This window comes from Bacillus sp. FSL M7-0003 (genome assembly GCF_038628485.1).
GTDB lineage: Bacteria > Bacillota > Bacilli > Bacillales > Bacillaceae > Bacillus > Bacillus safensis.
Genome location: NZ_CP152024.1, coordinates 1,153,429 through 1,209,650, shown reverse-complemented (window position 1 = coordinate 1,209,650; position 56,222 = coordinate 1,153,429). Strand labels below are relative to the sequence as shown.

Sequence of the window (56,222 nt, the reverse complement as noted above, 5' to 3'; positions counted from 1 at the left end):
AGCACTGCTTGGAAGCCATTAAGCGTTAAACGTTTCACTGTTTCTGCCGCTTTTTCTCTGTCTGTCCCGCCCACTAATGTTTGAAGCACCTCCGTTTCCCCGTAGCCATGGAGCGCAAACGTGTAATGATGGGTATGCACTAGAGAAAGGCAGACCGGCTCATTGAAACGTGTGCTTGTAATATGAAGCACATGATTGCCTTTCACTTTAAGGCCTTCAAATAAATACATAGAATCATCACTTGCGATTTCATGAATGAGCTCACTCACGCCAGATTCAATTCCCCCAGCATGAGGGGACAAAACCAAAAGCTGGTCTCCTTTCCGCTCGTGAAGAATTTGATAGTCGATTCCCTCTCTTTCATGAGCGGAAAGCTCTTCATAACTTTGATATGTATCAATGATTTGCGTCATTCCATCTTCCCCATTTCTCTATATGAGCATAAGTCTACTGATCTTAAATTCTTTTGTAAAGGGATTTCGCATGACCTATCGACTTAATACATCCTTAAATTTTCCTTATCTTTTCGGCTATCTGTTGAATTTTGAGAAAAAATGACCGATAATTGAAATGAATAGAACTTTTGGACTATATGAATCTTTTTGCATTCTCTCTCATAAATTAGAAATATTGTGATCTACATCTGGAGGAATTCATGTTAAAAAAGAAAACCACCATCACCCTTGTCATCTTAATCCTTAGCTTCGCTGGCATCATTTACTGGAAATGCTTTTCTCTTCAAGGCGTATCTCACGGAACCTTTATCCGCTCGATGACATCACCTGACGGAACATATATCATCAACACCTATCGACATAGCGGAGGGAAACTAAAGGAGAACGCAGTTAGAGCAGAGATTGAAAACAAACTCACCCGCCGAAAGAAAACGATTTACTGGAAATACCCTGATAAAGACCCTCTCATTAAATGGAAAAATGGACAGCTTGTTCAAATTGGGCATGAGTTTTTAAATGTGGTAAAGGGAGAAACATACGATTATCGCTTTGACCGGAACAAAAGAAAATAGCGTATCAAAAAAAACGAATCCCTCTTGGATTCGTTTTTTACGTTGACATCACATGCTGCATGAATTCTTTCATTTCTTTACTTACGCTCGTTAGTCGTTCCACAATTTCACTAAACTCTGTCACAAGTAAAGCCTGCTCTGATGATGAACCTTTCATATGGTCCATACTCTCAAGTAATGTATGTATATTAGAGGAGATCCCTTGCAGTGAACTTTCAATGTTTTCTGTTGCACGTGAAGTTTCACTTGAAAGCTTTTGAACCTCACTGGCTACAACACTAAAACCAGCCCCCTCTTTTCCTGCCCTGGCTGCTTCGATTGACGCATTCAATCCGAGCAAACTCGTTTGTTTCGAAATGCCCTTAATCATTTTTGTAATATCAGATGTTTTTTTCGAGCTTTCAAGTGTTTGCTGCGTTTGTAAGGTCATTTCCTCACTTGTCGCAGAAAGCTCTTCTGAATGTGCCGCCACCACATGCACCTTTTCTTGAATACTTTGAATGATGTCATTTAATGACTCCATATATGCTTCAAGCTCTAATTGATTTTTAAGTGGATAACCTAAAGCGAGTGCGCCGATCACTTGTTGATTTTCATCAAAAATTGGCAAACCCATTGCGTTTAACGGTATTCCGTAAACCGATTCAGGCACAAACATACTTGATGTCTCACCTCTGAGCGCTTTTTTCATATTTAAATCATCTGGCTTAATGAGTTCTCCTGCTCGAATTTGAAAATCCACATCTTTCGATGGCAAATACAGCAAGAATTTCTCTCGATCAATGACACCCATCGTCACTTCGTTTTTTAAAATCTGCATCATATAAGGTGCTGCTGTCACAATACTCTGTAGTATATTCAATTTCTCTACCCCCTTATATAGTTTATCGGTCGTTCTTCTTAAATTAATAGATACTTTTTAAAAATAATGATGATGATTAGAAGAAATTCTTCATATTTACGAGTAAAAAGAAGTACTTTTCCTTTCTATATTCAAACGTATATTTGCTATAATTAATGAATTAACATATGATGAAATGGTCATGTAATCATTTTGTGTATTCATTGGAGGCGCATGTTGTGACACAACCCATGAAATATGAGCGGGCAATCGTCATTGGCGGAGGTATCACCGGGATGCTCGCTGCAAAAGTTTTATCAACATATTATCATCAAGTCTTAATTATTGAAAAGGATGAACTGCCAGACTCTCCTGAGAATCGTCTCGGCACTCCTCAAGCCTTTCATCCACATAGAATGCTGCCACTTGGCAAACAAATCGTTGAACGTCTATTCCCTGGTTATACAAAAGAGTTACTGGCAATGGACGGATTTAATACCATGCATCAAACCTCTCGATTTATCACAAAAGATGGCGAGTTAACGCTCACTGATACAGAAGAAACCGCCGTCACAAGACGCGCAATGCTAGAGTGGGTGCTGATGCAAAGAATGGTAACAGAGGAACGTGTGCAGTTTTTAGAAAAACATGAAGCCATCTCCCTTCAGTTTAAAGAGGGAACCAATCAAGTCATGGGGCTTATCGTGAAGGACCGGCAAGTAAAACCTGGCAGCATTCATGAAATGAAAGCAGACTTAGTGATCGATACGTCTGGAAGAATGTCCAAATTGCCAAAATGGTTGAAAGACGCTGGATTAACCTTGCCACAGACTGATAAGTTAAGTGTGTTTCTAGGCTACAGCACAAGATATTACCAAATACCATCAGGGGCCCCACCCCTGCAATCAATGGTCGTAGTTGGCCAGCCAGACAAGCAAATTCCAACAGGGCTGTTTGAACGGGTAGATCATGATTTAGTGGCTGTTCTTCTTTCTGCAGCTGGCGGTTCACATTATCCAACAACGGATGCAGATCAATTTGATTCAGAAACCGCTGGACTGACCCATCCCGCGATAGCAGAAGCCATCACCCATTTAACGCCCTTTACAAAACCAAAAGGATTTAGAGTTCCTTCTTGCGTGAGACATCACTATGAACACATGCAGGATTGGCCAAGTGGATTATTGGTGATGGGCGATGCCTTGTGTACGTTAGATCCCATTCATGGACAGGGCATGACAAAGGCAGCCCTCGAAGCTCAAACACTTCACCGTATGCTCAAACAAGCACAAAAAAATGAGCGGCTGTCTTTTGAAAAGGACACATTACAACAAATGCAGCAAGCGAGTGAACTTGGCTGGTGGCTTTGTGCAATTGCTGATATGGCGTGGGACGGTGTCGAGTTAAAAGGGGAAACACCCATCCCCCATTTGACGTTCGTACAGGAATTTTTAAATCGCTACGTACAATACGCCATTGTCACAAAACAGCCCAAACGAATTGAAGCGTATCACCGGATGCATTCTTTCTTAACAGAACCGAGAGAAATCATCAACTTAGAACAGCTGAACGACATGATTCAAGCTGACACCTCAGGAGAAACCGCCGAATGGTGGAAGCAATGGGATCAAAAGAACGATGAAGGCAACCGAGCTTTTTTCCATGAAGCGGTTCCTGACTTCCGTCTAAAGCACTTGCTGTCATTCGATTGAAACAAAAAAAGCCCCTTCAAAGGGGGCTTTTTCATTAACGTAATAATTGAAGTACGTTTTGCGGTTGCTGGTTTGCTTGCGCTAGCATTGCTTGAGATGCTTGAGAAAGAATGTTGTTCTTTGTGAACTCACTCATTTCTTTCGCCATGTCAACGTCACGAATACGAGACTCAGCAGCTGTTAAGTTTTCAGCAGAAGCACCAAGGTTATTGATTGTGTGCTCTAGACGGTTTTGGACTGCTCCAAGAGCTGAACGCTGTTTAGATACAGCGCCGATTGCTGCGTCGATTTTTGCTACTTCGGTGTCAAAGTTAAAGCCTTCTTCATTTACTTTAATATCTTTGACAGTCAATGTTTCAGCGTCCATTTTACCAATCTTTACATTGATATTTTGCTCAATGTTCGCTCCAATTTGAAATTGGAATCCATCCTCAACGCTACCATCCAACAAATTCTTTCCGTTAAATGCTGTACGCTGAGAAATACCATCAATTTCATCAACCAAAGCAGTGAGTTCTTCTTGAATAGCTGTTAAATCTTCTGTTTGTTGAGTCCCAACGTTACCTGCTTGAACTGTTAATTCACGCATACGTTGAAGAATCGCATGTGTTTCAGTTAATGCACCTTCAGCAGTTTGAATAAGAGAAATGCCATCTTGTGCGTTTTTAGACGCCATTTCTAATCCGCGGATTTGTCCACGCATTTTTTCAGAGATCGCAAGACCTGCTGCGTCATCTCCTGCACGGTTGATACGAAGTCCAGAAGAAAGCTTTTCCATGTTCTTTTGCCCTGCTCCATTGTTGGCAGACAAACGGTTCAGTGTGTTAAGTGCTGCGATATTGTGGTTAATTCTCATGTTAAATGACCTCCATGTGTTTGAACCAATTGGACGTCCTTATCCAAAAGTTCTAAATTAGAATTTTTTTGTAAGCCTTACAATCCATTTATCGAACTTTAATGGAATATGTTTAACAAAAAAGGAATAAATAAGGATAAAGTCTCATTCACTATGATCGTTTCGCTAGAGTATGCCAAATTTAAAGGTCATTTTTCATGATTTTATCATAGGGATTTAAGAATCATAAGAGTGTGGGGAATTCGAAGAAAAAACATCATAAAAAAAAGCCCCATAAAGGGGCCTTTCATTAACGTAGTAATTGAAGTACGTTTTGTGGCTGTTGGTTCGCTTGTGCAAGCATTGCTTGAGACGCTTGAGAAAGAATGTTGTTCTTAGTGAACTCACTCATTTCTTTCGCCATGTCAACGTCACGGATACGAGACTCAGCAGCTGTTAAGTTTTCAGAAGAAGCACCAAGGTTGTTGATTGTGTGCTCTAGACGGTTTTGGACTGCACCAAGTTTACCACGTTGAGCAGATACTTGGTTGATAGCAGCATCAACGATTTTCAATTGAGTATCAAAACCAACATCTGTTGCATCTGCTGCATTATCAGCAAATTTAGTTACATCAATATCTTTTACAGATTGATTAGCTAAGATTGTTCTTCCAGTTGTATCAGCTGGATCTTTAACTCCTAGTGCATCAGTGCTCATTTTTTCGATGTTCACTGAAATTTGTTGAGTTGCATTAGCACCGATTTGGAATACTAAAGATTGCTCACCAGCAACTGGTGCTGCAGGATCAGCAGGAGCTTTAAATGTACCATCTAACAATTTCTTACCGTTAAACTCTGTACGATTTGAGATACCATCTACTTCTTCTTGTAGAGCTTTAATCTCATCTTGAATAGATTGAAGATCAGTAGTTTTATCCTGTGTACCAGTGTTTCCAGCTTGTACGACTAGTTCACGAACACGTTGAAGGATTGAGTGAGTCTCAGTCAATGCACCTTCAGCTGTTTGGATAAGTGAGATACCGTCTTGTGCGTTTTTAGAAGCCATTTCTAATCCGCGGATTTGTCCACGCATTTTTTCAGAGATTGCAAGACCTGCTGCGTCATCTCCTGCACGGTTGATTTTAAGACCAGAAGAAAGTTTCTCCATGTTCTTTTGGCTCGCACCGTTGTTTGCAGACAAACGGTTTAATGTGTTAAGCGCTGCGATATTGTGGTTAATTCTCATTTCCTATTACCTCCATGTATGTGGGACCTAACAGACGTCCTTGTCTGAAAAAAGTCCTTTATTCTAGGGCTTATCAACCCTGACAATTCTATTATCGGATTTGTTTATAGGATGTTTAGCAGATTTTTTAAAAAATATCTTATTTTTTAATGACGTTATTCCTAATTTTAACAATTTCATCAAAATAAAAGCTGCTGATCTCTTATCAGCAGCTTTACAATTTATGAATATCAGTATTGCTTGATATCAAACATTAAGATATTTTGGTACACAACGTAATCCTTCTTACTTGTGAAAGGACCTTTATTGTGTTCATCATTGATTTCATAGAAGTTCATGCCAATTCCAAAACTTCTCTCTTTATACCAGTTTAGAAAATCGTTGATTTCTTTCATTGAAAGCAAATAATCCTTTTGCAGCCCGTTTATCATGGTAATTGAAAGTATACCTTTTGTTGATTCTTCACCAGGTTTTGTCCCGTCCTGATCTTTCGGTTCTTCGGTTGAACCATCGCCAGGTTTTGTCCCGTCTTGATCTTTCGGTTCTTCGGTTGTGCCATCACCAGGTTTTGTCCCGTCTTGATCTTTCGGTTCTTCGGTTGTGCCGTCACCAGGTTTTGTCCCGTCTTGATCTTTCGGTTCTTCGGTTGTGCCATCATCTGGCTTTGATTCACCTTCAGCAATTTGTAAATCTTTTAGTGAGATAGAAATCACTGATTTGTAATCACTTTTAATCGATTTTGAATGATAATCTTGCTGGAAATTTCGTCCACCTATGATATATATGGTATCCTCAATCGTTACAGCACTTGAACCTACTCTAGCTTCAGGTAAATTGATCGAGCTTCTTTTCACAGAATTCGTTTTAGCATCATAAAACTGTGTGTATGGTGATAATAGACTGGCTCTGTCATCATACTGACCTCCAGCCATGAACAATTTTCCCTGATATGTTGTAAATGCAGCCCCTAGTTGATAAAACTTTAACTGTGATTTTGTTTGTACCCATTGATTTGTTTCAATGTTGTATTCATACACTTGGGAATTTTTGTGATTACTAACTGTTCTTTCTCCACCTGTAGCATAAATTTTGTTGTCAACGACTTCTGACATAGACATACCAGTAAATTGCTGAGGAAACATTTTTAATTGTAGCCATTTATCTGTTTTTGTATCATAACTATAAAAATTATGTTCTTGATAAGGACTTTTATTCGTTGCAAGAATATAAATCTTATCATTTACAACACTTGCACTTATGTCACCTTTTGTCACAGCATAGTATGGTATATTAATCGGTGTTTTTGCCCATGTATCTAATTCTGCATCATAAATATCAATCGTATTTGTGCTATCTTGATATGCTCCTCCAATGACATATACTTTTTTACCTATCGCCACTGCCGTACTATCTGTTCTTTCTCTAGGCATGTCAGCTTTTGAGCTCCACTCATTTTTGTGAGGATCGTACATGTAGGTATTTTTATTACTATATGCCTTTTCACTACTTCCCCCAAAAACAAAAATCTTCCCATCTACTACTGCGGAACTAGAATGAAGTCTCTCTTCCGGTAAGTCTGCTCGCTTCGTCCACCCATTTGTCTCAACTGCATGAGCTTTTAACGGATGGATTGTGACCATCATTAAAATAGTCAAAAGCACTAAAAATAAATCTTTTTTCATCGTTTCTTTCCTCCATATCTTAAATATCCCCCCCTTTTATCGACATATTTGTAATAAAATTTAATTTTTATCATTGTACACCAGAACAAATATCCTCAAATTGCACCTGTTATTTACCCTCATACATACATCACCGGTGTCGATATTTTAATAATCTTTCCGCCGCGACGATAAAACCTTGGGACGCGGCGGCTTAAGGTGGCGATGACTTCGTAGTTGATCGTATTGAGCATTTCGGCGATTTCATCGACAGAAATTTCTCCGCCCTTTTGACGACCATATATGACGACTTCTTCGCCTTGCTTTGCTTTCATTTCTCCTAAACTGATCATGGTCATATCCATTGTGACGCGGCCAGCAATCGGCATTCGTTTTCCTCGGAAAAGCATGAATCCTCGATTGGATAAAGCACGTGAGTACCCATCTGCATAACCTATTGGTATGGTTGCTATCACTTCATCAGGTTTTGCTACATAGGTTGCCCCATAGCTGACGGTTCTTGGCTTTGTCACCATTTCCTTCACGAACGCAATCCTTGCTTTTAAACTGAGAGCGGGCTCTAGCTGAACAGCATCTAAACTCTCAATGTATTGCGAAGGGTACAGTCCATATAGCCCGATGCCGAGCCGAATCATATCTGCGCTAAATTCAGGAAACGCGATAGCAGCCGCTGTATTGTTCATATGTACTGTGGGCAGTGTAATGCCTTGTTTTTTTAAGAAACGAAGAAAATCAATAAAAATGCTGTGCTGCAGCAGTGTGAAATCAGGGTCAGGCTCATCCGCAGTGGAGAAATGCGTAAATATTCCATCCCACCTCAGGTTTTCACTCTTTTCAAGCGCCTCTACCACCTCTAACAGCTCTTCCTTTGTCCGTACACCTAATCGTCCCATCCCTGTGTCAACATTGATATGAATCCCAAGGCGATGCTGACTTTCTTCTTCCGCTAAGATCTCATTTGCTTGAACAATCCAGTCTTCTCGAAGGCCGGATAGGTCAATTCTCCAGGCTGCAGCCCTTTTCACACAGTCGAGCGGGGTAAATCCAAGGACCAGAATCGGTGCTTCAATTTTTGCTCTCCGCAATACAATGCCTTCTTCCAAGCTGGCAACCGCAAGCTCTGTCGCACCGCTTTCTAGTGCCTGCCGCGCTACTTCAACTGAACCGTGTCCATAAGCATTCGCCTTTACGACAGCCATGATCTTACTTTTCCTTGGAATATGCGCTTGAATAGCTTCAATATTTCTTTTAATCGCGTCAAGATTGACCTCGATCCAGACTTCCCTGCAAAGCTTTTGCATGTATGTTTCCTCCAGTCATTTCGATATCAATGTTCGTTTTCGTGTCTAGTCTATCTTTATTCATTTTTGAGAAAAACATTCAACCGCAATGATTGAACCAGCCTTGTCTTGATTGACATAAAAAAAGAAACCACCTCAAATGGTGATTTCTTCTTTATGAACAGGCATTTCATTAATCCGCAGATTTCATCATTGAATCAATTTCATGATAAATCTCTTCCAGATTTTCTCGTTCAGTCAAATATTCGGCAGTGCTCTTACGAACAGGCACATCAAATGTCAGAAAGGTGAGCGTGATCGTTGATGATTCCTGATCATTCATAGTTAATCTCAATTCAAGTGTCGAGATCTCTTCATTATTATCAATCTCAACAGATTGTTCAATCGGCACACCATCTTCTAACATGTCAACTTGTTTCAACTCTTTCAAGGAAAGCTCAGTGACTTCAAACCTGAATTTTCGAGATGAGCCGCCAGGTTGGTGTGTAATAAAGCGCATTACCTTTCGCTCATCATCAATCGCAAAGCCTTTATCAACATTTTGTGAAAAAAGGTATGTGGAAGCCTGAAAACCGTCTTCTTGAAAAAGCATCATCATTTTATCTAATAATATGTTTGGATCATTCTTTTCTTTTTGTCTTTGCAGCCTACCCGCTATCCATAAAATGACCATTGCACCGATGATGCTAAAAACCGTTCCCAGCCCATTACCTACATCTACGAAAATAGTAAAGCCTAAAATAGCAACAATAAAAGCGATTACAATGCCTATGATGAATATCACTCCATGCTCCTCCTGTCATGACCCTCATTGTTATATTGGTTTAATCAAGTATAGCATCTGGATTTTGATCGAAAAAAAATCTACTATAGACTAAACAGATACTATATTCATTTCGCTTTTAAATAGAAAGGATTTTTATGATGAACCTCTACACGACAGACGAAATCATTGATGCTCTTTTTAAAGCCTGGTCCTCTCAATCTAGTTCAAAATGGAGTAAAGACAACCCGGCCAATGGACAATGCGGTGTCACTTCTTTAGTCGTCCATGATCTTTTAGGCGGAAAAATAAACAAAACCGCATTACCCAACGGATGGCACTTTTACAACGTAGTGAATGGAACAAGAATCGACTTTACTTCTTCACAATTCTCTGAGGAAATCGTTTATATGGATGTACCTTCAAATCGAGAAGAAGCATTTGAAGATACGAATGAGGATCAATACCGATATTTAAAGGAACGAGTCCTAAAATATTTAAACATATAATACTCATGAAAACAGACCATATGAGGTCTGTTTTCATTGCAGTTTGATAAAGTGTTTAAAAGATAGGCAGTAAGAATTCACACACCTTATCTTCGCCTTCTTCTTCTCTATATCTCTCCATTATAGGTGCCTGACGCATGTTTAATCGATTGTTTTGGATCATTTGAGGCAATTGTCTCCAGAACAAATTCACTTTTTCGGTTGTATGTGTCACTGTAAACACAGCATACGTTCCCCCTTCAAAATGACCAGTCTGAACCATTTGATCTTTTGTGAAATCTCTATTTGTCATAAGCATGAGGTCGTATCTGCATTTTTCTGATGGAATTTTTCCAGGATCATCTTGAGGAACACCATATATACCATATTCCTTTAATTCATCATTTAATTGATGTTGCTTGATCCATTTCTTAAATCTCTTCATCATCTCAAAATTCTCTTTGCTGCCATATGATCCGATATTTCTCATATACACCATTTTCATATTCGTTAACATTTCAATGTTGTAATTCATGATTTCCCTCCAACTCGTATTGGAAGACTGGCCAATCATTCCTTACAAACAACGGTAACATCCTTTAAAATAGAATGCAGTAGGATATTAAAAATAATGTAATGTATGATGGAAAATACATATGGAGGATTTGCGATCTATATCATACATGAAGTAATCTCATTTTCTCCATTAGATATCAAATTTTTTAAATAAAAAAGAACGGACTATAGCCGCTCACTTGTTATTGATTTTCCTTTGAAGATTTAGCATCGAGAAAGACGCCAATTAAATAGATGATTGTTCCGAAAAACAAACCATTTAACAAACTGATAAACAACATCTTACAAACCATGCCAACATAATAAGACGCTGGCGTCCCTGGAAACACAGCCATATTGAAGAGGCTAATCATAAAGGTTAAAGCAAAAGATATAATGAAAATCCTTCGAAATAATGTTGATTTTAACATTGTCACTTTACTTCCTCCTCAATATCTTTTCTATGGAAAAAATATTCTTTATTCATAGCATAGCCCTTAAGGGGCTTTTTATTTAAGCAGTATAACCGATACTTGCAGTATGACCTCTCCTAGCTTCATCATGACTTGCTGTCACTTCAGATGTAAAATAACCAATAATACTGATCATACTAATCATCACGCATACGACTGTTAACGTTTTAAATTTCATACTGACAGTCCCCCCGCTTCACTTGAGTTTGGAAATAAAGAATTTTCTCGTAAAAAAGCATCGCATTGTCTTTATCTCCCATTTCATTATAATATTTTGCAGCATCTTTTGCTAAATCTTCAAGATCAGGATACATTGACTTTATTTCTAGCAATTCCATTATTTTTTCCAACTGCTCAAAATTGTTCTCAACGTATAGTGATCTTAAAAATTTGAATATCAATAACAGCACATGGTCTTTCAGTTTTTCAGATAGTTCTATACCGTTATTTAAAGCATATATACCTAAATCCTGTTCTTTCTTTTTGAAGTAGGCTTTTGACAACATAATGAGCGGGTCTAAGATTCTATTTAAATGTTCGTATCCCTGTTCTCTAAATGCTCGAATTGAGTCATTAAAATGAATAATTGCTTGGGCTATTTCATTATGATGAAAATAACTCAACCCTAAATTATAGAGTGCTGATCCTTTTAATCGTTTTGTTGAGTTGTCGGCGGCTTTTTCTAGTGCGTGTTGAAAATGGGGTATTGCTTTTTCGGGGCAGCCCATATCTATATAGTTTAATCCGATCACAAAAGAACATTGTATTTCTCTTACTGTGTATGTCTCTTTTTCTCGATAGCATTCTATCGCCTGAGCGATATGGTGCATGGACATGTGGGTTTGTTTCATGTGGTAATAGACTTCAGCCATCTTGTAATTGAACTCGGCCCGTTCGATATCGTCACTGACAAGAGACAGCTTTTTTTCTGCCCGTTTATAGAAGGTAATTGCATTTAGGTATTCATAGTTTTCAAATTCATACATGCCGTAGAAAAAATTGAAGTAATACTCGAGCAGTCCTGTTAATTTCTCTTGGTCCCTTTTGATCTTCATTGCGAGCTCCTTGAAGTTGGCCCGCTCTTTCCCATTTTCTAAAGGATTCAAGTAATCAAGCATTAATTTATGTCTGAACTCCATGAGTGAGAAATACAATAATAAATCTTGATTTTCTTCCATATGATCAAGCATTGATTTGATTTCCTCTTTATATGCTTCGGCGTCCGGTACATTAAATCTTTGAATATGATAATACCATTCATTGATTTTCAAACCGACGTGAGAAGAAAGCACTTTCTCCATCAGCCCTTACCCCTTCCTCTATTTTCCCTATAATGACATATATTATCATTTTATGAATCATTCGACACCGAAAAGAAACCGCAAAAAAGCCCTATAAAGGGCCCGTGAATGATAAGATAAAAAGACTTCTATTCATAAATAAGCACCCAGTATTCCGCCCCAGGTTCTCCTTCTTCTACAACAGCCTTCCAGCCTCTTTTTTGATAAAAAGATAAAGCTTTGTGATTTTCGGAGACACATTTGAGGGTGACCGGTGTTCCCAAAACTTTTATCGCTTGTTTGAGCAGCAGATCGCCAGCCCCTTGACCAGCAGCTTCTGGATGTACAAACAAGAGGTGAATAAAACGATCTGGTACATATAGAGAAATGAATCCAAGGATTTTATTGTTCTCCTCAGCTAAGAAAATTTGCTCTTCCAGCGTATCTTGATCAAAATCTTGCAGATTGATTTCTTCTGTATTGAGCCAGTGAAAGCTCTGGCACCGTGATTCTAAATAGATTTGTCTTAATTGTGGATAATCGATCGTTTTTGCTTCTCGAATGAGCAATAGAATTCCCCCGTTTTTATTGAAATGTGAAGCAGCATTATTTAACTCGACACTTCTCCTTCTTTTCTACCAAGTTTCATAGATAACTGAACGCCAATCATTAACGAGACGATGACAAGCATTGCCACAATGGAAGCATCAAAATGTCCGCTTAGATCGAAAACCAAGCCAATGAAAAACGGACCGAATCCACCCACAATGTACCCGCCCATCTGCGACATCGCAGACCAGGTTCCAGCTTCCTCCGGAGTACTCGTCTCCATAATCGGGAGCATAAGCGCTAAAGGAAATAATCCACCTGCACCCATACCTAGGAAAATGACGGCTGGCAAGATCGGCATTGGCAGAAGAAGAAAGATAAGGCCAATGAGTTCAGACAGACTGCATAAGATGAGAAATAATTTCGGTTTTCCTAATCGAGTAACGACCGCTGGAACGAGTAGTGCCACCGGTATCTGAATGAGTGTAAATATGGTCAAGAGCATTGCAGCATATTGCGGACTGTTTCCAAAGCTAAGAGCAATCGGTGAAATCCATGCCGTCAAAGAATAAAACATACTGGACATAAAGCCAAAGAACAAGGTGAATTGAATGGCCTTTTTGTTTCTCAGCGGCAATTTTAACGGCAACGTTACATGATCACTCTGCTCATTTTTGCGAACTAAACCTACCCATAGAATAAGGGCAACCACCCCTAGAATAGCCCAGCAGGACAATGCAAATGGAAGATGATGCTGACTGCGTAGATAAATTGGAATGGTGAAGCCGGAAGCGAGCGCTGCACCAATCGTCATCGAAATTGAATACACACTGACGATACCAGGATTTCTCGGGAAATATTTTTTAATAAAACTAGACAATAAAGGACCTGCGAAGCTAATCCCTACCCCTCCAGCAAACGCAGTCATGAGCAGGATAGCAACCGATTGGCTAGTACCACGCAGTGCAGTGGCAATCGTGATCAGAAGAATCGAGAAAAACAGCGTTCTCTCTAAACCAAAACGCCGGCTGAGTATCGTTGCAACGGGAGCAAATATTCCCATACAAAGGACAGGCAAAGTGGTCAAAAGACTTGCTGTCAGTGCGTTTACGCCAAGCTCTGATTGGATCATGCTCATCATGGAAGCTACGGAAGTAATGATCGGACGTAAGTTTAATGCCGCTAAAAATAAAGCGGCTAAATAATATATTTTTTTCATCAATACCCTTCTTTCTCTCTCATCTTGTTAAGGTTACTTTGAGTATAAATCTGCTGCATTCATTGATCAATACAATAATTCGTATTATGATGATAGGAGAAAACTATCATTTATGAAAGGAAGACATATGGATACCCGGCATATTACCTATTTTATGGCTGTATTCAATCATTTGCATTTTACAAAGGCTGCTGAGCAGCTAGGCATATCACAACCTACACTTAGCCAGCAAATTCGACTGCTTGAAGCAGAAGTTGGGATGCCGCTCTTTGATCGTATCGGCAAAAAAGTCGTGGCCACCGAAGCTGGTTCGCTGCTTTATCAATATGGCATGAAAATGCTTCAAGCTGAAAGAGATGCAAAAAATGCGATGAAAGAACTATTATCAGAAAAACGAGGAACCGTTCGTCTCGCAGTACTCCCATCCGATCTTGATTTTCAGCTGGTTCCACTTTTTGTAGAATTTAAAACCCTTTATCCCGAAACCAATCTGAAGGCATATTCAAATATCTTCGTTCGTGAAGAAGTCCTTTCACATAAAGTAGACCTCGGCATCGGACTGCGAGGGCCTGCGGATAAGCGTCTCGTTCAAATTCCACTTGGTAGTGAACCCTACGAATTATTTGTTCATTCAGAAAGTGATTTGGCCCAAAAGAGTGAAGTGACTTTAGAAGAGCTGACTCAACATGCGTTGGTCATGTATCCGAAGGGATATCTAGGAAGGGATTTAGTAGATGACGTATGTAAAGAACAGGGTGTTGAACTGGACACTGCCATGGAGGTTGGGTCTGCGTTTTCGCTATTGCAGCTGGTTGAAGCGGGAATCGGCGCAACTATTCAGCCAAGAGGATTACTAAAACAACATTCGACATGGCCCAATATTGTTTCGATTCCTATTGCTGAGCCAGCACCTGTCCGTCACTTGGAATTAATTTATTATGCAGATCGATTTGTCAGCAAAGCACAACAGCAGCTATCTGAATGGCTGATAGACTTTTTCAAATCAAGAACAAACTAAAAAAAGTGAGGTAAACACATGAAGAATGCAAACAGCATATTTACAAGAACAAACCGGGTTGTTATTCGCCAATTTGATAGAAAGGATATTGAAGCATTTTATCAATATCGAGCAAATCCTTCTATAGCAAAATTTCAATCTTGGGAAAACTACACATACGAAGATGCTGAATCATTTGTTCAACATCAAATGACACAAAAACCTAATCAACCGGGGACGTGGTTTCAATACGCTATTGCCTTATCTGACTCCAATCAGCTGATAGGAGATTGCGCCATTCATACACTTGACAGTGAGCCAAGAATTGTTGAAATAGGTTTTACACTCGCGCCTGAATACCAAGGAATGGGCTATATTCATGAAGCTCTGAGTGCAATTTTCGAATATATTTTTATAACACTAAACAAACATAAAATCATTGCCTTTACAGATGTGCGCAACGAAAAATCGATTCGAGTGCTGGAACGTTTAGAAATGAGACGCGAAGGACATTTGCTGCAAAATTATATGTCTAGGGGACATTGGGTTGATGAATATCAATATGCCATGCTTCAATCTGAGTGGGCCGCTAAGCACCATTAAACAATTATTTTTTATTCAAAATTCCTAAATAAGCGCTCCATGGACCCACATCGGCTCGATATCGTTCCGCCATGACCCGAACAATCTGGGACATATGTGTGAAGTCATGGACAACCCACGCAGAAAGTAATTCGCTCACTTGCACGACCCCAAACTCCGGATGGACGCCCTTTTTCTCTAAATCAAGGCCTGATTGTGTCATGCGTTGAATGTATGCCACATTCTCCATCCGCACATGCTGAAACTCAGATAGTGCTTGCTCTATCTGTCTTTCAGATTGGTTCAAATGAGAGTATCGGTCAAACGCAGGAAATGGTGTATTCTCTCCATCAGCAAGAATCACCTTTAATCGAGGAATCCAATTGAATTTCTCTGCTTCAATCAAATGTTCAATGACTTCAACTGGATTCCACGTCCCCTCCCCTTCACGGCTGTGAAGCCAATCCTTCGATAAACCCGACAAAAGACTTTCTAACGTGTGAGGAGTTCGACTCAACATATCCAAAGCTTCATTTAAATTGAAATTCATGTGGTTGCTCCTTTCTCAATTTTTCTTAATTCTAATGTTTTTTGAATAGATTGCAACTCATACTTCAACAGATAAAGGCGTTTTTGATCAACCTTCTATATACAAATAGAACTTTTCTATAACGATCACCATGCTTTCTTTTTTTATAATAGAAAAAAAAAGAAATGTGGTGGTGTATATGTCTACAACGATCGGAATTATGGGCGGGATGGGCCCTTTAGCAACGATTGATTTGATGAAAAAAATCATTTCTCATACTCCAGCGATAAAAGATCAGGATCATCTCCATGTGATTGCTGATAATTATCCGCAAATTCCTGATAGAACCAATGCCATATTTGGGAAAGGCGAAGATCCTACAGAATATATGATTGCATCAGCTAAAAGATTAGAAAGCGCAGGAGCGGACTTTATTCTGATTGCATGCAATACCGCTCACTTCTTTTTAGAAAACGTACAACAATCCACTCATATCCCTATCATGAATATGCCATTAGAAACCGCAAAGCACCTGAACAAACATCACTATACGTCTGTGGGCTTATTATGTACTGATGGCACATTTAAAACTAAGCTCTACCAAAAGGCTTGTGCTCATCACAAGATTGACGTTATGACCCCAAGTGAAGAGCTTCAGAAAAAGGTAATGAATGGGATATATGCGGTAAAAGCAGGAAAATTAAGTAAAGGCGAAAGTGAATTGGCGTTAGCTGCAGAAATTTTAATCAATCAAGGGGCAGAAGCCATCATTGCCGGCTGTACAGAAATCCCTTTAGTCCTAAGGTCAACTAAAGATGTGAAAGTGATTGACCCTACTGTCATTTTGGCGAAAGAAGCTGTAAAATTAGTGTATGAGCTTGAAAAGCTCAACATTTAAAGAACGTCATATAAGGGGATAACATGAATATTGAGAATATAGAAGCGTTTATTTATGTATGCCAGCTAGGCAGTATCAATAAAGCTGCAGAAGCACTGTATTTAACTCAGCCTTCTGTTTCGGCACGTATTCAATCGTTAGAAAAGGAATTAGATCTGAAATTATTTGATAGACAGAGAAATAAACTATCTCTGACGGAAAAAGGTGAACAGTTTTACCCGCATGCCAAAAAGATTCTCCATTCTTATCAAGAAGCAAAGCATAGTCTCAAACAAACGATGATCCCTTATGAATTGACAATTGGATGCGCATCCTCTATTTCCAATAATCTATTGCCTAACATATTGCCAGCCCTAAAAGAAAAATACGAAAACCTGAAAGTAAAAATTGTAACAGGGCATTCAAAGGATGTTGTCCAAAAAGTGATTAACAATCAAGTAGACTTTGGCATTGTCAGGACTGAAACACATCCTCAAATTGAATCGATTCCTATTTTCAGCGATCCGATTGGGCTGTTCGTCCCAACTCATCATACGCTTGCCAGCCTTGACAATATCAATATGAAAGAACTAGAAGAACAGCCTTTTATTTTCTTTGACTACGGGTCATTTGATTGGTTGATGCTTCACCGATTATTTCAAAAAAACAACATCACACCGAACATTTCCATTGAGGTTGATCATATGGAAACCGCAAAAAATTTAGTGCTACAAGGAATGGGGCTATCGTTTCTACCTCATCATTGTGTTAGAAATGAAGTAGAACAAGGAACATTAAAACAAATTTCAATCGATCCATCCATCAATTTCAATATCAATATCGAGTTCATTTATAAAAAAGGAAAATCAAAATCCGTTTTCATTGATCAACTCAAACAGTTTTTTCATGAATTAAATTAAAAAAGCCCTTTTTAGGGGCTTTTTTTTGGATTCATTCTGATTGATTAACTTTCGTTTGCCAACATGTATGCTGCAGTTTCATGCATATCTTTCAATCCTGATCTCTGTGCATACTCGGCCACAGTGATCGCACTTGTAGTCAGAAGTTCTATTATATGTTCATCCATTCCTGGCCAAGTTCTCCCGCCTGCTTTTTCATACGCATGGATAAGTTTTGTTAACCCTTCTTTCCCAAAGAGAAGTTGATGCGACAAAAAGTCTACAGATACATCACCAATCCCCACTTCAGTCCAATCAATCACACCCGTCACACATTGATTTTCATCAATCAGAATGTGGCCAGGATGTAAATCTCCATGCTTCACCCCCACGAAAGGCGGCCATAAAGAATCTTTATCAAGCCATGCTTGCCAGCGCTCCCATAAACCGCTGTTAAAGGTGTATTGCGATTTGACACGTTCCATTCGCTGTTTCATTGATGCTCTTAATTCATGAGCACGGAGCATCTCCACACCGATCGTTTTAAATGGCTGTTGATCTAACGAATGTACATTCGCTAGAACTCTTCCTAATGATTCGTAATAGGCTTGCGGTACATTCGTTTGGTCAAAACTCCACACATACGATTGCTTCTCCACATCAATACTAGCCGCCGGTACCCCCTCTAATTGTTTATAAGCAATCAGACTTTCTGTAAAGATAGACCACTTAGGGACCTGAAAGTGAACCTGCTTACTCATATGATCTAATGTCTTTTTTTCTTGTAAGGTATGTTTCATTGATTCAGGTCTGCGAGGCACTCTTAATATCCATTGATCACCATGTAAATCTTCGACATGTGCGACACGGAAATCAACACCTGATTCATTTATTTTCATGGTATTCTCTAAAATCTCTAATCCGTGATGTTTGGCTAACTGCTTTAATTCCAGTCTATTCATATCCATTCCTCCAATTGCTCATTTAGTCATGATCAATAGGCATCAAGAATATCATCACAAAAAACCACAAACAGACTACTTTTTTTGGTCAGAGTAAACAAAGCTAGACTTATACCTTTCTTTGTATTATAAAAACATACAAAAAAAGACAGAACAATTATCTGCCTGTCTTCTAGTAAATTTGCATACTTTCCCGCTGAAGATCATTAAAAATGTGCAGACTACCCCGTTTACTCCGTTTGATGAAACAGAGTCTTTGAACATATGAAATTACTGATTGTTCAAAGTTTGCTGACGTAATCTTCCTGCATGCATCATCTTTAACCATCCTCCTCTTTGTTATATAAAGTTACTATACTTTATTTAAATATGCCTTTCAATAACATTACAAAAAGAAGAATTTAAAATCATCAGACACATCATTAAATTACATAAAGTGAAATAATTGGATTATCCATGTTATGATATGGTTATTGATTCTTTTGTCTAATAAATTTATTAAACTCAAATGTAGCTAGGTCATTTAAAGGGAGAATTGATATGACTCATTTAGAATTCGCATTCGGCTTGCTTCCAGTTAGTATGATCATTGCTTCTTTTATCGTCACATTGATTGTACAAAAGGTTTATTTCATGCCAGTTGTGAGCTTTATCATTTTGCTCATCCTGACATTTACACTTTTTAATATCTCCTTCTTAGGGTGGTCAGTTGTTTACACTTTAGGCTCATTCATTGCTTCATATATAGCATTATTCATCATGAAAACCTTAAATAAAAAGAAGTCTTAAACTACATTTTTAAAAGCCCTTTGAGGGCTTTTATTCTTTCACTATCATTTTTTCACTGGATGAATGTCTTCTCCCAAAAGAACGGTAAGAGACTCTCCACTCTTTTCTAGAAACTCAGCAATTTCTTGCAGCTCTTTATTGATACGGTCATTCCTTGGCATATCTGGATTTAACAAAAGAATGGAGTGAACAGTAGTCGCCGCTTCATACAAAACATTCTGATCTTTTATCTGTTGGATGCATTGTTTCATTCGATCGAAAAACCATTCAATCTCTTCAATTTCTTCCATCGGATAATGTGCCATTTTAAAGAGATTCTGCTGACGAAGGTCTTGTCTTTCAAAAATTTGTTCAAGCTCTTCTTTACTGATATACAAATCCGAGGATTCCTCATCAATCTCTACTACCTCGACCATCGCGTCTTCAGCTGTATATAACTGCTCAATAAAATCATCGAAAGTATCCGCCAGCTTAAAATCGACTCCCATTTCTAAATCAAAATAGTGGATAGGCGTGTGTTCCTTCATTTTTCGATAATCCATTGCGATCCATGTATCTCCTTCTCCGCTGATGAAAATAAGTCCCTGAGGCAGCTCCAATTCATCACTTAACTGAGGACTAGTCATAATTCCATCATCTTTGGCGATACCTCTTAGATGGTCAAATTGAACATGGTCATCTGCCCATGAATTCGGCTTTTCGGTTGGAAAAGCATTACGAACTGTAAAACCACCGTTCCATTCTAAAATGAGCTTTTTGTATGTATCAGGTAAAGTGACACCAAGTCTCGCCTCTGCTTCACGAATTTTTTCTCATCTATCTTTTCTAACGTGAATGGACTCTCTTCTTCTTTCTCCCAGAATGATTTCAAAGTGGATGCCTCCCTATATCTATTGAGGTTAATATAACATTGACCAACTAATCATTTACCATTTTAAAACCTCAAATTACAAACCTGTTCAATCCCTTCCTCCAATAAAGAATTTATCAGTAGATATAAAAAAGATCTGACTGGAGTGCCAGCTGTCAGCATCCGCAGGTTATTCCTTCTGGACAAAATATTCACGTTCGATTTATTTATCTATATCATACGATGATCCACACAGAAAAAAATCTTCTTTTTCTCGGTTTGTTGATCAATAGACACAAAAAACCTTGAAAGGCATTAGCCAATCAAGGTTCATTTTGTTACTTCATCTTCACTGCTTCTTTCATTTCCTCTATTATTTTATTAAACCACTGTAAAGGGTTTAATGAGATCGCCGGAAAGTAGATTTCTGCATTATTTTCGATAAAGTTTTCTTTTTCCTGTATTGTTAAAGTACTATTCAAAAAATCCTGACAATCCTTTATAGTAGACAGCAGACATTCTTTGCTAGCTTCATGAATAAACTCATCAATCGCTTCTTCTGGTGAATCGATATCCTGATGAAATGTGCCACCTAAAAAATCTTCTAACTCTTCTAAATAACTGTAACTCTCATTCATTTTATCATCCTTCATACTATCCTACATCTAATATCAACATTAATTTAAATTTGGCATCTTCCAATATGAAGTTCAAAATGTTTTTCTTCTGAATATATTTGAGCGATTTTACCTGTTACTTTATCTGCTACAATTACGTTGTGATTCTCTGAAAATAGCCAAATCTCTTCAATTGCCTTATCAAAATCGAGAGCTTTTACATTAGCCCAAACAGGAAAAGGGTCATTCAATACCAAAATAAACCATTCTTTTTTCTCTTTCAGAAAATCTAAAGAATTTTTTAACCAAGCCATAACAGATTCACTGTCTGTCATTGTTAAAATGTCGGAAGGCGTGGAGTTTATTTGACGAAATTGCTTTAGTACTGCTTCACATAATTTCAGCCATTGAGAAGAATCATCTTCAAAATCAATTACTTCAAGATACGCTAATTGATTTATTTTCTTCTTAGCATTCATTAAAGCTATTTTCTTTTGTATTTTTTCATTTTGATATACCATATTTTCATGCCCCGCTATTCATTGTAATAGATATGATGATCACCATTTGGTCCATAAATATTTGAATATCTTTCTTTTTTAAAATCATAATTAAATGGATCGGCACCCTCTTTTGGTTTCCCTGCATGAGTGTGTAATTTTCCGTCATTAGTATGTTGTACTATAACTCTTTTTCCTTTTGGGGTATCAAATTCATAGTATCGCCCATGATGAGTATAGTTAGAACTGTACTCATAATTACTATGTTCTTGCCCCTTCTTAAAAACATTATCTCCTACTTGCCATTGACGAGTAGGCTGTTGCGATCTAGGTATCCCACCTAAATCTTTTGCATGCCGCAATGCCATTTTTCGATTAAATCCTTCTGGACTTTGAGGGTTTACCCCCATCTTCCCATGAAATCCTTTCGCTCCGAACGGCAAAAGCATCCCCAGCGCTGCGTTCATACTCGCTTCCTGCTGTTCTTTGGAGATCTTGTTTCCAAACATGTCTCGGCCTGTGATCGCTTCGCTGAAGCCGTTGGTGGCGGTGAGGCCGTATAAACCTTTTTGGGATGTCTTTAGGGCGTCAAAGGATTTTTGTGATGTCTTGTAAATGTCGACTGCCCTGACCGCGGCTGATGTGGCTTGGGTGGTTTTATAGACTGCTTTTCCGCCTTTAAAAATGCGTCCTGCCCAGCCGACGATAGGGATGTAGCCGGCTGCTGCCATGCCACCTGCCGCGACTCGCTGTCCAGCGGTGAGTTCCTCGCCTGTGATTGGATCAACGCCTGTTGCGGCACGTTTTGCATCGTTCACACCAGTCAGTTCATTCACGATGTTTCCACCATAATTGAGCGCTTTTTCATACCAAGGGCGGTTGGCGAGTGCTTCTTGTTCCTTTGCAATCTCGCGGGCTTCTTCTTGTTCTTTTTTGATTTTCAGATATTCAGAAGTTTGCTTCTCAATATCGCTTTTTGCCTTGTAGATTTCGCTATTTTGATCAAGCTGCAATGCTTTTCGATTGCTTTATTGTCTCTTTCGAAACAGAACACTGTTAGCTGAATAAACACCACCTTACGCTATTCGCTTAAATAGATTTTGAAATGATGACTACACTCCGAGAGGATGCCAATTACAGTCAATATCAATTGAAATGAAAAACTGTCCTCGATACGGCTGCCGCAGACCAGCTGCTATTCAGGCTCAGAATGTCCCTCTCGTATAGCCACATTCCTCAACACTTTTGTTCCGTATCCAGATATGCCATTGATAAGGGAGAGGCTCGTCTCCCAATAAAAAAGGGGACACCAACCAAGGCACTTAGAGTGCTCAATACGTTCGTTTTGCTTGTCACTATCATACGATGATCCACTCAGGAAAAAGATTCCCATTTTATCGGTTTTTTCTCGGTATGAAAGCCAATAAACACAAAAACCTTGAAAGGCATATAGCCAGTCAAGGTATGATAACAATAACATTATATTTAGAAGTATCAACTACTTCACCTACTGATTTATCTGAGAGAATATCATAATTGTTTTATATTTCTTTCTAATATAATAAGGCTATTTTAAAGTAACTCCACTCCAACTTGTTTATAAAATTTAACTTTTAGCTTCTCTTCTTCGCCCACGTTCATTACCATAGCATTGTCATCTTTTTTTATACTTGTTACATTATTAAAATCACCTGTAAATACTATAGAATCATTAAATGTAATACTTAGACTACTCGTTTGCTTATATACATCTAAAGTTAAAATCACCTTGAAATTTTGGTCATCTTTGTAAGTATAGATTAATTCTCCATCATCTATATTGCCTGTTATACTCACCGGCTCACTTTGAAAAAGTTCTAATAGATCATATTCATCATACTTGATAAACATTCGTATTCATCCTTTTATTAATTATTTCGGTATAACTGTGATAACATCGCCAGCTTCATTTATAATTACTTTGACATCCATTGTTTCATGAACAAACGTTCCGCTTCTATTACCAGGTATCTTTTTCGTATTCATTATAGCGTCTTCAATAACTGAAGGTGGAATATTTCTTGGATCAACATATTTTTTGATGAAATCACTAAATTCTTTTGTTTGTGGTTTAAATCCTAATTCTTCAGCTTTTTTAATTGCTCTACTTGTTAAAGTGGCTTTTACTTCAGGAATATCAGGTGCCATTCTTTCCAAAGCATGCTGAGAATACTTTCTTCCATTTATTTCCCCTCCACCTTTTGACATATTCCAACCAATTTCACCCGTACCCTTAATCCCCATTTTACCATGAAACCCTTTTGCTCCAAACGGCAAAAGCATACCAAGCGCCGCGTTTATGCTCGCTTCCTGCTGTTCTTTTGAGATCTTGTTTCCAAACATGTCTCGGCCTGTGATCGCTTCGCTGAAGCCGTTGGTGGCGGTGAGGCCGTATAAGCCTTTTTGCGATGTCTTTAGGGCGTCAAAGGATTTTTGTGATGTCTTGTAAATGTCGACTGCCCTGACCGCGGCTGATGTGGCTTGGGTGGTTTTATAGACTGCTTTTCCGCCTTTGAAAATGCGGCCTGCCCAGCCGACGATTGGGATGTAGCCTGCGGCTGCCATGCCGCCTGCAGCGACTCGCTGGCCTGCGGTGAGTTTCTCTCCTGTGATTGGATCAACGCCTGTTGCGGCACGTTTTGCATCGTTCACGCCGGTCAGTTCATTCACGATGTTTCCACCATAATCGAGGGCTTTTTCATACCAAGGGCGGTTGGCGAGGGCTTCTTGTTCCTTTGCGATTTTACGGGCTTCTTCTTGTTCTTTTTTGATTTTCAGATATTCAGAAGTTTGCTTCTCAATATCGCTCTTTGCCTTGTAGATTTCGCTATTTTGATACGCTTTCTTGTCAAAATTCATAGGCGAAATCGCTTTTCCGTCATTTGTCGCATTCATCATTTCAGCGTACAATGCCATTGTAGCTTGCTGCTCCGTCTCTGACAAAGCATATTCGTCTTTTAAATTTTGATCAAGCTCTCTTAGTTCTTTGACCGTCTTTTTTCGTTCATCTTCCGCATCTTCTATTTTTTCATCAAAGGTTTGGCTATCAAATACCTCTAGGGAAATGAGGTCATCAATGTCTTGAAAAATCGTTTTGAGTGCCTTTTTTTGATCTTTCACAATGCTTTTGGCATTCTTAATGCCCATATGTACTGCGTTGTCTAAAAAGTGTTCTTCTACAAAGGTATCGCCGCCAAAGCTCGTATCATCCAGTGTCCCAGAAACACCTTCATGAAAGGCTTTTTGCTTATCAATGAAGCTGATAAACATGTCTACATTTCCAGCAAGCTCTTTATAAAAGCTTTTAATGTTATCGGCTCCTTTCCCAGTGAAATCATCACCGAGATTAGCCACACCTTGTAATGACTTTTTTAAATCTACCATTTGTTCGCGGAGTTCCTGATAGTGTTTTGCCCTTGTATCCATGGCACTGGTTAGTGCTTTTGCATCAAGTATCTTACCCAGAAGAAGTCACTCCCTCCTATTCTTTGACAAGGCCAATTTTACCAATACAAAGTTTGTCATTAAATAGGATTAAAGACACAAAAACAAGACCTAGAGTACTTTCTAGTGTTTATGGTTACTTGTTTTTTAATAAGTGATATCTAGCTCTTCCTAAAAACACTCAAAACAATTTTAGTAGATAAAAGTTTGTCGACAATAAAAAGAAACAGAACATTCGTTGACAGAAAAACAAAAAAACCTGCTACGCAAGAGTTTCAAAGATGATTCCATCCAGCGACCTCTACCCTATCAAGGTGAATGACCTCATCCGAAGCAAACGGACGTTTTCTGAAAAAGACTGATTTAATAAGGTTCTATAATGTGCAAGTGCATTTCTGATAAAAAACTGAAAGAGTTCGTCCCCAATCTGTCCCCATTTTAAAAAAACAGACCCTCAAGGTCTGTTTAGTTTTGCCTATTAGTTTTCAAATGTTGAATTTGGATCGATCATCGTCGTGTTTCGATCGGTTTTTTGAGGAAATACAGTGGTATTTCGATCAGTTGATTCTTGTGAGTAATTAAAAGAACCTAGGCAAGCAGCACCTACCAATAAAGTGGCGCTAATCAATATCTTCATTTTAATATTCATATAAACACTCCCCTTTTTGGATTTCGGTTTGAGCTTCTATGGCAGTTCTATAATAATCTGCTACCCTCTCCGAATCATTCCTTTTTTCATAAAGATTTGCAAGGCTTAAAGCAAACTCTTCAATATAAGGATACAACTTCTTTTCCTCTAACCCTTTAAACATTTTTCGTACATTTTCAATACCTTCATCTACATAAATTGTCTTTAATGAATTGAGCAATGTTTTATAAAACAGATTGTTTTCTGCTGTTGCACTTTTTATTCCTTTAGCGATATATTCAAGTGCTTCTTTTGTTTTATCACTTTTAAACAAAGTCCAACTTAAACTAAAAAATAATCTTGGTTTAATATCTTCATTGTTTTCAGTCATCTTATCCAACCCTTTTTTATAGAAGGAAGCAGCTTTAATATAATCCTGTTGCCTGTCATACGTATTTCCAAGATTCAAATAAGTTTTAGCGATTAATCTTTGATCATTTATTTCTTCAGCAAGATCTAGTGCTTTATGTAAGTGGGGGAGCGACTTCTCATATCGTTTAAAATCATCATAATTTCCTGCGATCACAAATAGACTTTGAATTTTTCTCACCTTATAAAGATCATAACGATCATAAATCTCTAGGGCTTTTATAATATGGTGCATAGAAACATGAGTTTGTTTCATGATGTAATATGCTTCAGCAACTTTAAAATGGAATTCTGCTTGTTCAATTTCATCTACAACAAGCGCCAGCTGCCTCTCAGCAATCTTATAATATTGAATGGCTTGTACATACTCTTTCTTACTGAATTCATGCATGCCTCTAAAAAAGGCATTATAGTATTGCAACATTCCAGACAGTTGATGGTTAGAATTCTCTATTTTATCGACTAGCGCGGAAATTGATTGATCGAATGAAGGTTTTATATAATCAAGCATAAGTTGATGTCGAAAACACATTAATTGATAATAGATAAGAAGATCCTGATCTTCTTCCATCCTATCTATTTCCCATTCAACTTCCGCTTTCAAAATTTCTGCATCAGGTACACTGAATTGCCGAATCATTTTATACCATTCATTTATTTTCACACCTACATGTGAAGAAAGAACTTTCTCCATCCCTTATTCCCCTTCCACTAATTTCCCTTATATTACATTTATTATCACATGTATAAGTTTTCAAGGCACCGAAAAGAAACCGCAAAAAGAACAATTGAGTAACATAACGTGATTTTACACATTTCTTCTCACAACAGAAAAAGCAGACTCTGCAAAAGTCTGCCTTTTTCACCTTTTGAAAATTAAGTATACAATGAATCATTTAACCACTCTTCACAATGTTCTATAAGCCATCTCAAATATTCCACATATTGACCGACGTGATAGCCGTCACAAACAGCATGATGTACTTGAATGGCGACTGGCAAGATGATTTTTCCTTCTTTCACATTAAATTTGCCTAACGTAAATATCGGCAGTAAATAAGTTTCATCTGTAGATACATTAAGGTTAAAAGAAGTAAAATCAATCCACGGTAGACTTGAAATATTGAATATGTTTTCTGGCATATGAGGTTTCGGAAATAGGTTGCTGCTTTTGCTAAATGTTTCAATGTCGGCCACACAGCTTTTATAAAACTGAGCAAAGTTTTCGTCATAAGGCGTCCAAATACTTGAAAATGTCTTTGTTTCTTTATTTAGAATCGTATAACTAGGATGGAGAAGGTCCCAGTGACCAAGTTCATCGTTCACTAGATCCATCCGAAACTCCGGTATTTTTTGCACAGCCCTTGCTAACAAATAAATTTGCACAGGATATACTTTTAGCTTTTTTTCTTTTAATATTGAATGCAATTTCGTGATGTCTAGATCGATCACCAGGCTATATGAGCATCGGGTTAACTTAGTATAATGATGGAAGTGATCTTTTCTCGGATAATTTTCATCTATTTGTTTAAACATTTTTATCTCCTCCTGAATGTAATTTCATGTATTCAGGAGGAGACTTTATCTGTTTTCACCACCACAATCATCCTTTCAAGATATATATTATGTTTCAGTCTATCACTTAGCCTACGATAAAACCTTCAGCAACTCTTCGTAAGTCATCTTGCCCAACGTGAACTTTTCTAGTGCTATATATGTTTTCTCCGCTGAGGTATTCATTCTATTATGACATTCATACACTAACTCATGTTCATTTAGTAATAGCTTATGTATATGTTCTTTTTTTCGAAATCCTTCATAGTATCTTATACCAAATATTCTCTGGGACATCGCATTGATGTGAATTCCGTCCGGATTAGGTATAAGACCTTTCGCAGTAACATAATAACAATTTTCATGATGATGTGCATATTTTTGTAGTTCCTCATTGATCAGTTGATATTCCACACATCCTGCGCCAAATGCTGTCTTTCCTAAGAAATCGCCCAAACCACCTATCACAAGCGGAATGTTAGGGACAGATAATTCAGTTCTTATTTCATGAAATAATCTTCGTATTTTTTTTTCGTATTCTTTGTATTTCCCATCTTGGCTGTCGCTTTCTCCTTGATGCCATAATATCCCTGCCAATTCGCTATTTTCCTTTGCAAATTTAGCTTCACTTATTGCATGACGAAATAATGCTCCATCCAGCGACCACTCATCAATGGAACTGCCTCCCTCTGCACAAGGAATAAGGCCAATCTTTTCTCCTTCATCTTACACCAAGACTCCGCAAAGGAAGCCGCTAGTCCTACGCCAGCTACCGGCCTATCAAAATGAGTGGGCTCAGTCATCATTTGCCATCTACCATTTCGCAGCATCATGATTCTTTCATTATAAATCGGAGGTACCTCATGTTTAAAGCCGCGCCCTGCCATATTTGATTTTCCAATTAGTAAAAATGACTTCATATCTTTCTCCCCTCTCTTTATTTTTCATATTTGTCTATTTTTATTGAAAGAATAGTAAACAGAAATTACTTAGTGTAAGATCCTGATGCTTCTATCAATCAGGAGGATCGACTATGGATCTCCACTTAAACCATTTCAACAAGAAGAAATATCTCGTCCATGTTGTCATATTGGCTTATGTTAAGCTTGTGAAAAAATCAAATTGATGTATAATACAATTGATGTATGATGCATGAATTGAAGGAGGGTGATCTTTTTGAAAAGAGAAGATGCCTTAAAACTAAGAACAGATATTAAGAAAATGATTATATTAACTGGGGTTTTTGAATCTCAAAATTTGCCCAATGGACCATTTGAAAAACCTCTACCAACTTCTCAAATGATGGCGTTAGAGGAACTAGAGGTGGAAAAATTAACTGTTTGGCAACTATCCAATAAACTTAGATTAGAGACTTCAACTGTAAGTAGATTGGTAGATAAGTTAGTAAAAATGGGGCTTGTTTATCGTGAAGTAAATGAAAAAAATAGAAGAGAACTTTTTCTGCACCTCACAGAAAAAGGGCAAATTACTGTTAATCGCTTAAGAGAACAATCCCTTACATTTTATCAACGTATCCTTAATAATTTATCAGAATCAGAACAAAAAATAGTTATGGGTGGTTTTGAATTATTTATTGATTCTATTTCTAAGTCTTTTGATTAGAGTGAGGTAAATCATACCCTTTGGAGGATAAAATGAGTTTGGATTTTGAACGTCCTATTATTGAACTAAAAGAGAAATTTGATGAATTAAAGAAAATGATGAAAGAACATAATGTAGATTTATCATCAGAAATTCAAGAATTAGAAAAACGTTTAAATAAAATGCAAGATGAAATTTATTCTAATCTTACACCTTTTCAACGAGTTCAAATTGCAAGGCTACGTAACCGGCCCACGACATTGGATTATATACCTTTATTGTTTACAAACTTTTTCGAACTTCATGGTGATCGATTATATGGTGATGATCAAGCAATGATAGGTGGTATTGCAAAATTTAAAGGGATGCCCGTTACGGTTATTGGTCATCAAAGAGGGAGAAGTACAAAGGAAAATATAGAAAGAAATTTTGGAATGTCACATCCAGAAGGATATAGAAAAGCGCTAAGACTGATGAAACAAGCTGATAAATTTAATCGCTCTATTATTACATTTATTGATACAATAGGCGCCTATCCAGGGAAAGGGTCTGAAGAACGTGGAATTTCTGAAGCAATAGCTCGAAATCTATTGGAAATGGCTACACTTAAAGTGCCAATTGTTTGTATTGTAATTGGAGAGGCATCAAGTGGTGGAGCTCTTGGTATTAGTGTCGGTAACCATATCCATATGTTAGAGTATTCATGGTACTCGGTCATTTCGCCAGAAGGAGCAGCATCTATCCTATGGAAGGACGCTAAGTATGCTCCAGAAGCTGCTGAACATATGAAAATTTCAGCAAAAGATTTAAAACAGTTAGGAATTATTGATGAAATCATCCCTGAAATAAAAGGTGGAGCACAAAATGATATAAAATCACAGGCAAAAATGATTGAATCTGTCATCGAATCATCTCTAAAAAAATTGATACCATTATCCTCGGAAGAGCTTTTACAACAGCGATATGAAAAGTATAGACAAATAGAGAATTATAAATGAAAATATTTTTACGTTTAGGAGGATTCTCGCAAAAAATACTAAATATTTTGTAAGGATCCTCTTAAACTGGATATGCTGATACTATTAAAAGATGTGTGATTAGTATGGAAAGGAAAATTTGTTCAACGGATTATCTTCCATCAATACTTTGAAACGTCGTTATCCCCCTACGAGATGGCCGGCCAAGCCGTCATATATCCCCATACTTTGTTTCTGGTTCTTTTATTGTCTAATGACTCTTGCACATCAAAATTACCTATTTCAACAACCGAATTTAATTGTTTTTCTAAATTAATCTCTCCCATCTTAGGAAATGAACTATAAATTCTTTATGATATAATTCAATATCAGTTTAAAAATGCCTTTTTTGAACTTTAACATACGATCCAGATTACATCACAAAAAGCTTTTATAAAACGTATTTTTAGGAGGTTAACATTAGTGGACAGTTCTGAAATAAAGCTTATCATTCCAACAGGATGTGACAATGCTCCTAGGAAGCAAATAGTCATTGATTTTACAGTAGCTATATTAACGCGGCAGACTGAAGTTATTAAGGAATATGCGGATGAATCTATTATCTGGTATCGGTTAAAGGATAATACAAAGCTTGAAGGGCGAAATGCCTTAATCTCCACTTTGTACAAAGAGGACAGAGAAATCGTTGGCAACCTTGCAATTTACCAAGTAATAACACACGGGAAATTTGCTTCAATAAATGGTGTGATGTTATTAGCGAATGGTTTAAAAATTGATTTCTGTGATGTATATATTTTTAGTAGTGCTGCAAAGTCTGGAAAGATAAAGGAAATAAAATCATATAGGATTTAAACGTTACTGGTCTATTTATTAGGTGACTCAAAAGGCGTTGCGATACAAATTTCATACGTTTTCATGAAGAAAGATAAAAACAAAAAAACCCTTGCTACGCAAGGGTTTCTACGATGATTCCGACTGGGCTCGAACCAGCGACCTCTACCCTGTTAATGTGAATGCCCTTATCAGAAGCAACCAGATGTTCTCTGAAAAAGACTGATTTAATATGATGAGCCTTTCTGATAAAAAATGTGCATTTCTGAAGAAAACTGAAAGGGTTCGTCCCCAATCCGTCCCCATAAAAAAACAGACCCCTAAAGGTCTGTTTTTAATTTAAATTATCTTATGAGAAGCCTTTATCTGCACATAACTTTGTAGTTCTATTTTTCCCACATATGCTTTAATAGCGCTGTTCAGCCTCTGCCCTTTTATTGGTTCACCTTGAGCAATTCTGCTTAAATTATAAGATAATAAACCAGATAAAGATTCTACTCTTTCCCTTGTAGAGAGAATTGGTCAAATTAATCTGATAACATATTTAATCAGTGTGTGCGATAGCCTTGACTTCAATCAATTGCTCTGGGAAAGCCAGATATGTCACACCAATAAGACTGCCAGCTGGTCTGTGTTGACCTAAGTATTCCTTGAATAGATCTATGACCGTTTCTGAGTGTTCTTGTGGATTTGTAAGAAAAATTTCCACATATGCAATGTTGTTTTTCGTAGCTCCCAATTCCACCAATACCCGATCAAGGTTCTCAAATGTTTGCAGAGTCTGAGCTTCAATATTCTCCTTACCAACGAACATACCATTTTTATCGTATGAAAATTGACCTGAAATGTAGATTGTTCCTTTAACGCTATATCCTTGGGTAATACCGTGATCCCATAGATTGTGATTGTAGGTTTTAATATTAGTCATCGTTTTCTCTCCTTTATTTCAAAGTAAAGTAAGTATAAAATGAATATAGAGAGAAAAAAAGTACGCACTATTTAGATAGTTACTACCAGAAAGGATAGTGTCAATATGAGTATGGCCGATTATAGAAAAACGGGTAATATCCAAGAGACACCTTTTGGATATACTTTATCAGTTATAGGAGGCAAATGGAAAATGCTAATTCTGTATCTCCTTTCGGAAAATCAACCCGTTCGCTTTAATGATATGAAAAGGAGACTTGGAACGATTACCTTTAAAACATTGAGTGCACAACTTAAAGATTTAGAGGCAGATGGGATGATTATACGAAAGGAATATCCACAAGTCCCCCCCAAAGTGGAATACAGTCTTACAAATAAGGCAGAAACACTTTTACCAATTTTAGAACAGTTATGTGATTGGGGAGAGAAAAATCGAAGTAATTAAATTCTTTTTGTATAGATAATTCAAGTATTGACTATGAAGAGACAAAAGAAAAGCAGCTTTTGATAAAGCAATGGAGCGTATAGGGAACTTCTAATCTTAATGAAAAAGATAGTAATGATTAGGCCCCATCCGTCCCCATAAAAACAGACCCTGCAGGGTCTGTTTTTATTTTGCCTATACGTTTTGAAGTTGTGTTTTGATCAATTGAAACAGCAATGAAAATAGCAGATAATGTTCAAATAAAAAAAGCCCCAAAAAGGGCTTTTTTATTAATAGACTTCATGCTTAACCAAAGTAGCCGTTTTCTGCGGTTTGAAAATCATTTGAGGAATTTATATGTACAGTGGTTGTGATCCCCATTAATAAGGTAAGGCTTAATATCATAACTTTCAGGTGCTTCATTCAGCTTCCTCCTCCATCCATGTCAATTTTTTGGCCTGTGATTCCAAACCTTCATCAAAGTATTTTGATGCCAGTTTGTAATTATCCTGCTTTTTATAAAATCTTGCTGCCATAATTGACAATTCTGCGGCATCTGTCCAAAGTTTTTGATTTTTCAGTACATCAAGAGCTGCGTTGAGCTGAATTTCATCATCTGTTACATATATTGAATGTATGATATTTAACTTAGCAATATACGCATTGTCAGCTAATTCATTCGCTAACATGAGTGACTCGTTGTGTGCATCCAGCCCTTTAGCTTTTTTATCTAACTGGAAGAGTACACGCGCTAACATGTAATTTGTTCTCATATACAGTGGTTTGTGTGGCTTTTTTAATTCAACCGAAAAGACATTTTGTAAACATTCTAAAGCTTGCTGAAGTTTTCCTTGACGCTCATAACATATCCCAAGATTGAAATACCCTAGCGCTTGTGGAAAATCAATTTTAGATTCTGCTGCTAAATTGATAGCATCCTTATAGGTGGATTCAGCTTGTACAAATTGGTTTAAATCCATCTTATTTGATGCGATTACCATTAGAGTAGTAGCAACCCGACTCTCTTGTAAATCTGCTGATTTAAAGCTTTCTAAAGCTTTTTTGGCGTGGTTAATGGAGAAATGATTTTGTGCGATTTCGTAGTATGCAATCGAAAGCTGATAATTAAATTCAGCACGTTCTAAATCGTCAGGAACGTTTCGAAGTCGGGTCTCTGCAATATGATAATAGTTGATAGCGTCTGAAAAGCGCTTTTTATAAAACTCATACATGCCATTGAAGAAGAAATAATAATACTGAATCATGTCATCCGTTTTCTGCTTCTCTTCAATGTCTATTTGCTTCAATATATCTTTTGATCCCTCAAACTCCTGTGCCAACATTTTGTATCTGGAATCAATCAAGTTAAAGTATAATAAGACATTTTGATCTTCTTCCATATTTTCAAAGGCTATTACGATCTCTTTTCTCTTATTTTCAGCCTTTAGAATGTCCTGTTTCTTTATATATCCGTACCAATCACCGATCATTTTAGCAACAAATGGGCTTGCTACTTTTTCTCCCAAACAAACCTCCCCCTATCCATTCCTTTATTTTCCCTATAATTACATATATTATCATCCGTTTGAATATTCCACACCGAAAAGAAACCGCAAAAAAGAACAAAAAAAGAGAGACGAATTCGCCTCTCTGGTATGCCTTTTATTATTTGATGATACTCCAAATAAATCTTCCACTAGTATGGCCTGTTTTTTGTGCCCAAGCTTACTAAAGGAAACTTGTTTTCATAGCAATATGTTCTCCGAGATTTACTATAAGTGGATCTTTATTTTTTTCTAAAAATTTAGCAATTTGATTTAGATTTCCATTAATTTTATCGTTGATTGGCATATTGGGATTCAATAAGAGAACGTTGTTAATTGTAGAAGCTACTTCATAAAGATCATCTTCATCTTTTGTTTTTTCAATATGATATTGCATCTTTTTAAAAAACCATTCAATTTCGTTCAAATCAACCATCGGGTAGTATTGAATTTTATAAAGATTCTCTTCATCAAGGACGTCCAATTCAAATATGGCTTCAAGTTCTTCTTTACTTAAATGAACTTCAGAAAGTTCATATTCACCCTCTACTGCTTCCTCATCAACAGTGTACTCAGCTGTATAAAGCCCCTGAATGAATTCATCAAAGGAATCTGCTAATTTAAAGTCTTCTTCCATCTCAACATCAAAATAATGAATTGCAGGATTCTCATTCGTTTTTCGATAATCCATCGCTACCCAAGTATGGCCATCCCCGTTAATCAAAACAAGCCCTTCTGGCAGCTCCCACTCTTTTATTAAGTAGGCACTATCCATAATTCCTTCACCTTCTGCAATTCCTAAAAGATGATTAAATTGAATATGATCCTCAGCCCATGAATTAGAGTGAGTGGTTGGAAAAGCATTATGAACTATATAACCGCCATTCTGTTCTAATATGAGCTTTTTATATGTATCTGGCAAAGTGATTCCTAGTTTCTTTTCAGCCTTAGCTACTTCTTCGGCGGTGATCTTTTTTAACGTATAGTAACCTTCATCGTCTATTTCCCAAAAAGATTTCAAAGTTTATTTCCTCCTAGTGTCATTTAACAAAACACCTTTCAAGAACTTATATTCTATTAAATTGTTTTTGATGGTGATTGTATGTCTTATCTTGAGAGAAAGATTTATCGAATTATTTATAATATGAGTCACTTTCGTAAGAATCCAACAATTGATGACCTGAAAAGAAAAACAGGTAAAGATGAGACGACTGTTAGGCAAGCAGTCAAAAACCTTCTGCCAACTGAGAAACAATCTGGCGGTTAAAGTTCGTCCCCATTCAAAAGAAACTGAACAAATATTCATTGTTAAAAAAACAAAAAACCCTTGCTACACAAGGGTTTCAACGATGATTCCGACTGGGCTCGAACCAGCGACCTCTACCCTGTCAAGGTAGCGCTCTCCCAGCTGAGCTACGGAATCGGGTTATGTATCAGTTCTGGGCTTTCTGTTACTGACAGTCTCTATTATATAACCATCATATTAAGCCGTCAATGGTTTTGTTCAAAAAAGGTCAAAAAGCCGGCGGCTGTGCCGGCTTTTTTCTCTCCTTCTTTATGATTGGTTCACAAGGACGGGCTTTAGTTGATCGAGTGCTTGTTTGAAGTCGCGTTTGAGGTCTTCTCCGTTTTCAACTCCGACACTTAAACGAAGCAGCCCATCTGTAATCCCTCTTTTTTCTCTTTCTTCTTTTGGCATAGCCGCATGTGACATTTTAGCTGGATACGACAGAATGGATTCAACGGCGCCGAGGCTGACGGCGAATACAGGTAATGTGACGGCATCCACCAATTCTTTGACAGCCGCTTGGTTTTCTAGTTCAAATGAGAGAACGGCTCCTGCTCCGCTTGCTTGCTTGCGCTGAATGTGTGCCCCAGGATGATCGTCTAAGCCTGGATAGTATACTTTTTTCACCGCAGGATGTTCTTTTAGAAATGAAGCTAGTTCGAAGGCCGTTTGGCTTGCTTTTTCTAATCTCACCTGAAGGGTTTTTAACCCTCTTAACACGAGCCAGCAGTCCTGCACGCCAAGGACCGCACCGAAGGAGTTTTGCAGCGAATAAAGTTCCTCTCCCAGCTTCTCATCTTTTACCACGGCTAAGCCTGACAGCACATCACTATGGCCGCTTAAAAATTTCGTTGCGCTGTGCAGAACAACATCCACACCAAGGTCAAGCGGACGCTGAAGCGCAGGTGTTAAAAACGTATTATCTAAGAAAGTCAGACAGTCATGCTCTTTTGCAAGCTGGACAACACCTTCAATATCTGTAATGCCTAGTGTTGGATTTGACGGTGTTTCCATGTAAATGACCTTTGTATTTGATTGAATGCCTCTTTTGACTTCATTCAAATCGGTCATGTCCACGAAGGTATGCTCAATTCCAAATCTTGAAAGAACTTGGGTGATCATTCGGAAAGTCCCGCCGTACACATCTCTTGTGACAAGGACGTGATCTCCCTTTGACAATAGAAGAAAAGCGGTTGAAATGGCTGCCATGCCTGATGCAAAGGCAAGCCCTCTCGTTCCACCTTCCAGCGCTGCAATCGTATCCTCTAATGCTTGACGTGTCGGAGTTCCCGATCTGGAGTAGTCATATTGGCCGAATTCATCGAAGCTGCTTTGATGAAATGTGGATGCATGCTGAATCGGTACACTGACTGCACCTGTTGAACGGTCTGTTTTAAACGCATTATGAACGAGTTGTGTTTCGAGTGTCCAATCGTGTGTGGTCATTTGGCGTGTACCTCCTCTTTTACTTGTGATAGTGCCTGTTTCAGGTCTGCTTTCAAGTCATCTACATGCTCGATGCCAACAGAGAAACGGAGCAGCTTGTTACATACACCGTTTGCAATGCGAATCTCTTCTGGAATATCCATGTGCGTTTGTGTTGCAGGATACGTAATGAAGCTTTCGACTCCGCCAAGGCTTTCAGCAAAACAAATCGTTTTCAGCTGCTTTAAAAATGGATTGACCCAGTCCTCTTTAGCTACTCGGAATGACAGCATGCCTCCCTTTCCTGGATAAAGCACATCTTGAATTTCTGGCTGTTTCTTTAAAAACTCAGCCAGCTCCTTCGCATTTGCCTCGTGCTGGCGCATTCTAAGAGCAAGTGTTTTCATGCCTCTCATTAAAAGCCATGAGTCAAATGGTGATAGAACCGCTCCTATCGCGTTTTGATGCTGGAACATGTCTTCAGACAGCTGCTCTCCTTTTGTCACCACAAGCCCTGCAAGAACGTCATTATGTCCGCCTAAATATTTGGTTGCGCTATGAATGACAATGTCCGCTCCAAGCGTAATCGGCTTTTGCAAGACTGGTGTGTAAAAGGTGTTATCGACAATCACCAAAGCGTCATGCTCTTTTGCAATCTTCGCTATTTTTTGAATATCTGCTTCCTGCATCAATGGATTTGTCGGTGTTTCAATAAAGACCGCTTTTGTGTTTGGCGTGATTTTAGAGCGTAAACAGTCTTCATCTGAAAAATCATCATAAAGAAAACGCAGGCCGTACTTTTTCCATTCGTTTTCAAACAAACGGTATGTACCGCCATATAGGTCTGATGAGACGATGAGTTCATCTCCGCTTTCAAATAGAGCCATGATCGTTTGGATTGCCGCCATTCCCGAACTGAAGGCAAAACCGGCCGTCCCTTCTTCGAGTGAAGCAATTGCATCCTCTACAAGCTGTCTTGTTGGGTTTTTCGTTCGAATGTAATCAAATCCTGTAGATTCCCCTATACCTCTATGTCTATATGCTGTCGAAAGATAAACGGGAGGACTGACAGTGCCAGTCACCTCTTCGCTACGGTTTCCAATCTGCGCTAATTTCGTTTCCACATGTTCTGTCATTTGACACCATCCTAAGTAAAAATCTGATTTCAAAACAGAAAACCCCTTCTTCATAAGAAGAAGGGGTTTAATCGCTTCCTCTTATCTTCCAAGCAAAAAAGCTGCTTGCTGGATTTAGCACCTTGGTACATCACATGAAGTGATGCATACCGGTTGCTGAGGTTTCAAAGGGCCAGTCCCTCCACCTCTCACGATAAGAATGTGTTGTCTGTCTGTTCTAATTCTTAATACTGTAACCCATTAAATCTCATTTTTCAAGGGGAAATGTCATGATTAATTAAAATTTTCTGTATTTTATAACAGAATCGATGTTATACGATTTGATTGCATGTTAGCATATAGGAACAACGCTGTTTTTCATGTTACAATGAATGGAAACGTTTCACTTTATGATGAATTTGGTTAGCTGGAGGAATGGATTATGGTGAAGAAAACAGGAATCATTCAAGAAGAAACCATACAGTCAAAAGAACTTGGGGCGGACATGACCATTTTGATCTATTTGCCAGTCAATTACTCCCCCCTTTATACATATCATGTCATCATTGCCCAGGATGGTCATGATTATTTCCGCCTAGGTAAAATAGGCAGACAGGCAGAAGAATTGATGCAAAACAAAGAAATGGAACGCTCGATTATCATTGGTGTTCCTTATGAAAATGTCACGGAAAGACGGAACACGTATCATCCAGACGGCACAAAGTTTGAAGCGTATAAACGCTTTTTAGCAAATGAACTGGTTCCTTATATTGATAAACACTTTCCAACCTATCAAATTGGATCAGGACGTACGTTTATTGGTGATTCACTGGGTGCGACGATTTCCCTTATGACAGCCATTGATTATCCTTCTTTATTCGGCGGGCTGATTTTGCAGTCCCCTTACGTTGACGAGTCGGTTCTAGAAGCCGTCAAACAGTCGACAGCCCTTTCTCATTATGCCATTATCCATCAAATTGGGCTTGAGGAAACGGCTGTGAAAACAACAGATGGCCAGGTGCTTGATTTTGTTCAGCCGAACGAAGATTTAAAGACCCTTCTTGAACAATCTGGTGCGGATTACTTATTTGAGACATTCGAAGGGGATCATAAATGGACGTTTTGGCAGCCGCTCATTGCGCCTTCGTTAAAAAGAATGCTCCCATATTCGTTAATCAACTGAATTTTGTTATAATAAACAATAATAAATACTTTCTTATTCAGGAGGGAACATGATGAAATACGGAGTTGTTATATTTCCATCAAAAAAATTGCAAGATATTGCGAACTCTTACCGGAAGCGTTATGATCCGAACTATGCACTCATACCGCCTCATTTAACATTAAGAACACCTTTTGAATTAACGGATCTAGAAGCGGCTGAGGTCGTCTCAACGTTAAGAGATTATGCAAAAAATGCTTCTCCTATTACGTTACGTATTAAAAAATTCAGTTCATTCGCTCCTGTAAACAACGTCATTTATATGAAAGTAGAACCGAACGAGGACATTATGGCGCTCAATGAAAGATTGTATGCAGATCCACTTGCTGGTACACCTGAATATGCCTTTGTTCCGCATGTGACAGTGGCTCAAAAACTATCAGATGATGAGCATTCAGACGTACTTGGCACATTAAAGCTGAGAAAGATTGACCATGAAGAAACAGTGGATCGCTTCCACCTTTTATATCAATTAGAAAACGGATCTTGGACCGTCTATGAAACATTTATTTTAGGAGAAGAGGGTTAAAGACATTTGAAAACAGTCATCGCAACAGAACAAACACAACGAGAAGATGCATATTACGTTCGAAAAGAAGTATTCGTCAAAGAACAAGAAGTTCCAGTAGAGATCGAAATAGATGAACTAGAGGACAAAGCCACCCATTTTGTCATTTACAATGATGACAAAAAGCCTCAGGCGGCCGCTAGACTGCGGATCATTGAGGGATCAAAGGCAAAGCTTGAACGCATTTGTGTGTTAAAAGAGGCGCGCTCTTTTGGCCTTGGCCACAAGCTATTAGAGGCACTAGAAACAGAAGCGATTGCTAATGGAGCAAAAGAAGCGGTTATGCACGCCCAAGTTCAAGCTCTTCCTTTCTACGAAAAGAAAGGCTACAAAGCGGTTTCTGAACCGTTTGAAGAAGCAGGGATCACACATGTCAAAATGACAAAAACGCTGTCTGTTTGACCAAAAGAAAAGCCAGAGCATTCAAGATGCTCTGGCTTTTTCTTTTTCATTATCGTTCGCCACAGGAGGAAAGCGCAATCATTTATATATATGTATTGATATGAATGCCCTTGCCTTCCTCCATAAACATATCTCGTACAAAGCGTTCCCGCTTTTTTTGCTGTACTTTCGTTTCCGCTTCTGTCACTAAGTCCTCTTTTTTCTCCAGCTCTCTGTATATCTTGTCATGAAAGGTGCGAGTAACCTTTGTTACTTTCGCATAGTCTTCTTTATCCTGAGGAGCTGGACGATTGATATATTGAAAATACAGATCCGGCTGAATCGGGGCTATATATCCCATCAAGAACGCCTCCTTTGCTTCTCTTCTATTCTACTATTCCCTAATTATGACTGTTTGAAACACGCCTCATTTGATATGATTAGATGTGTTTCATTTTAAGATTGATTGACTATTGGAGGACTAGCTTTGAAATGCGCACGACGACATGATCGAACGATCTCATTACATACGTATTCGAGAGAACACTATCAATTCCTCCATGACGAGGGAAAAAAAGGACAATTATTCTGCCCATATTGCGGACAACCGGTCTTTTTTAGATTAAATATACATGATGAACCCGCTTTTATTCATAAGCATATGTCTCAGCAAGAGATTTGTGAAAAAGCTGAAGAACAAGCAGATCATCATCAAACGGCTGAACAGGAGGAAAAGGCTTCCTATAAAGAACTTGGCGGCTTCCGTTTTCCAACCGGCAAACAGATCATCTCACAAACGAACGAATCAAATGACTGGCAGGAACCTAGGTCGATTCAATTTAGCGATGCCTTACATTTAGAAGAGAATGAACAAGTTCATACGATCGACCTCTTTCCGAATATCACCTTTAGCACACCGCAGCTTCAAGCTGTCACACATTTAGATGGTCCGATGCTTGTGCTGGCTGGTGCCGGCAGCGGGAAAACAAGAGTCCTGACGGCTAGAGCGGCTTATCTCATGTCCCATCATCATATTCCTGCTCACCATATTTTACTCGTAACTTTCACCACAAAAGCGAGCAATGAGATGAAAGAAAGACTGCGCAAGCAATACCAGCTTCATCCTTCACAGGCCAGCCAAGTAGTGACAGGCACCTTCCACAGTCTTTTTTATAAAATGCTGCTTCACGATGACGCAAACAAATGGAACGGCCAGCATCTGATCAAGTTTGACTGGCAAAAGGAGCAATACATTCGAAAAGCCATTATGAATGAAGGACTTGATGAGAAAGACTATCCTACCGATCAAGTACTGCAATCGATCGGCTATTGGAAAAATGCCTTTTTACCAGGTGAACTTCCTGATTTGAAAGATGAAAAGGAAAAACACATGTGGACGATCTATCAATCATATGAACAGCAAAAACGAGATCATCAGCAATTTGACTTTGATGATATGGCGATTGCCTGCTTACATATGCTCACAGAACAGCCCGAACTGCTAAAACGGTATCAAGAACGATTCCAGTATATTTTAGTGGATGAATTTCAGGATATTAATCCAGTACAATATCAATTAATTCAGCTTTTAGCCGGAGAATCAGAGCAGTTATTTTGTGTAGGGGATGATGATCAAGCCATTTATGCCTTTAGAGGGAGCAATCCTGCTTTCATTCTTAAATTCAAACAGGACTATCCTTCGGCTCAGATCGTCCATTTACATGCGAATTACCGGTCTCACCATACGATTGTCGCAAGTGCTGATGCGATTATTAAGAAAAATCAGCATCGTTATGAGAAGACGTTAAAAGCCGTGCGCGCGGAGAAAATTCCTCCGATGCTCTTCTATCCATATGACGAAGAAGAGGAAGCGACCATGATTGTCGCAGATATTCAGGAGAAAATTAAAAATGGTGCAAAGCCGAATGACTTCTGCGTGCTGTTTCGAACGAATACAGGCGGCCGTGCGATTTATGAACGACTGCATCAATCGGCGATTCCATATGAGACGGATGCTGGCGTCAAAGCCTTCTACAGCAGACGAATGGTTCGGGTTCTTCTCGCCTTTCTTTCCTTAAGTCAGGATGCAGATGATGTGGCCGCCATAAAACAGCTGCTGCCGGTTTTCTTTTTAAAGCAGCAAACCCTGAATACACTAAAGGCACTGACCATCACAGAAGATTGCTCAATGGTAGAAGCGCTCGGAAAACTGACAGATATACAGCCGTTTCAACGGAAAAAGCTACAATCAATCGTTCCTTTGTTCCGAACGTTACGGACGTTAAAGCCATCGGACGCGGTGACATTTATTGAACAAAAGATGGGACTCGGGGATTATTTAAAAAAACGGGTGAACGATACGAATGTACTTGAAAAAGGAGCGGATGATGTACGTGATGTGAAAACAGCCGCCAAACGCTTTGAAACGATTGAAGCCTTTCTTGCACATGCCGAACATATGAAGTCTGCCGAAAAGGAAAAAACAGCTGAATCCGGTGTTCAGCTCATGACGATCCACCGTGCAAAGGGACTTGAATTCCAGACCGTATACATCACTTGTGTGGTCGACGGAGCACTCCCTCATGATTTCTCACTGGATGAACTCAGAAACGGCCATGAAGAAGCACTGGAAGAAGAGCGCCGTTTATTATACGTGGCCATGACAAGAGCAGAACAGTCTCTTTATCTGTCTGTTCCATCATTTAGACGAGGAAAAACGGCTCATCGTTCTCGCTTTTTGTATCCTCTTCTAAAGAAAAACCGTGAATTATTTACGCAAAAACAACAGGCCCCCCTTTGAACGGAGAGCCTGTTGTTTATTTTTTGTTGTTCATCATTTTAGCGATTGTATTGAAATCAAGCTTTTCTTTTCCACTTGTAATCGATTGAACGATTTTGTCTTCCATTTCTTTAGGTACACGTTTGTTCGCAAGCTGCGCTACTTTTTTAATGACACCTCGAACGGTATTCTCATCTTTAAAGTTGGCATTTTGCAAAGAGCCTGCAAGTTTAAACACATCATTCATATTCACACCGGTTTTGTTTTCTACGCTTTTAAAGAATTTATTATCCATTCATTTGCCTCCTCTTTGTGGAGTAATCACTTTACTATATGAAAATAGGCGGGATATGTGCCTATCCTAAAGCCTTGATTGACCAAAGAGAAAGGAAAGCAAAAGGCTTCCCCCTTGCTTCCCTCACCTTCTTACTGTTTAGTAGTTAAAGAAAGAAGCACCAACGATGATTAAAAGGATGAAAAGCACGACAACAAGAACAAATGTTGATCCATATCCGCCGCCGTAGCCTCCACCGTAGCCGCCGCAAGAACCGCCACCGTAACCGTAACTCATATTTAAGCACCTCCTCTTCTCCCTTACAAAGTATGAAAAATGCAAGAAATGGTTTGGACGATCACATAAAAAAGTGCGGAATTTTTATTTCTGCTGTTTAAAGATGTAATCTGCCTCTCTATGACGCACCATGAATGCTTCTGTTTCTTTCGCAAAAGCCTCCATCTTCACGCCAAATGCTTTTAAGTGCTCCTCAAGATCATTCGCTTTATCCGTTAGATCCATTTCAGCCTTTTCGTGCGCTTGTTCTTTCCCATCATGGGGTTTAGTGAACAAGGAACCGATTAATTGTTCGAATGCATCCATTCTGGTCACCCCTTCTCTCTTACATATGCACCACTCAAAAAAAGGGCAACAAAAAAACCGGATAAATCCGGCTTTTGTTTTTCTCTTCTATTATTGAGGTTTCTTTTTGTTTCCACAGCCGCAGCCATTTTTCTTGATTTTCTTCGTATATATAGATTGTTGATTTGACTGCGCTGGATAACCTTGAAGCATATGTGACGGTGTTTCAGTTGGTTTCATCGCAACCCTTCCTTTCCTATTCCATGATAGTATATGCATTTATTGAAAGCGTGTCTGATCAGAATGCCTGTTTATTTCACAAGCTTCGAGACGATCGCTTCAATGATGCCTGCTGCTGCGGCAATCGCTAATAGTAAATTAAGCCACATGCTGATGACAGGAAAAAGTATGTATATCAGAAGCAAGGCAGCAGTGCACCATATGCCAGTACACCAATAACAGCTTAACAGTTCTCCAACCCAAGACCGCAGTCCTTCCCCTTTAATGATGATATATGTTTCGACCTCACCTTGTTCGTTTACCTCTTCCTGTTCTTCATGAAATAGACGGCGGAATGGCGCAGTAATGGTATCAAACACAATCAGTCTCGTCAGTCTAAAGGATGCGAGGGCAAACACGACAAATGACAAAGCACCGCTCAGGGAGCCTCCACCTCCTTCTTTCTTCTTTTTCCGTCCTTTCTTTATATATGCAAGAAAAAAGACCGTCATGATGAATCGAGCGGAAATAAAATTGGGTTGTACTTTTTCACACTTTCCGATTCCACCTTGCGTCCTTGTTGCATTAAATAATGTATAGATAAGAAAGGAGTGAAAGTATTGTCTATTGAAGAAAGTGCTGAAACATTATATACACAACTGTTAAACGAATTAATCAGCAATTATGATGATTTCATTGAGATCAAAGATTCCGAAAATGTCACAATTCATAAAACAGATGTAACAGCCGCACTCTCCCTTCAAGCGACCGTAACGACAATCATTACTCTTTTAATCCAAATTCTTGTACCAGACGATGAATTGGCTGCTGACATCACAGACCAGCTTTTATCCACACAACAAGTGGAAGTCCAAAAGAAAACTGTGATTCAAATCATCAACTGCTATAACATTACGATTACATTATCAGATGCATCCATTATGAACTCCGTCCAAATTCTCACTCAAACATTGAATGTGCTCTTAGTTGAAGCCGGCATTCTTTGACCCTTTCTTTTTCTAATGACGTATGAAAGAGGTGAAATCATCGTGGCTGAAGAGAACGAAAAAAAGGAGTTTCAAATCAATACTGATATTGACCCATTAACAAGTCTTCTTGTCAGTGATGTGTTAAACAAAAACAATATCACTGATGATCAGAAAGCAAAAATTTCAGACGATCAAAGAAGAATGATTTTGAAATTAGTCGAGGACTTACAAAAGAAAGCAAATGATTTCGTAGAACAGCAGCAGGAGAAAAAAAGGCAGGCTGAGGCAGCAAAACAGCCGGAAGAAGTAGTGCCTGAACCAAAAGTACGTCCAAATCGAAACTCACTTCGAAATCGTATTCAGCAGCGTCGTAATGCGCAGCGTAATAACGATTAAATAAAAATGGGTTGCCTGCTAGGGTAAATGCCCGAGACAAAACCACGCATTCCAGCATTTAATAAAGTAAACGGAAGGAGGAATAGAAATGGATTCTAAACCATATTCTTGGGTCGCTCTAGATCGTAACTGTACACACCACGGACACCACAGACACCACGACGATTGCAATTATGAAAGAAAAGCACTTTGTGACGACTATTATGATGATGAAGATGTCTTACAAGACTTGGATCAAGTAAGCTTCACAAAGCAGACATCTGAGGAAGTCATTATCGTCAGAGACTCTTGTGACATTAACGTATCTTCTGTCGATGCACAGGTTGCAGCATCTATCCAAGTAGCGATTCAAACAGCGATCATCACCATTACAAATATCTCAATCGCAGACGGTGATTTGGCAGACCGCGTCACGCAGGATCTCTTACAAGCAGCTACTCACAAACAAACAAACCGCCAAAAACTTGTCATCGAAAATTCAAGAAACGTTACAGTCTCTACAATCGATGCGGACATCTCTATCGCAATCCAAACACTTACACAAACACTTGTTGCGACAATCGTTGCAATCGGTATCCTCTAATGTCCAAAAGCAGAGCGAAAAGCTCTGCTTTTCCTTTTATAAAAATACAACAAATATAAATGGTCATTTACCCACACCAACTAGAGGGCGCATACATATGTTGTTAAGGACTAAAGTCAAATACCTTGTTAAAGGAGCTGAAATCCATGAGCTGCGGAAAACACCATGGCCGACATGATGAAAACTGTGTATGCGATGCGGTTGATAAGATTTTAGCAGAGCAGGAAGCTGTAGAAGATAAATGTCCTACGAGCTGCTACAGTAATTTATTAAGCCCAACAGTTTCTGGAAAAGATACGATTCCGTTTTTACTTTTTGATAAAAAGGGCGGGTTGTTCTCTACTTTCGGAAACATTGGAGGATTCGTTGACGATTGCCAATGCTTCGAATCTATTTTCTTCCGGGTTGAAAAATTACACGACTGCTGTGCTACGTTATCTGTATTAAGACCTGTTGATGTACACGGACATACGCTGAGCGTGTGTCACCCTTGTGACCCTGACTTCTTTGGTCTAGAAAAAACGGACTTTTGTATTGAGGTTGATTTAAACTGCTTCTGCGCAATCCAATGCTTAAACCCAGAGCTTGTCGACAGAGTCATGCCATCGAAAGATAAAAAGCATCATCACCACGGCTAAATCAACAGGCCGCTGATCTAACTTGTCATAAGTCAAAGCATCCCCTTCCTCACGAATGACAGCCAATCATGCGGAGCAGTCAGCATAAGAAGCGGCCGCTTCCGCATTGGTTAAAAGTAGATGCACGAGCCGGCAAAGATAGCTTGTAGATGATGACAGTGCTCAAACACTCAAACAAATTTCCTAGTATAGGAGGGTTGAATATGAGCCGCAACCATTCATGGAGCTGTGTAACAGAGGCTGTTGAAAACATTAGCGACTTGCAAAATGCTGTCAAAGAAGAGTGCCCGACAAGCTGTTACAGCAATCTCCTTTCTCCATCACATTCATTAGGTGACACTGTCCCGTTTGTTCTCTTTACATCCAAATCAAAACCATTCGTCGCATTCGGAAACGTCGGAGAAGTAGATCCAGGCCCTTGCTTCAGCACTGCATTTTTCAGAGTCGAACATATCTGTGATCACTGTGCAACACTCAGCTTGCTTATCGCATTTGACAAAGACCGTCATATTTTAGATTTTACAGATAAAGATTCCTTATGTGATGTGTTCCGATTAGAAAAATCGAAATATTGCATTGAAGTAGACCTTGACTGCTTCTGCGCAATCGAGTGCCTAAACCCACGACTCATCAATCGTAACTGCTAACAAAAAAGTCCCTATAAGGGACTTTTTTTATTAGTTAAAAACCTAGCGGATGGATGGAAGTAATCTCAGCAATCGCTAATTCGACTGGATTTCCCCCACCTGCTGTACGAATGATCACAGTATCATCTTTTCGATCCATGATGATTCCTCTATATGTTTTACCATCAGCTTCAATCAGACAAAGAGCTCTTGGCATATTATGAGGCAGTCTTGTGAGAAAATCGACTTTTTCATCAATACTCATCTGACTTAAAGGCTTTTTCACTCGTTTTCTTCTTGGTTCTTCTTTTGTTTCATGAAAGACACCTTCTGGCTGATTTCCCTCTTCTTCTTGAGGCTCTCGCTTTTGTATGAGCTCTGGTTCTTGTGTGATTTCTTGTTCCTGTGTACGTTCGGCTTCTTGTGTATCCTCTTGTTCCTGTGTAGCCTCTGCTTCTTGTGTGATCTCTTGTTCTTCTGTAAACTCAGATTCGTTTGTCATATCTCGTTCTTGTTGAAGTTTAGGCGGCTCGGCTTCTTTTTTATGCTCTATTTCTTGAGCGGCAGGTTCCTCCTGCGTGCTTTCTTTGATCACATCTTTTGCATTGGTCTCACTTTCTGGCTGTTTTTCTGATTTCTTTCGCTTTCTCACAATATTTTGCATGGCCGGCTTTGATTCTTGATAGCTCGGCTGAACAATATACATCAGCGGCTTTTGATTCTCATCACCTTTATTTGACATACTAATCCCTCCCGAATGATTCATTCCTTATATATATGAACGGAGGCCTCAAATCAGAAGAAAAATAAAAAAACAGCATACCCTTCATCGGTATGCTGCAAGTCATGTATTCGTTTAGCGGGCAATGATATGGAAGCCGGAATCAACATGCAGATTCTCACCTGTCATGCCGCGAGATAGATCACTGAATAAGAATAGAGCTGTATCGCCAACTTCTTCAGGAGTTGTTGTACGGCGGAGCGGTGCACGCTCTTCAATATCCTTCAGAATGGTATTAAAGCCGCTGATGCCCTTTGCAGATAACGTACGAATAGGACCAGCAGAAATACTATTCACGCGGATACCTTCTGCGCCTAAATCAGCTGCTAAATATTTCACACTTGCTTCAAGTGATGCTTTCGCTACACCCATTACGTTGTAGTTTGATACAACACGCTCTCCGCCTAGGTATGTAAGCGTCACAATGCTTCCACCCTCTGTCATCAATGGACGTGCTGCTTTGGCTACAGCAGTTAATGAGTATGCACTAATGTTGTGCGCCAAAAGGAAACCTTCACGGTTCGTGTTCAAGTATTCGCCAACAAGCTCTTCCTTGTTTGCAAATGCAATGGCATGCGCAACGCCATGAATGACTTGTACTTTTTCTTTAATTGCAGCGAAACATTTTTCGATTTCTTCGTCACTTGTCACGTCACATGGAAGAATAATTGAATCATCACGCTCAAGTGTGCTTGCCAGCTCTTTTACCGATTCAGCAAGACGATCTCCAACATAAGTAAAAATCAAACGAGCTCCAGCTTCATGAAGTGAGCGGGCAATTCCCCAAGCGATGCTTCGTTTATTGGCAACACCCATAACCACGATATTACGGCCTTCTAAAGAAAAGTTCATATGTAATAAAGCCTCCTATTTTTTCAAGACATAGTATTAGTACCTGATCATAATATTATCACAGATCATAAGAGAATGACAATTTCCGCTGAAAGAAAGTTTCATTTTCGCGAAAAAACCGTCTTCATAAGTGAAGACGGTTCGATTCCTTTATCATTTGATTCTGTTTTGCTGATAAGCAAAATGGTTCGTAGGTCCGTGTCCAGATCCAATACGCAAAGGGAATTTAATGGCTTCATGAACAAAGGTTTCTGCTGTTTCAAAGGCTTCCTGCATCGAATATCCTTTCGCAATTTCAGCTGTTAATGCTGCTGCAAACGTGCAGCCTGTGCCATGTGTATGCGGTGTATCAATATGTTCATTTGTGACTTCAATAAAGCCTTTTCCATCATACAGCAGGTCTGTAATCATCCCATCAGATGGACCATGGCCGCCTTTAATCACGACATGTTTCGTACCTAGCTCATAAAGGTGCTCCGCTGCCACATAACGGTCCTTTTTCGTCTGAATTTGTATCCCTGTCAGTACTTCTGCCTCAGGAAGATTCGGCGTTACAGCATAGCTGACAGGCAGCAAGTGTGTTTTCATCGCAGCGACCGCATCTTCATTTAATAAAGAGGCCCCTCCTTTTGCGATCATGACTGGATCTACAATCAGCTTCATATCATATTGAACCGTTTTTTCAGCTACAATCTTGATCATGTCTGCACTCCACAGCATCCCTGTTTTGACGGCATCTGGCGGTAAGTCTTCTGCCACTGCATCTATTTGACGCTCTAACGCCTCAATTGAAAGCGGGTATATCCCGTGAACACCTAGTGTGTTTTGCGCAGTAATCGCTGTGATCGCAGACATTCCGTACACACCGAGCTCCTGAAAAGTTTTCAAATCTGCCTGAATACCTGCTCCGCCGCCAGAATCAGAACCCGCGATTGTGAATGCTTTTTTGATCGTCATTTCTTCACACCTCTCATTAGCCAATCCATTGATGATAAATGGTTCTTGCTTTGGCAATATCATTCGTACCATGAACAAGCGCTCTGCCATCTTTAAATAAGACAAGCTTAAACTCATCCTTTTGACACGAAAGCAAATATGGATTTTCAAGCACATCCATTCCTGCTTTCTTTAACCGAAGAGCTACTTCATGTAAAGGCGGCGGTGTTTCTGCTGCACTGCGGATTTGTACCGTATTGCGGCCGCATAGTACATCTGCCTTCGCTCTCCTGTCATATGAAAGAAATGGATAGGTCTTCAGTCCACAGCTTGGACATTGCTTCTTCTTTAAAGACGCGGCCGACCGAATGTCAGAGCGTTCATTTTTCCATAAATCGAAGGATTTTAAAATTGGCGTCACTTGATGTCCTGTTAAATATTTAAGTGCATCTGCCACTTGATATGCGGCTACCTGCTGCACAACTGGACTAATGATACCTGCTGTATCACATGTCATGCCTTGGGCGGGCAAATGTTCAAGCAGACAGTGTAAACACGGCGTCTCACCAGGGATCACTGTGAATTGAATGCCATAACTGGCGACACAGGCCCCATAAAGGAACGGTATTTGATGTTTGACAGCGGCATCATTTGCTATCATTCTTACCTCAAAGTTATCCGCTGCATCGACAATGATTGAAGCCTCACTGACAAGTTCGTCAATATTGTGAGCAGTCACATCGATCACGATTCCTTTGATGTGCACGTCACTGTTTACTTGCTTGAGTCTTTTTTCAGCCGCCACAGCTTTTGGCAGCCGATCCTTCACGTCTTGCTCCGTGTAAAGCTGCTGACGCTGAAGGTTGCTCCATTCAATATAATCTCGGTCCAAAATGGTGACAGAACCAACGCCGGCACGAACGAGCATTTCAGCACTGGCGGTTCCAAGTGCCCCCGCTCCAATAATGACCGCCTTTGAGTCATTTAGCCGCTTTTGTCCCTCTGTTCCAATTGGCTGAAAAAGCTCTTGGCGTGAATAACGAGTGCTCAAAATGTCGGCATTCCTTCCTGTGGACTGCTCGCTGTCCCATAGCTTTTCAGCGGAATACGTCCTGCCTCATAGCCTAGTCTTCCTGATTCAATCGCGAGTTTCATTGCTTTTGCCATTTTCACAGGATCCTTTGCACCAGAGACAGCGGTATTTAGTAATACAGCGTCTGCTCCAAGCTCCATCGCATAAGCTGCATCTTTTGGAGAACCTACGCCAGCATCAATAATGACCGGCACCTTCGCCTGCTCAATAATAAATGAGAGATTCAAAGGATTTAGTAAGCCTTGGCCTGAACCAATCGGTGAAGCACCAGGCATGATAGCATGGACACCGAGTTCTTCTAATTTTCTTGCCAGCACCACATCATCAGATGTATATGGCAGCACGATAAATCCTTCTTCGAGCAGCATTTCAGATGCTTTTAATGTTTCAACTGGATCTGGCAGAAGAGACCTTGAACAGCCAATGACTTCTACCTTGATCATGTCACAAAGCCCAGAAGCCTTTGCTAAACGGGCAATACGCACTGCCTCTTCTGCTGTACTTGCTCCAGCTGTATTCGGAAGCAGCGTATATTTTGATAAATCAAGCTGCTCCAAAAAATTAGGCTGAGATGCTTCGAATATGTTCATTCTTCTGACGGCAAAGGTTAAAATTTCGGCTTCCGATACGTTCACCGCTTCTTTTTGAACCTCAAATGATGGGTACTTTCCTGTTCCGAGTAATAGTCTTGATGTGAATGTTTTTCCGCCAATGTGCAGCATTGGATCATCCTCCTCCTACGAAATGAACGATTTCAATCGTGTCATTTGGTTGAATTTCTACTTGTTGAAACGCTTCTTTATCAATGATTTCATGGTTCTTTTCAACGATCACCACACGGTTTTCAAGCTGATAGGCTGATAGCAGATCATAAATCGTTCCATTCTCTTGATCGAAATCAACGATTCTGCCATTCAATTGAATCTTCATACGAATAGTGCCTCCTTTCGTCCAATACGAAACGCGTGAAGCCATTCCTCTTTGACCGGTTCGTCTAATATCAGGTCACGAATGATTTCTCCAGTAATCGGCGCAAGTAAAATGCCATTCCTGTAATGCCCTGCAGCAAAAAGAATACGCTTGTCTTCTGGATGTCTTCCGATATAAGGATGCCGGTCGTTTGTCGCCGGACGAAGGCCTGCCCAGCACTCTTCAATCGGCATCTCCTTAATAGAAGGCATAAGCTGAGACGCCTTTTGAATCACAGCTTCCATGCCGCCAAGCGTTGGAACAGCCTGCCACTCGTTTGCCTTCATTGTTGCGCCGATAACAAGCTTTCCGCTATCTCGCTGAACGATATAACAATGATCATGATAAATGGTGTGTGCGAGCGCCGGACCATTATTCCATACAGACACACATTCCCCTTTTACTGGATAAAGAGAATGAGATAATCCGAGTTCTTCAAAAAAACGGCCAGACCATACACCACTTGCGACTGTCAGGTCATCACATGTGAATGTGCCCTTCGTTGTTCTGACAGTTAACGCTTCTTTGTCCCGCTTCACTTCGATCACAGGTGTACACTCTTTCACATCTGCCCCGTACCGGACCGCCGCCTGCCATAAAGCCCTGCATACAGCGTAAGGTTCCACATGCACATCCTCTTCAATCAAACCTGCTCCCAGCATGTGATCTGTAACTTGAGGCATGCATTTTTTTACGCTGCTTGCGTCAAGCCATTTAAATGTAGACAAATGCTGCATCCGGCAAAGGGCTTGTTTCTCTTCTTCTGTAAAGGCGACCTTCATGATACCGCCCGCTGAAGTTCGAATATCAATGCCTGATTCATGCAGAAGATCGACTTTTAATTTTTCGTACAATGCCTGGCTTGCTCTGCCTGCCTTAAAGAAAACATCCTCATGACCTTCTCCTTCAGCATGTGCACCGAGCATCCCGGCAGCCGCACTTGTCGTTTGCTTCCCTATCTCATTCGCTTCAAATAAGACCACCTGTTTTCCTGCTTTTGCAAGGTGATAGGCGATGGAGACCCCTATGATTCCACCACCAATGATTGCAACGTCATAATGCTTTTTCATAAGGATTCTCCTTTACCTTTTCAGAAAATGCTTGTGCCATCATACGCGGCTGATGATGAGCAAAAATCCCAGACATGACAGCAATTCCTTTCACATTTGCTTGTTTCAATTCTGGAACTCGTTCTGGGGTCACCCCGCCGATGGCCACCACTGGAATCGTTAGTGCAGAAGTCAGTTCTTTCACAAGATGTACACCTCTTGCCTGAAGTCCTGGTTTACAAGAGGTAGCATATATGTGCCCAAACATGACATACTCTGCTCCATTTTTCTCTGCTGCTTTCGCTTCTTCTATCGAATGGACAGATACTCCCGCATGAAGGTGAGGAAATTTTTTTCGCAGTTCTTTTGGCGAAAAGCTGTGGCCCGGGAGATGCACCCTGTGAATATTGGTAAGCAGTGCAACGTCTACGCGGTCATTGATTACGAGCTTTTCTTTCGGTACACCTTCTAAAAGGAGATTCTTCACGAGATCAACAAGCTCACTTGCTGTTTTAGACCGTTCCCGAATATGAATAAAATCCACTTCAGACGCTATGGCTTTTATTTGTTTGATCAGTTCACCCGCAGGAATGGAATCATTTGTCACTGCGTGGAGTTCCATTTGCACCAACCCCATCTAAGCATGCTGTTTGCCACATTTCTTTTTGATACGCCATCTCCCAAAAGTGATATTCGTAATAGCTTGAAATCACAAAATTTTCTTTCATATTGGCCCGTACATGGTCTGGTGCTTTTTCTGCTAGTTCATCAAAGCGATTCACTTGTTCAAAGACGAGTTCCTTAAACCAATCGCCTCCGTATGTCAAAATCCATTCTTGGTAAATTGGATGGTCAGGTGTTGTTTGTTTCAGCTTTTCACCTACCTCATAATAGAGCCAGTAACACGGTAATAGCGCGGCTAAAATCTCTTCAAACCGTCCGCTTTTTACAGATCGGTACATATGAGAGGTATACGCATAAGCAGTGGGAGAAGGCTTAAAGTTCTCAATGGCTTCATCAGAAATTTGCAGAAGCTCTGTAAATTTCCGATGCAGCGACAGCTCTGCTTCATACGTGCCCTGGGCATGATACGCCATTCTGCCCGTCGTATGTAAGTCCTCACTTATCGCCGCTCCATATGCCTGCACCTTTGCAAAATGAGTTAAATAATAAGAATCCTGCATCACGTAATAGGTGAAACGATCGAGTGAAAGTGTGCCATCTCCAATCCCTTTGACAAAAGGATGTGTAAAGCTTCCATTCCACCATGTTGCTGCAGCCTCTTTACATTCTGTTGAAAACGTCATGTTCCTCTCCTCCTGTTTTTCCATATAAAAAAGCCACTTTCCGCGTGGAAAGTGGCTTGGAATTTGTAAAAAGCATAGTCAAAAACCGCACCACTTCCCTACGCAGGTATGAACCTGTTCAGGTAATGAGGGTCTAAAAGTCGACACTTTTATCTCAGCCCTTTTAAAGGACTCCCCTAGTGGATCAAATATATGATGTTGTACCTCTATCTTAATCAGGAATTGTCCATTGGTCAAGGGTTCATTGTCATTCTAATTGGGCTCTTAGTCCTGCCACATACTCCCTGGAGCCCGATACAAGCACACGGTCGCCGCTTCTAAGTGTCGTATCTCCATGCGGTACTAAGCTGTCTACCCCTCTAAAAATGCGGACAAATACCAAATCACCGGTGAAAGGAAATTCTCTCAGCATGACATTATGATAACGATGATTGTTCATTTGAATTTGATACAAAGAAGAATCCTCATTTGTTAGCAATCGAATCGCATCAGGTGCTTCAATCAAAGCTCTTAGCACCGTTTTAGATGACAGGAAAGTAGAAAACGTATCAATTCCCGCTTCCTTCAATGTCAGCTCTGCCTCTGCTTTGTTGACACTTGCAATGACTTGTTTTGAACCTTCTTCTTTTGCAAATAAAGCAATTTCCTTATTTTTCGTCTCACTGCCTGTTGCGACGACAAGGACATCCTCTTGGCCGACGCCTGCCTTTCTCAGCGTCTCATCGTCGTATTGTTCAATTGATTCGACTTCAAAGATAGAGTCTGCCAGCAGTGCTTCCTTATTTTCTTGAAACACATGCAAAATTCGAATGTCATATTCATCCTGATGTAAATCAAGTGTGACAGGTAAGGTCAGCTGATTTGCACCAATAAAGGTCACACGCTTCTTATGGCTTGCCGCTTGTTCTTTTTTAAACAGCGCTTTAAACCAAACAGGTGTTAAAATACTCGTTAGCACCGCAACTAAAATCAGCGCTCCTGACATTTTATGATCAATGACACCGAGCCGCTCACCAATCGTCGCAGCTGCAATGACGAGAGATAAAGTTGAAGTTAATAAAAAGCCGGAGCCAATGACCTTTTTCATGTCATACCATTTTTTCAAATAAAGAATCGGGACGAGCTTACTTATAAGCAGCGCAATAAACAGAAGCGGAATCATGATCATAATTGTGGGGTCCTTAAACAGTGCCCATATATTCAGATCCACTCCGACCATCACAAAAAAGATCGGGATTAAAAATCCGTAGCCAAATGAGTCCAGCTGCTGAACGAGTTCTTTATTTGGCGAAAGAAGGGACACAAGCACACCAGCTAAAAACGCCCCAAGAATATTTTCAGCCCCGAGTGATTCAGATAAGGCAACTAAGACTATAATGAGAGTAAAGATTGCCCTTGTCCCAATTTGCACGGTTCCTTTAGACATCGACTGAAAAATTGACTTTGTCTTAAATACGCGGCCAAATAAATAAAGAAGAATGCCTGCAGCAAATAATAAGAGCAGGAGCCACATGTTCCCTGTTCCATCTCCATAAATGGAGGAAAACACAGCAAGCAAAATCATCGTGACCAAATCGGCAATGACAGCTACAAGCAGAATGATTTGACCGATATTCGTCTGCATCAACTTTTCCTCTTTTAAGGTTGGAACCACTACGCCTAATGAGATGGTAGAGATAATGAGCGTCATTAAAAAGGCATTTTGAATAAACCCTGCGAGTACAAACGCATAGGACAGGATAAAGGACATACAAAATACCCCAAGAAAAATAATGGTGGCTGCTTTAAATGTATTTGGTTCTTTTAAACCATTTGGAAGTTCTCGTGCTTTCTTCTTTGACTCAAAAGAAGAAAAATCTATTTCAAGTCCACTTAAAAACATCAGAAAAATAAAACCGAGCATGGATAATGTATCTAACCACGCATCATGTTCGACAACCAGTTGAAGGCCGCTTTTCCCAATGATGAGCCCCATGATGATTTCAGCTACAACGACCGGAATGGTCAGCTTAAATCGGTGCAATAAAATAGGGGTGAAAAAGGCGACAATAATAACGACAACGAGTGATGAAACAGATGTATGCTCCATTGGCTAAAGCCTCCTAACATTCATGTTTAATTTTTTAAGTTTTACGTTAAAGCATTGATTCTAACAATTGCCCAAATGAAATGAAAGCC

Annotated in this window: 65 protein-coding genes, 1 tRNA gene, 3 pseudogenes and 2 riboswitches (1 of these 71 running past the window's edge); of the genes and pseudogenes, 22 read left to right on the top strand and 47 right to left on the bottom strand. The window is 39.4% G+C overall.

Annotated features, from left to right (window positions below; genetic code table 11):
• A protein-coding gene (locus tag MHI23_RS06095; protein ID WP_342492374.1) for a poly-gamma-glutamate hydrolase family protein crosses the window boundary here: on the bottom strand, nt 1–413 show its 5' portion. It extends 211 nt beyond the left edge of the window; the window shows 413 of its 624 coding nt (coding positions 1–413); the start codon lies at nt 411–413; the stop codon falls past the left edge of the window.
• A gap of 242 nt (nt 414–655) precedes the next feature.
• On the opposite strand from MHI23_RS06095, the gene MHI23_RS06090 reads away from it, so the two are divergent.
• A complete protein-coding gene (locus MHI23_RS06090) occupies nt 656–1,027 on the top strand; it encodes a DUF5412 domain-containing protein (RefSeq protein WP_076840900.1) in 372 nt (123 codons plus the stop codon).
• Between the two features lie 37 nt (nt 1,028–1,064).
• On the opposite strand, the gene MHI23_RS06085 is transcribed toward MHI23_RS06090, so the two are convergent.
• Nucleotides 1,065–1,889 (bottom strand): methyl-accepting chemotaxis protein, encoded by an 825-nt coding sequence (locus MHI23_RS06085; RefSeq protein ID WP_342492373.1) that lies wholly within the window; start codon nt 1,887–1,889, stop codon nt 1,065–1,067.
• 218 nt (nt 1,890–2,107) lie between these two features.
• On the opposite strand from MHI23_RS06085, the gene MHI23_RS06080 reads away from it, so the two are divergent.
• On the top strand, nt 2,108–3,580 hold the full coding sequence (locus MHI23_RS06080; RefSeq protein ID WP_342492372.1) for an FAD-dependent monooxygenase: 1,473 nt from the start codon (nt 2,108–2,110) through the stop codon (nt 3,578–3,580).
• A 34-nt stretch (nt 3,581–3,614) separates the two neighbouring features.
• Here the strand turns inward: MHI23_RS06080 and hag (MHI23_RS06075) are convergent, their stop codons facing one another.
• The 5 genes from hag (MHI23_RS06075) to MHI23_RS06055 all read right to left on the bottom strand — a co-directional run bounded on the left by hag (MHI23_RS06075) (nt 3,615) and on the right by MHI23_RS06055 (nt 9,428).
• Entirely contained in the window at nt 3,615–4,436 is an 822-nt protein-coding gene (hag, locus tag MHI23_RS06075; protein WP_024426770.1) for a flagellin Hag, read from the bottom strand.
• Nucleotides 4,437–4,725: 289 nt separating this feature from the next.
• On the bottom strand, nt 4,726–5,661 hold the full coding sequence (gene hag, locus MHI23_RS06070) for a flagellin Hag (protein ID WP_202739159.1): 936 nt from the start codon (nt 5,659–5,661) through the stop codon (nt 4,726–4,728).
• Nucleotides 5,662–5,891: 230 nt separating this feature from the next.
• The gene (locus MHI23_RS06065) at nt 5,892–7,343 is read right to left on the bottom strand and encodes a kelch repeat-containing protein (RefSeq protein WP_202739160.1); all 1,452 of its coding nucleotides are present in this window, start codon (nt 7,341–7,343) and stop codon (nt 5,892–5,894) included.
• 119 nt (nt 7,344–7,462) lie between these two features.
• Nucleotides 7,463–8,644: an alanine racemase gene (alr, locus tag MHI23_RS06060; RefSeq protein ID WP_056766216.1), complete on the bottom strand. Its 1,182-nt coding sequence runs from the start codon at nt 8,642–8,644 to the stop codon at nt 7,463–7,465.
• Between the two features lie 172 nt (nt 8,645–8,816).
• Nucleotides 8,817–9,428, bottom strand: coding sequence for a GlsB/YeaQ/YmgE family stress response membrane protein (locus MHI23_RS06055; RefSeq protein WP_056766214.1), 612 nt, complete (start codon nt 9,426–9,428; stop codon nt 8,817–8,819).
• A gap of 140 nt (nt 9,429–9,568) precedes the next feature.
• Here MHI23_RS06055 and MHI23_RS06050 point away from each other — a divergent pair, with 140 nt between their 5' ends.
• A complete protein-coding gene (locus MHI23_RS06050; RefSeq protein ID WP_087975684.1) occupies nt 9,569–9,916 on the top strand; it encodes a hypothetical protein in 348 nt (115 codons plus the stop codon).
• A gap of 55 nt (nt 9,917–9,971) precedes the next feature.
• On the opposite strand, the gene MHI23_RS06045 is transcribed toward MHI23_RS06050, so the two are convergent.
• The 6 genes from MHI23_RS06045 to MHI23_RS06020 all read right to left on the bottom strand — a co-directional run bounded on the left by MHI23_RS06045 (nt 9,972) and on the right by MHI23_RS06020 (nt 13,971).
• A complete protein-coding gene (locus MHI23_RS06045) occupies nt 9,972–10,430 on the bottom strand; it encodes a GyrI-like domain-containing protein (RefSeq protein ID WP_076840895.1) in 459 nt (152 codons plus the stop codon).
• A 223-nt stretch (nt 10,431–10,653) separates the two neighbouring features.
• Complete coding sequence (locus MHI23_RS06040) at nt 10,654–10,887, bottom strand: hypothetical protein (protein ID WP_125586359.1); 234 nt, start codon at nt 10,885–10,887, stop codon at nt 10,654–10,656.
• 76 nt (nt 10,888–10,963) lie between these two features.
• The gene (locus MHI23_RS06035; protein ID WP_125586361.1) at nt 10,964–11,101 is read right to left on the bottom strand and encodes an aspartate phosphatase; all 138 of its coding nucleotides are present in this window, start codon (nt 11,099–11,101) and stop codon (nt 10,964–10,966) included.
• On the bottom strand, nt 11,091–12,224 hold the full coding sequence (locus tag MHI23_RS06030; protein WP_342492371.1) for a tetratricopeptide repeat protein: 1,134 nt from the start codon (nt 12,222–12,224) through the stop codon (nt 11,091–11,093). Before MHI23_RS06030 ends, MHI23_RS06035 begins: the two co-directional genes overlap by 11 nt.
• Before the next feature lie 128 nt (nt 12,225–12,352).
• Nucleotides 12,353–12,772, bottom strand: a complete 420-nt coding sequence (locus MHI23_RS06025) for a GNAT family N-acetyltransferase (protein ID WP_342492370.1) — start codon at nt 12,770–12,772, stop codon at nt 12,353–12,355.
• 41 nt (nt 12,773–12,813) lie between these two features.
• Complete coding sequence (locus MHI23_RS06020) at nt 12,814–13,971, bottom strand: MFS transporter (protein WP_041105905.1); 1,158 nt, start codon at nt 13,969–13,971, stop codon at nt 12,814–12,816.
• A 112-nt stretch (nt 13,972–14,083) separates the two neighbouring features.
• Here MHI23_RS06020 and MHI23_RS06015 point away from each other — a divergent pair, with 112 nt between their 5' ends.
• Both MHI23_RS06015 and MHI23_RS06010 read left to right on the top strand, forming a co-directional pair.
• Nucleotides 14,084–14,989, top strand: a complete 906-nt coding sequence (locus MHI23_RS06015; RefSeq protein ID WP_342492369.1) for a LysR family transcriptional regulator — start codon at nt 14,084–14,086, stop codon at nt 14,987–14,989.
• 18 nt (nt 14,990–15,007) lie between these two features.
• Nucleotides 15,008–15,571, top strand: coding sequence for a GNAT family protein (locus MHI23_RS06010; protein ID WP_342492368.1), 564 nt, complete (start codon nt 15,008–15,010; stop codon nt 15,569–15,571).
• A 4-nt stretch (nt 15,572–15,575) separates the two neighbouring features.
• Here MHI23_RS06010 and MHI23_RS06005 read toward each other — a convergent pair whose 3' ends face one another.
• Nucleotides 15,576–16,100 (bottom strand): DinB family protein, encoded by a 525-nt coding sequence (locus MHI23_RS06005; protein WP_339241193.1) that lies wholly within the window; start codon nt 16,098–16,100, stop codon nt 15,576–15,578.
• Nucleotides 16,101–16,278: 178 nt separating this feature from the next.
• Between MHI23_RS06005 and MHI23_RS06000 the strand changes: the two genes are divergently transcribed.
• Nucleotides 16,279–16,977 carry an amino acid racemase gene (locus tag MHI23_RS06000; protein ID WP_342492367.1) on the top strand — a complete coding sequence of 233 codons (699 nt, stop codon included), beginning with the start codon at nt 16,279–16,281 and terminating at the stop codon, nt 16,975–16,977.
• Nucleotides 16,978–17,000: 23 nt separating this feature from the next.
• Nucleotides 17,001–17,876, top strand: a complete 876-nt coding sequence (locus tag MHI23_RS05995; protein WP_342492366.1) for a LysR family transcriptional regulator — start codon at nt 17,001–17,003, stop codon at nt 17,874–17,876.
• Nucleotides 17,877–17,920: 44 nt separating this feature from the next.
• On the opposite strand, the gene MHI23_RS05990 is transcribed toward MHI23_RS05995, so the two are convergent.
• Nucleotides 17,921–18,817, bottom strand: a complete 897-nt coding sequence (locus MHI23_RS05990) for a macrolide 2'-phosphotransferase (protein ID WP_056766202.1) — start codon at nt 18,815–18,817, stop codon at nt 17,921–17,923.
• A 540-nt stretch (nt 18,818–19,357) separates the two neighbouring features.
• Here MHI23_RS05990 and MHI23_RS05985 point away from each other — a divergent pair.
• A complete protein-coding gene (locus tag MHI23_RS05985) occupies nt 19,358–19,606 on the top strand; it encodes a DUF2651 family protein (RefSeq protein ID WP_342492365.1) in 249 nt (82 codons plus the stop codon).
• Between the two features lie 44 nt (nt 19,607–19,650).
• Here MHI23_RS05985 and MHI23_RS05980 read toward each other — a convergent pair.
• From MHI23_RS05980 to MHI23_RS05935, 10 genes and pseudogenes are all read right to left on the bottom strand, one after another.
• A pseudogene (locus tag MHI23_RS05980) lies at nt 19,651–20,477 on the bottom strand (SMI1/KNR4 family protein).
• A gap of 317 nt (nt 20,478–20,794) precedes the next feature.
• Nucleotides 20,795–21,094 carry a contact-dependent growth inhibition system immunity protein gene (locus MHI23_RS05975; protein ID WP_024426752.1) on the bottom strand — a complete coding sequence of 100 codons (300 nt, stop codon included), beginning with the start codon at nt 21,092–21,094 and terminating at the stop codon, nt 20,795–20,797.
• Nucleotides 21,095–21,138: 44 nt separating this feature from the next.
• Nucleotides 21,139–21,594, bottom strand: a complete 456-nt coding sequence (locus MHI23_RS05970; protein ID WP_029707612.1) for a hypothetical protein — start codon at nt 21,592–21,594, stop codon at nt 21,139–21,141.
• 14 nt (nt 21,595–21,608) lie between these two features.
• A pseudogene (locus tag MHI23_RS05965) lies at nt 21,609–22,574 on the bottom strand (pre-toxin TG domain-containing protein); the annotation flags it as partial.
• A 571-nt stretch (nt 22,575–23,145) separates the two neighbouring features.
• On the bottom strand, nt 23,146–23,463 hold the full coding sequence (locus MHI23_RS05960) for a hypothetical protein (protein WP_025093598.1): 318 nt from the start codon (nt 23,461–23,463) through the stop codon (nt 23,146–23,148).
• A gap of 21 nt (nt 23,464–23,484) precedes the next feature.
• Nucleotides 23,485–25,077, bottom strand: coding sequence for a T7SS effector LXG polymorphic toxin (locus MHI23_RS05955; RefSeq protein WP_263905394.1), 1,593 nt, complete (start codon nt 25,075–25,077; stop codon nt 23,485–23,487).
• Nucleotides 25,078–25,534: 457 nt separating this feature from the next.
• Nucleotides 25,535–25,705 (bottom strand): RapH phosphatase inhibitor, encoded by a 171-nt coding sequence (locus MHI23_RS05950; protein ID WP_101677288.1) that lies wholly within the window; start codon nt 25,703–25,705, stop codon nt 25,535–25,537.
• Nucleotides 25,695–26,807 carry a Rap family tetratricopeptide repeat protein gene (locus tag MHI23_RS05945; protein ID WP_041117201.1) on the bottom strand — a complete coding sequence of 371 codons (1,113 nt, stop codon included), beginning with the start codon at nt 26,805–26,807 and terminating at the stop codon, nt 25,695–25,697. Before MHI23_RS05945 ends, MHI23_RS05950 begins: the two co-directional genes overlap by 11 nt.
• Nucleotides 26,808–26,989: 182 nt before the next feature.
• The gene (catA, locus tag MHI23_RS05940) at nt 26,990–27,649 is read right to left on the bottom strand and encodes a type A chloramphenicol O-acetyltransferase (protein WP_024426447.1); all 660 of its coding nucleotides are present in this window, start codon (nt 27,647–27,649) and stop codon (nt 26,990–26,992) included.
• Between the two features lie 111 nt (nt 27,650–27,760).
• Nucleotides 27,761–28,587 (bottom strand): annotated as a pseudogene (locus MHI23_RS05935) (sialate O-acetylesterase).
• 256 nt (nt 28,588–28,843) lie between these two features.
• Here MHI23_RS05935 and MHI23_RS05930 point away from each other — a divergent pair.
• The 3 genes from MHI23_RS05930 to MHI23_RS05920 all read left to right on the top strand — a co-directional run bounded on the left by MHI23_RS05930 (nt 28,844) and on the right by MHI23_RS05920 (nt 31,098).
• Nucleotides 28,844–29,290 carry a MarR family transcriptional regulator gene (locus MHI23_RS05930; protein WP_326349693.1) on the top strand — a complete coding sequence of 149 codons (447 nt, stop codon included), beginning with the start codon at nt 28,844–28,846 and terminating at the stop codon, nt 29,288–29,290.
• Nucleotides 29,291–29,322: 32 nt separating this feature from the next.
• Nucleotides 29,323–30,267, top strand: coding sequence for an acetyl-CoA carboxylase carboxyltransferase subunit alpha (locus tag MHI23_RS05925; protein WP_326349694.1), 945 nt, complete (start codon nt 29,323–29,325; stop codon nt 30,265–30,267).
• A 441-nt stretch (nt 30,268–30,708) separates the two neighbouring features.
• Nucleotides 30,709–31,098, top strand: a complete 390-nt coding sequence (locus MHI23_RS05920) for a hypothetical protein (protein WP_326349695.1) — start codon at nt 30,709–30,711, stop codon at nt 31,096–31,098.
• Nucleotides 31,099–31,621: 523 nt separating this feature from the next.
• On the opposite strand, the gene MHI23_RS05915 is transcribed toward MHI23_RS05920, so the two are convergent.
• Nucleotides 31,622–32,005: a RidA family protein gene (locus MHI23_RS05915; protein ID WP_041117191.1), complete on the bottom strand. Its 384-nt coding sequence runs from the start codon at nt 32,003–32,005 to the stop codon at nt 31,622–31,624.
• Nucleotides 32,006–32,110: 105 nt separating this feature from the next.
• On the opposite strand from MHI23_RS05915, the gene MHI23_RS05910 reads away from it, so the two are divergent.
• Nucleotides 32,111–32,449, top strand: a complete 339-nt coding sequence (locus MHI23_RS05910; protein WP_025093428.1) for a helix-turn-helix domain-containing protein — start codon at nt 32,111–32,113, stop codon at nt 32,447–32,449.
• A 398-nt stretch (nt 32,450–32,847) separates the two neighbouring features.
• Here the strand turns inward: MHI23_RS05910 and MHI23_RS05905 are convergent, their stop codons facing one another.
• Nucleotides 32,848–33,954, bottom strand: coding sequence for a Rap family tetratricopeptide repeat protein (locus MHI23_RS05905; RefSeq protein WP_326349696.1), 1,107 nt, complete (start codon nt 33,952–33,954; stop codon nt 32,848–32,850).
• 202 nt (nt 33,955–34,156) lie between these two features.
• On the bottom strand, nt 34,157–34,993 hold the full coding sequence (locus tag MHI23_RS05900) for an SMI1/KNR4 family protein (RefSeq protein WP_034621753.1): 837 nt from the start codon (nt 34,991–34,993) through the stop codon (nt 34,157–34,159).
• A gap of 81 nt (nt 34,994–35,074) precedes the next feature.
• On the opposite strand from MHI23_RS05900, the gene MHI23_RS05895 reads away from it, so the two are divergent.
• A complete protein-coding gene (locus MHI23_RS05895) occupies nt 35,075–35,239 on the top strand; it encodes a hypothetical protein (protein WP_208946595.1) in 165 nt (54 codons plus the stop codon).
• Nucleotides 35,240–35,322: 83 nt separating this feature from the next.
• Here the strand turns inward: MHI23_RS05895 and MHI23_RS05890 are convergent.
• From MHI23_RS05890 to MHI23_RS05880, 3 genes are all read right to left on the bottom strand, one after another.
• Nucleotides 35,323–35,395: transfer RNA gene (locus tag MHI23_RS05890), tRNA-Val, on the bottom strand.
• Nucleotides 35,396–35,527: 132 nt separating this feature from the next.
• On the bottom strand, nt 35,528–36,706 hold the full coding sequence (gene metC, locus MHI23_RS05885; protein ID WP_070325716.1) for a cystathionine beta-lyase: 1,179 nt from the start codon (nt 36,704–36,706) through the stop codon (nt 35,528–35,530).
• On the bottom strand, nt 36,703–37,821 hold the full coding sequence (locus tag MHI23_RS05880) for a methionine biosynthesis PLP-dependent protein (protein ID WP_342492364.1): 1,119 nt from the start codon (nt 37,819–37,821) through the stop codon (nt 36,703–36,705). The genes metC and MHI23_RS05880 overlap by 4 nt, the downstream gene beginning before the upstream one ends.
• A gap of 78 nt (nt 37,822–37,899) precedes the next feature.
• Nucleotides 37,900–38,021: riboswitch (SAM riboswitch) on the bottom strand.
• Between the two features lie 221 nt (nt 38,022–38,242).
• On the opposite strand from MHI23_RS05880, the gene MHI23_RS05875 reads away from it, so the two are divergent.
• From MHI23_RS05875 to MHI23_RS05865, 3 genes are read left to right on the top strand one after another with little or no spacing between them, the layout of a single operon-like run.
• The gene (locus tag MHI23_RS05875) at nt 38,243–38,983 is read left to right on the top strand and encodes an esterase family protein (protein WP_342492363.1); all 741 of its coding nucleotides are present in this window, start codon (nt 38,243–38,245) and stop codon (nt 38,981–38,983) included.
• A 52-nt stretch (nt 38,984–39,035) separates the two neighbouring features.
• Nucleotides 39,036–39,551, top strand: coding sequence for a YjcG family protein (locus tag MHI23_RS05870; RefSeq protein ID WP_024426454.1), 516 nt, complete (start codon nt 39,036–39,038; stop codon nt 39,549–39,551).
• 6 nt (nt 39,552–39,557) lie between these two features.
• On the top strand, nt 39,558–39,992 hold the full coding sequence (locus MHI23_RS05865) for a GNAT family N-acetyltransferase (RefSeq protein ID WP_024426455.1): 435 nt from the start codon (nt 39,558–39,560) through the stop codon (nt 39,990–39,992).
• An 82-nt stretch (nt 39,993–40,074) separates the two neighbouring features.
• On the opposite strand, the gene MHI23_RS05860 is transcribed toward MHI23_RS05865, so the two are convergent.
• Nucleotides 40,075–40,332, bottom strand: a complete 258-nt coding sequence (locus tag MHI23_RS05860; RefSeq protein WP_024425007.1) for a hypothetical protein — start codon at nt 40,330–40,332, stop codon at nt 40,075–40,077.
• 126 nt (nt 40,333–40,458) lie between these two features.
• On the opposite strand from MHI23_RS05860, the gene MHI23_RS05855 reads away from it, so the two are divergent.
• Entirely contained in the window at nt 40,459–42,771 is a 2,313-nt protein-coding gene (locus MHI23_RS05855) for an ATP-dependent helicase (RefSeq protein ID WP_342492362.1), read from the top strand.
• 16 nt (nt 42,772–42,787) lie between these two features.
• On the opposite strand, the gene MHI23_RS05850 is transcribed toward MHI23_RS05855, so the two are convergent.
• From MHI23_RS05850 to MHI23_RS05830, 5 genes are all read right to left on the bottom strand, one after another.
• Entirely contained in the window at nt 42,788–43,045 is a 258-nt protein-coding gene (locus MHI23_RS05850) for a stage VI sporulation protein F (RefSeq protein WP_008348417.1), read from the bottom strand.
• Between the two features lie 138 nt (nt 43,046–43,183).
• Nucleotides 43,184–43,321: a YjcZ family sporulation protein gene (locus tag MHI23_RS05845; RefSeq protein ID WP_024426457.1), complete on the bottom strand. Its 138-nt coding sequence runs from the start codon at nt 43,319–43,321 to the stop codon at nt 43,184–43,186.
• Nucleotides 43,322–43,405: 84 nt separating this feature from the next.
• Nucleotides 43,406–43,627: a hypothetical protein gene (locus MHI23_RS05840; protein ID WP_024426458.1), complete on the bottom strand. Its 222-nt coding sequence runs from the start codon at nt 43,625–43,627 to the stop codon at nt 43,406–43,408.
• Nucleotides 43,628–43,717: 90 nt separating this feature from the next.
• On the bottom strand, nt 43,718–43,846 hold the full coding sequence (locus MHI23_RS05835) for a hypothetical protein (RefSeq protein ID WP_268414937.1): 129 nt from the start codon (nt 43,844–43,846) through the stop codon (nt 43,718–43,720).
• Nucleotides 43,847–43,917: 71 nt separating this feature from the next.
• Nucleotides 43,918–44,268, bottom strand: a complete 351-nt coding sequence (locus tag MHI23_RS05830) for a DUF1360 domain-containing protein (protein WP_034621823.1) — start codon at nt 44,266–44,268, stop codon at nt 43,918–43,920.
• A gap of 168 nt (nt 44,269–44,436) precedes the next feature.
• Between MHI23_RS05830 and MHI23_RS05825 the strand changes: the two genes are divergently transcribed.
• From MHI23_RS05825 to MHI23_RS05805, 5 genes are all read left to right on the top strand, one after another.
• Complete coding sequence (locus MHI23_RS05825) at nt 44,437–44,832, top strand: spore coat protein (RefSeq protein WP_231506869.1); 396 nt, start codon at nt 44,437–44,439, stop codon at nt 44,830–44,832.
• Between the two features lie 42 nt (nt 44,833–44,874).
• Nucleotides 44,875–45,210: a hypothetical protein gene (locus MHI23_RS05820; protein WP_024425013.1), complete on the top strand. Its 336-nt coding sequence runs from the start codon at nt 44,875–44,877 to the stop codon at nt 45,208–45,210.
• 88 nt (nt 45,211–45,298) lie between these two features.
• Nucleotides 45,299–45,793 (top strand): spore coat protein, encoded by a 495-nt coding sequence (locus tag MHI23_RS05815; RefSeq protein WP_025093420.1) that lies wholly within the window; start codon nt 45,299–45,301, stop codon nt 45,791–45,793.
• A 146-nt stretch (nt 45,794–45,939) separates the two neighbouring features.
• Nucleotides 45,940–46,431: a CotY/CotZ family spore coat protein gene (locus MHI23_RS05810; protein WP_003211658.1), complete on the top strand. Its 492-nt coding sequence runs from the start codon at nt 45,940–45,942 to the stop codon at nt 46,429–46,431.
• A 203-nt stretch (nt 46,432–46,634) separates the two neighbouring features.
• The gene (locus MHI23_RS05805; protein ID WP_024425015.1) at nt 46,635–47,078 is read left to right on the top strand and encodes a CotY/CotZ family spore coat protein; all 444 of its coding nucleotides are present in this window, start codon (nt 46,635–46,637) and stop codon (nt 47,076–47,078) included.
• A 34-nt stretch (nt 47,079–47,112) separates the two neighbouring features.
• Here MHI23_RS05805 and MHI23_RS05800 read toward each other — a convergent pair whose 3' ends face one another.
• The 10 genes from MHI23_RS05800 to MHI23_RS05755 form a co-directional block, all read right to left on the bottom strand.
• On the bottom strand, nt 47,113–47,799 hold the full coding sequence (locus MHI23_RS05800; RefSeq protein WP_056766175.1) for a CotO family spore coat protein: 687 nt from the start codon (nt 47,797–47,799) through the stop codon (nt 47,113–47,115).
• Between the two features lie 114 nt (nt 47,800–47,913).
• Complete coding sequence (gene fabI, locus MHI23_RS05795; protein WP_024425017.1) at nt 47,914–48,690, bottom strand: enoyl-ACP reductase FabI; 777 nt, start codon at nt 48,688–48,690, stop codon at nt 47,914–47,916.
• A 153-nt stretch (nt 48,691–48,843) separates the two neighbouring features.
• Nucleotides 48,844–49,647 carry a bifunctional hydroxymethylpyrimidine kinase/phosphomethylpyrimidine kinase gene (gene thiD, locus MHI23_RS05790; RefSeq protein ID WP_056766173.1) on the bottom strand — a complete coding sequence of 268 codons (804 nt, stop codon included), beginning with the start codon at nt 49,645–49,647 and terminating at the stop codon, nt 48,844–48,846.
• Nucleotides 49,648–49,663: 16 nt separating this feature from the next.
• The gene (locus tag MHI23_RS05785; RefSeq protein WP_056766171.1) at nt 49,664–50,677 is read right to left on the bottom strand and encodes a thiazole biosynthesis adenylyltransferase ThiF; all 1,014 of its coding nucleotides are present in this window, start codon (nt 50,675–50,677) and stop codon (nt 49,664–49,666) included.
• Complete coding sequence (locus MHI23_RS05780; protein WP_056766169.1) at nt 50,674–51,441, bottom strand: thiazole synthase; 768 nt, start codon at nt 51,439–51,441, stop codon at nt 50,674–50,676. The genes MHI23_RS05785 and MHI23_RS05780 overlap by 4 nt, the downstream gene beginning before the upstream one ends.
• A gap of 4 nt (nt 51,442–51,445) precedes the next feature.
• Nucleotides 51,446–51,649, bottom strand: a complete 204-nt coding sequence (gene thiS, locus MHI23_RS05775; RefSeq protein ID WP_024426466.1) for a sulfur carrier protein ThiS — start codon at nt 51,647–51,649, stop codon at nt 51,446–51,448.
• Nucleotides 51,646–52,758: a glycine oxidase ThiO gene (gene thiO / locus MHI23_RS05770; RefSeq protein ID WP_056766167.1), complete on the bottom strand. Its 1,113-nt coding sequence runs from the start codon at nt 52,756–52,758 to the stop codon at nt 51,646–51,648. The genes thiS and thiO overlap by 4 nt, the downstream gene beginning before the upstream one ends.
• Nucleotides 52,742–53,359, bottom strand: a complete 618-nt coding sequence (tenI, locus tag MHI23_RS05765; RefSeq protein ID WP_025093426.1) for a thiazole tautomerase TenI — start codon at nt 53,357–53,359, stop codon at nt 52,742–52,744. The genes thiO and tenI overlap by 17 nt, the downstream gene beginning before the upstream one ends.
• Nucleotides 53,334–54,044: a thiaminase II gene (gene tenA / locus MHI23_RS05760; protein WP_024425024.1), complete on the bottom strand. Its 711-nt coding sequence runs from the start codon at nt 54,042–54,044 to the stop codon at nt 53,334–53,336. Before tenA ends, tenI begins: the two co-directional genes overlap by 26 nt.
• A gap of 78 nt (nt 54,045–54,122) precedes the next feature.
• Nucleotides 54,123–54,232: riboswitch (TPP riboswitch) on the bottom strand.
• Between the two features lie 59 nt (nt 54,233–54,291).
• Entirely contained in the window at nt 54,292–56,133 is a 1,842-nt protein-coding gene (locus MHI23_RS05755) for a monovalent cation:proton antiporter family protein (RefSeq protein ID WP_056766165.1), read from the bottom strand.
• Nucleotides 56,134–56,222: the final 89 nt, after the last annotated feature.

What these genes read in the sequence shown, in the direction of transcription:
- MHI23_RS05875 (WP_342492363.1), top strand. Translation starts at nt 38,243, where the DNA reads ATGGTGAAGAAAACAGGAATCATTCAAGAAGAAACCATACAGTCAAAA.
- MHI23_RS06020 (WP_041105905.1), bottom strand. Translation starts at nt 13,971, where the DNA reads ATGAAAAAAATATATTATTTAGCCGCTTTATTTTTAGCGGCATTAAAC.
- MHI23_RS05995 (WP_342492366.1), top strand. Translation starts at nt 17,001, where the DNA reads ATGAATATTGAGAATATAGAAGCGTTTATTTATGTATGCCAGCTAGGC.
- MHI23_RS06030 (WP_342492371.1), bottom strand. Translation starts at nt 12,224, where the DNA reads ATGGAGAAAGTGCTTTCTTCTCACGTCGGTTTGAAAATCAATGAATGG.
- MHI23_RS06050 (WP_087975684.1), top strand. Translation starts at nt 9,569, where the DNA reads ATGAACCTCTACACGACAGACGAAATCATTGATGCTCTTTTTAAAGCC.
- MHI23_RS05815 (WP_025093420.1), top strand. Translation starts at nt 45,299, where the DNA reads ATGGATTCTAAACCATATTCTTGGGTCGCTCTAGATCGTAACTGTACA.
- MHI23_RS05960 (WP_025093598.1), bottom strand. Translation starts at nt 23,463, where the DNA reads ATGTTTATCAAGTATGATGAATATGATCTATTAGAACTTTTTCAAAGT.
- MHI23_RS06015 (WP_342492369.1), top strand. Translation starts at nt 14,084, where the DNA reads ATGAAAGGAAGACATATGGATACCCGGCATATTACCTATTTTATGGCT.
- MHI23_RS05925 (WP_326349694.1), top strand. Translation starts at nt 29,323, where the DNA reads ATGAGTTTGGATTTTGAACGTCCTATTATTGAACTAAAAGAGAAATTT.
- MHI23_RS05950 (WP_101677288.1), bottom strand. Translation starts at nt 25,705, where the DNA reads ATGAATATTAAAATGAAGATATTGATTAGCGCCACTTTATTGGTAGGT.
- MHI23_RS06065 (WP_202739160.1), bottom strand. Translation starts at nt 7,343, where the DNA reads ATGAAAAAAGATTTATTTTTAGTGCTTTTGACTATTTTAATGATGGTC.
- MHI23_RS06090 (WP_076840900.1), top strand. Translation starts at nt 656, where the DNA reads ATGTTAAAAAAGAAAACCACCATCACCCTTGTCATCTTAATCCTTAGC.
- MHI23_RS06045 (WP_076840895.1), bottom strand. Translation starts at nt 10,430, where the DNA reads ATGAATTACAACATTGAAATGTTAACGAATATGAAAATGGTGTATATG.
- MHI23_RS06005 (WP_339241193.1), bottom strand. Translation starts at nt 16,100, where the DNA reads ATGAATTTCAATTTAAATGAAGCTTTGGATATGTTGAGTCGAACTCCT.
- thiO (WP_056766167.1), bottom strand. Translation starts at nt 52,758, where the DNA reads ATGAAAAAGCATTATGACGTTGCAATCATTGGTGGTGGAATCATAGGG.
- MHI23_RS05910 (WP_025093428.1), top strand. Translation starts at nt 32,111, where the DNA reads ATGAGTATGGCCGATTATAGAAAAACGGGTAATATCCAAGAGACACCT.
- tenI (WP_025093426.1), bottom strand. Translation starts at nt 53,359, where the DNA reads ATGGAACTCCACGCAGTGACAAATGATTCCATTCCTGCGGGTGAACTG.
- MHI23_RS05970 (WP_029707612.1), bottom strand. Translation starts at nt 21,594, where the DNA reads ATGGTATATCAAAATGAAAAAATACAAAAGAAAATAGCTTTAATGAAT.
- hag (WP_202739159.1), bottom strand. Translation starts at nt 5,661, where the DNA reads ATGAGAATTAACCACAATATCGCAGCGCTTAACACATTAAACCGTTTG.
- alr (WP_056766216.1), bottom strand. Translation starts at nt 8,644, where the DNA reads ATGCAAAAGCTTTGCAGGGAAGTCTGGATCGAGGTCAATCTTGACGCG.
- thiS (WP_024426466.1), bottom strand. Translation starts at nt 51,649, where the DNA reads ATGAAGATTCAATTGAATGGCAGAATCGTTGATTTCGATCAAGAGAAT.
- MHI23_RS05800 (WP_056766175.1), bottom strand. Translation starts at nt 47,799, where the DNA reads ATGTCAAATAAAGGTGATGAGAATCAAAAGCCGCTGATGTATATTGTT.
- MHI23_RS05975 (WP_024426752.1), bottom strand. Translation starts at nt 21,094, where the DNA reads ATGAATGAGAGTTACAGTTATTTAGAAGAGTTAGAAGATTTTTTAGGT.
- MHI23_RS05840 (WP_024426458.1), bottom strand. Translation starts at nt 43,627, where the DNA reads ATGGATGCATTCGAACAATTAATCGGTTCCTTGTTCACTAAACCCCAT.
- thiD (WP_056766173.1), bottom strand. Translation starts at nt 49,647, where the DNA reads ATGACGATCAAAAAAGCATTCACAATCGCGGGTTCTGATTCTGGCGGC.
- MHI23_RS05880 (WP_342492364.1), bottom strand. Translation starts at nt 37,821, where the DNA reads ATGACAGAACATGTGGAAACGAAATTAGCGCAGATTGGAAACCGTAGC.
- metC (WP_070325716.1), bottom strand. Translation starts at nt 36,706, where the DNA reads ATGACCACACACGATTGGACACTCGAAACACAACTCGTTCATAATGCG.
- MHI23_RS05845 (WP_024426457.1), bottom strand. Translation starts at nt 43,321, where the DNA reads ATGAGTTACGGTTACGGTGGCGGTTCTTGCGGCGGCTACGGTGGAGGC.
- MHI23_RS05755 (WP_056766165.1), bottom strand. Translation starts at nt 56,133, where the DNA reads ATGGAGCATACATCTGTTTCATCACTCGTTGTCGTTATTATTGTCGCC.
- MHI23_RS05915 (WP_041117191.1), bottom strand. Translation starts at nt 32,005, where the DNA reads ATGACTAATATTAAAACCTACAATCACAATCTATGGGATCACGGTATT.
- MHI23_RS05985 (WP_342492365.1), top strand. Translation starts at nt 19,358, where the DNA reads ATGACTCATTTAGAATTCGCATTCGGCTTGCTTCCAGTTAGTATGATC.
- MHI23_RS05810 (WP_003211658.1), top strand. Translation starts at nt 45,940, where the DNA reads ATGAGCTGCGGAAAACACCATGGCCGACATGATGAAAACTGTGTATGC.
- tenA (WP_024425024.1), bottom strand. Translation starts at nt 54,044, where the DNA reads ATGACGTTTTCAACAGAATGTAAAGAGGCTGCAGCAACATGGTGGAAT.
- fabI (WP_024425017.1), bottom strand. Translation starts at nt 48,690, where the DNA reads ATGAACTTTTCTTTAGAAGGCCGTAATATCGTGGTTATGGGTGTTGCC.
- MHI23_RS05870 (WP_024426454.1), top strand. Translation starts at nt 39,036, where the DNA reads ATGAAATACGGAGTTGTTATATTTCCATCAAAAAAATTGCAAGATATT.
- MHI23_RS06000 (WP_342492367.1), top strand. Translation starts at nt 16,279, where the DNA reads ATGTCTACAACGATCGGAATTATGGGCGGGATGGGCCCTTTAGCAACG.
- MHI23_RS06035 (WP_125586361.1), bottom strand. Translation starts at nt 11,101, where the DNA reads ATGAAATTTAAAACGTTAACAGTCGTATGCGTGATGATTAGTATGATC.
- MHI23_RS05990 (WP_056766202.1), bottom strand. Translation starts at nt 18,817, where the DNA reads ATGAATAGACTGGAATTAAAGCAGTTAGCCAAACATCACGGATTAGAG.
- MHI23_RS05780 (WP_056766169.1), bottom strand. Translation starts at nt 51,441, where the DNA reads ATGCTGCACATTGGCGGAAAAACATTCACATCAAGACTATTACTCGGA.
- MHI23_RS06010 (WP_342492368.1), top strand. Translation starts at nt 15,008, where the DNA reads ATGAAGAATGCAAACAGCATATTTACAAGAACAAACCGGGTTGTTATT.
- hag (WP_024426770.1), bottom strand. Translation starts at nt 4,436, where the DNA reads ATGAGAATTAACCACAATATCGCAGCACTTAACACACTGAACCGTTTG.
- MHI23_RS05805 (WP_024425015.1), top strand. Translation starts at nt 46,635, where the DNA reads ATGAGCCGCAACCATTCATGGAGCTGTGTAACAGAGGCTGTTGAAAAC.
- MHI23_RS05835 (WP_268414937.1), bottom strand. Translation starts at nt 43,846, where the DNA reads ATGAAACCAACTGAAACACCGTCACATATGCTTCAAGGTTATCCAGCG.
- MHI23_RS05945 (WP_041117201.1), bottom strand. Translation starts at nt 26,807, where the DNA reads ATGGAGAAAGTTCTTTCTTCACATGTAGGTGTGAAAATAAATGAATGG.
- catA (WP_024426447.1), bottom strand. Translation starts at nt 27,649, where the DNA reads ATGTTTAAACAAATAGATGAAAATTATCCGAGAAAAGATCACTTCCAT.
- MHI23_RS05895 (WP_208946595.1), top strand. Translation starts at nt 35,075, where the DNA reads ATGTCTTATCTTGAGAGAAAGATTTATCGAATTATTTATAATATGAGT.
- MHI23_RS05850 (WP_008348417.1), bottom strand. Translation starts at nt 43,045, where the DNA reads ATGGATAATAAATTCTTTAAAAGCGTAGAAAACAAAACCGGTGTGAAT.
- MHI23_RS05860 (WP_024425007.1), bottom strand. Translation starts at nt 40,332, where the DNA reads ATGGGATATATAGCCCCGATTCAGCCGGATCTGTATTTTCAATATATC.